General features: G+C 64.4%; 40 protein-coding genes (1 of these 40 only partly in view). 22 read left to right on the top strand and 18 right to left on the bottom strand.

The annotated features are described in order from the left end of the window. The coding region (locus tag GTP55_RS16270) for an Hpt domain-containing protein (RefSeq protein ID WP_161045905.1) at positions 1-493 on the top strand (493 nt) is incomplete at its 5' end. Here GTP55_RS16270 and GTP55_RS16265 read toward each other — a convergent pair. After that, positions 471-1,880: a M16 family metallopeptidase gene (locus tag GTP55_RS16265; protein ID WP_161045904.1), complete on the bottom strand. Its 1,410-nt coding sequence runs from the start codon at positions 1,878-1,880 to the stop codon at positions 471-473. The genes GTP55_RS16270 and GTP55_RS16265 overlap by 23 nt on opposite strands. Before the next feature lie 4 nt (positions 1,881-1,884). Continuing rightward, on the bottom strand, positions 1,885-3,216 hold the full coding sequence (locus tag GTP55_RS16260) for a M16 family metallopeptidase (RefSeq protein WP_161045903.1): 1,332 nt from the start codon (positions 3,214-3,216) through the stop codon (positions 1,885-1,887). A gap of 107 nt (positions 3,217-3,323) precedes the next feature. On the opposite strand from GTP55_RS16260, the gene GTP55_RS16255 reads away from it, so the two are divergent. Together GTP55_RS16255 and GTP55_RS16250 are read left to right on the top strand one after the other, a co-directional pair. Further along, positions 3,324-3,803 (top strand): acyl-CoA thioesterase, encoded by a 480-nt coding sequence (locus GTP55_RS16255; protein ID WP_161045902.1) that lies wholly within the window; start codon positions 3,324-3,326, stop codon positions 3,801-3,803. Between the two features lie 9 nt (positions 3,804-3,812). Next, positions 3,813-4,028, top strand: a complete 216-nt coding sequence (locus tag GTP55_RS16250) for a lipid II flippase family protein (RefSeq protein ID WP_371868365.1) — start codon at positions 3,813-3,815, stop codon at positions 4,026-4,028. A gap of 456 nt (positions 4,029-4,484) precedes the next feature. Here GTP55_RS16250 and GTP55_RS16245 read toward each other — a convergent pair whose 3' ends face one another. Next, positions 4,485-5,789 (bottom strand): MFS transporter, encoded by a 1,305-nt coding sequence (locus GTP55_RS16245; protein ID WP_161045901.1) that lies wholly within the window; start codon positions 5,787-5,789, stop codon positions 4,485-4,487. A gap of 30 nt (positions 5,790-5,819) precedes the next feature. Then, entirely contained in the window at positions 5,820-7,163 is a 1,344-nt protein-coding gene (gene gudD / locus GTP55_RS16240; RefSeq protein ID WP_161045900.1) for a glucarate dehydratase, read from the bottom strand. 138 nt (positions 7,164-7,301) lie between these two features. Between gudD and GTP55_RS16235 the strand changes: the two genes are divergently transcribed. Both GTP55_RS16235 and GTP55_RS16230 read left to right on the top strand, forming a co-directional pair. Then, a complete protein-coding gene (locus tag GTP55_RS16235; RefSeq protein WP_161045899.1) occupies positions 7,302-8,339 on the top strand; it encodes a LacI family DNA-binding transcriptional regulator in 1,038 nt (345 codons plus the stop codon). Between the two features lie 14 nt (positions 8,340-8,353). After that, positions 8,354-8,626 carry a KTSC domain-containing protein gene (locus GTP55_RS16230; protein WP_161045898.1) on the top strand — a complete coding sequence of 91 codons (273 nt, stop codon included), beginning with the start codon at positions 8,354-8,356 and terminating at the stop codon, positions 8,624-8,626. Here GTP55_RS16230 and GTP55_RS16225 read toward each other — a convergent pair. After that, a complete protein-coding gene (locus GTP55_RS16225) occupies positions 8,623-9,582 on the bottom strand; it encodes a hypothetical protein (protein WP_161045897.1) in 960 nt (319 codons plus the stop codon). The genes GTP55_RS16230 and GTP55_RS16225 overlap by 4 nt on opposite strands. Before the next feature lie 118 nt (positions 9,583-9,700). Between GTP55_RS16225 and GTP55_RS16220 the strand changes: the two genes are divergently transcribed. Next, complete coding sequence (locus GTP55_RS16220; RefSeq protein ID WP_161045896.1) at positions 9,701-10,276, top strand: SET domain-containing protein; 576 nt, start codon at positions 9,701-9,703, stop codon at positions 10,274-10,276. Here GTP55_RS16220 and GTP55_RS16215 read toward each other — a convergent pair. Together GTP55_RS16215 and GTP55_RS16210 are read right to left on the bottom strand one after the other, a co-directional pair. Continuing rightward, positions 10,200-13,046 (bottom strand): bifunctional diguanylate cyclase/phosphodiesterase, encoded by a 2,847-nt coding sequence (locus GTP55_RS16215; RefSeq protein ID WP_161045895.1) that lies wholly within the window; start codon positions 13,044-13,046, stop codon positions 10,200-10,202. The two genes, GTP55_RS16220 and GTP55_RS16215, sit on opposite strands and share 77 nt — an antisense overlap. 105 nt (positions 13,047-13,151) lie before the next feature. Continuing rightward, positions 13,152-13,928, bottom strand: a complete 777-nt coding sequence (locus tag GTP55_RS16210) for a spermine/spermidine synthase domain-containing protein (protein WP_229257954.1) — start codon at positions 13,926-13,928, stop codon at positions 13,152-13,154. A gap of 92 nt (positions 13,929-14,020) precedes the next feature. On the opposite strand from GTP55_RS16210, the gene GTP55_RS16205 reads away from it, so the two are divergent. The 9 genes from GTP55_RS16205 (at position 14,021) to fdhD (ending at position 23,184) form a co-directional block, all read left to right on the top strand. Continuing rightward, entirely contained in the window at positions 14,021-14,299 is a 279-nt protein-coding gene (locus GTP55_RS16205) for a hypothetical protein (protein ID WP_161045894.1), read from the top strand. Between the two features lie 26 nt (positions 14,300-14,325). Next, the gene (locus tag GTP55_RS16200; protein ID WP_161045893.1) at positions 14,326-15,489 is read left to right on the top strand and encodes a GGDEF domain-containing protein; all 1,164 of its coding nucleotides are present in this window, start codon (positions 14,326-14,328) and stop codon (positions 15,487-15,489) included. Between the two features lie 77 nt (positions 15,490-15,566). Then, complete coding sequence (locus tag GTP55_RS16195) at positions 15,567-17,021, top strand: Ppx/GppA phosphatase family protein (RefSeq protein WP_161045892.1); 1,455 nt, start codon at positions 15,567-15,569, stop codon at positions 17,019-17,021. Positions 17,022-17,032: 11 nt separating this feature from the next. Beyond that, on the top strand, positions 17,033-17,809 hold the full coding sequence (locus GTP55_RS16190; RefSeq protein WP_161045891.1) for a substrate-binding periplasmic protein: 777 nt from the start codon (positions 17,033-17,035) through the stop codon (positions 17,807-17,809). After that, positions 17,754-20,456 carry an ATP-binding protein gene (locus GTP55_RS16185; RefSeq protein WP_371868363.1) on the top strand — a complete coding sequence of 901 codons (2,703 nt, stop codon included), beginning with the start codon at positions 17,754-17,756 and terminating at the stop codon, positions 20,454-20,456. Before GTP55_RS16190 ends, GTP55_RS16185 begins: the two co-directional genes overlap by 56 nt. Continuing rightward, positions 20,453-20,827 (top strand): response regulator, encoded by a 375-nt coding sequence (locus tag GTP55_RS16180; RefSeq protein WP_161045890.1) that lies wholly within the window; start codon positions 20,453-20,455, stop codon positions 20,825-20,827. The genes GTP55_RS16185 and GTP55_RS16180 overlap by 4 nt, the downstream gene beginning before the upstream one ends. Positions 20,828-20,865: 38 nt before the next feature. Further along, on the top strand, positions 20,866-21,441 hold the full coding sequence (locus tag GTP55_RS16175) for a hypothetical protein (protein WP_161045889.1): 576 nt from the start codon (positions 20,866-20,868) through the stop codon (positions 21,439-21,441). Between the two features lie 99 nt (positions 21,442-21,540). After that, on the top strand, positions 21,541-22,317 hold the full coding sequence (locus GTP55_RS16170) for a GNAT family N-acetyltransferase (protein ID WP_161045888.1): 777 nt from the start codon (positions 21,541-21,543) through the stop codon (positions 22,315-22,317). Between the two features lie 57 nt (positions 22,318-22,374). Beyond that, complete coding sequence (fdhD, locus tag GTP55_RS16165; protein WP_161045887.1) at positions 22,375-23,184, top strand: formate dehydrogenase accessory sulfurtransferase FdhD; 810 nt, start codon at positions 22,375-22,377, stop codon at positions 23,182-23,184. On the opposite strand, the gene GTP55_RS16160 is transcribed toward fdhD, so the two are convergent. From GTP55_RS16160 to GTP55_RS16150, 3 genes are all read right to left on the bottom strand, one after another. After that, positions 23,181-25,214, bottom strand: coding sequence for a TonB-dependent receptor (locus tag GTP55_RS16160; RefSeq protein WP_161045886.1), 2,034 nt, complete (start codon positions 25,212-25,214; stop codon positions 23,181-23,183). The two genes, fdhD and GTP55_RS16160, sit on opposite strands and share 4 nt — an antisense overlap. Before the next feature lie 65 nt (positions 25,215-25,279). Continuing rightward, on the bottom strand, positions 25,280-26,362 hold the full coding sequence (locus GTP55_RS16155; RefSeq protein WP_161045885.1) for a sensor histidine kinase: 1,083 nt from the start codon (positions 26,360-26,362) through the stop codon (positions 25,280-25,282). Then, positions 26,352-28,661 carry an FdhF/YdeP family oxidoreductase gene (locus tag GTP55_RS16150; RefSeq protein ID WP_161045884.1) on the bottom strand — a complete coding sequence of 770 codons (2,310 nt, stop codon included), beginning with the start codon at positions 28,659-28,661 and terminating at the stop codon, positions 26,352-26,354. Before GTP55_RS16150 ends, GTP55_RS16155 begins: the two co-directional genes overlap by 11 nt. A gap of 60 nt (positions 28,662-28,721) precedes the next feature. Between GTP55_RS16150 and GTP55_RS16145 the strand changes: the two genes are divergently transcribed. The 4 genes from GTP55_RS16145 to GTP55_RS16130 all read left to right on the top strand — a co-directional run bounded on the left by GTP55_RS16145 (position 28,722) and on the right by GTP55_RS16130 (position 31,862). After that, positions 28,722-28,979, top strand: coding sequence for a helix-turn-helix domain-containing protein (locus tag GTP55_RS16145; RefSeq protein ID WP_161045883.1), 258 nt, complete (start codon positions 28,722-28,724; stop codon positions 28,977-28,979). Positions 28,980-29,063: 84 nt separating this feature from the next. Beyond that, on the top strand, positions 29,064-29,531 hold the full coding sequence (locus tag GTP55_RS16140; RefSeq protein ID WP_110848499.1) for a nuclear transport factor 2 family protein: 468 nt from the start codon (positions 29,064-29,066) through the stop codon (positions 29,529-29,531). A gap of 2 nt (positions 29,532-29,533) precedes the next feature. Beyond that, on the top strand, positions 29,534-30,103 hold the full coding sequence (locus GTP55_RS16135; protein ID WP_161045882.1) for a TetR/AcrR family transcriptional regulator: 570 nt from the start codon (positions 29,534-29,536) through the stop codon (positions 30,101-30,103). Between the two features lie 46 nt (positions 30,104-30,149). Further along, positions 30,150-31,862, top strand: a complete 1,713-nt coding sequence (locus GTP55_RS16130; protein WP_161045881.1) for a putative bifunctional diguanylate cyclase/phosphodiesterase — start codon at positions 30,150-30,152, stop codon at positions 31,860-31,862. On the opposite strand, the gene GTP55_RS16125 is transcribed toward GTP55_RS16130, so the two are convergent. Together GTP55_RS16125 and GTP55_RS16120 are read right to left on the bottom strand one after the other, a co-directional pair. After that, on the bottom strand, positions 31,863-33,047 hold the full coding sequence (locus GTP55_RS16125) for a DUF1501 domain-containing protein (protein WP_161045880.1): 1,185 nt from the start codon (positions 33,045-33,047) through the stop codon (positions 31,863-31,865). Between the two features lie 10 nt (positions 33,048-33,057). Continuing rightward, positions 33,058-34,599, bottom strand: coding sequence for a DUF1800 domain-containing protein (locus tag GTP55_RS16120; RefSeq protein WP_161045879.1), 1,542 nt, complete (start codon positions 34,597-34,599; stop codon positions 33,058-33,060). A 298-nt stretch (positions 34,600-34,897) separates the two neighbouring features. Here GTP55_RS16120 and GTP55_RS16115 point away from each other — a divergent pair, with 298 nt between their 5' ends. Next, a complete protein-coding gene (locus GTP55_RS16115; protein WP_161045878.1) occupies positions 34,898-35,341 on the top strand; it encodes a hypothetical protein in 444 nt (147 codons plus the stop codon). 9 nt (positions 35,342-35,350) lie between these two features. Then, the gene (locus tag GTP55_RS16110; RefSeq protein WP_161045877.1) at positions 35,351-35,953 is read left to right on the top strand and encodes a YdeI/OmpD-associated family protein; all 603 of its coding nucleotides are present in this window, start codon (positions 35,351-35,353) and stop codon (positions 35,951-35,953) included. A gap of 119 nt (positions 35,954-36,072) precedes the next feature. Here GTP55_RS16110 and GTP55_RS16105 read toward each other — a convergent pair whose 3' ends face one another. The 6 genes from GTP55_RS16105 to GTP55_RS16080 form a co-directional block, all read right to left on the bottom strand. Then, on the bottom strand, positions 36,073-36,360 hold the full coding sequence (locus GTP55_RS16105; protein WP_008447145.1) for a hypothetical protein: 288 nt from the start codon (positions 36,358-36,360) through the stop codon (positions 36,073-36,075). 179 nt (positions 36,361-36,539) lie between these two features. Further along, entirely contained in the window at positions 36,540-37,217 is a 678-nt protein-coding gene (locus GTP55_RS16100; RefSeq protein WP_161045876.1) for an ABC transporter ATP-binding protein, read from the bottom strand. 18 nt (positions 37,218-37,235) lie between these two features. Next, positions 37,236-38,027, bottom strand: coding sequence for a phosphonate ABC transporter, permease protein PhnE (gene phnE, locus GTP55_RS16095; protein WP_161045875.1), 792 nt, complete (start codon positions 38,025-38,027; stop codon positions 37,236-37,238). Beyond that, the gene (locus tag GTP55_RS16090) at positions 38,024-38,863 is read right to left on the bottom strand and encodes a PhnE/PtxC family ABC transporter permease (protein ID WP_161045874.1); all 840 of its coding nucleotides are present in this window, start codon (positions 38,861-38,863) and stop codon (positions 38,024-38,026) included. The genes phnE and GTP55_RS16090 overlap by 4 nt, the downstream gene beginning before the upstream one ends. Continuing rightward, entirely contained in the window at positions 38,863-39,687 is an 825-nt protein-coding gene (locus GTP55_RS16085; protein ID WP_161045873.1) for a phosphonate ABC transporter ATP-binding protein, read from the bottom strand. The genes GTP55_RS16090 and GTP55_RS16085 overlap by 1 nt, the downstream gene beginning before the upstream one ends. After that, positions 39,688-40,548 (bottom strand): putative selenate ABC transporter substrate-binding protein, encoded by an 861-nt coding sequence (locus GTP55_RS16080; RefSeq protein ID WP_161045872.1) that lies wholly within the window; start codon positions 40,546-40,548, stop codon positions 39,688-39,690. A gap of 127 nt (positions 40,549-40,675) precedes the next feature. Between GTP55_RS16080 and egtD the strand changes: the two genes are divergently transcribed. Beyond that, positions 40,676-41,112 carry the beginning of an L-histidine N(alpha)-methyltransferase gene (gene egtD / locus GTP55_RS16075; protein ID WP_161045871.1) on the top strand. Its footprint extends 562 nt past the window's final position, so 437 of the gene's 999 nt are visible here — the first part of the coding sequence; its start codon is at positions 40,676-40,678; its stop codon lies beyond the right edge, outside the window.

The raw sequence follows: 41,112 nt of genomic DNA, 5'->3' as shown, positions 1-41,112 counted from the left end.
CACCGCCGCCGCCGTCCATGCGCCGCACGTCGCCGGCGCTGCCAATGCGTCACGCACCGCCACCGTTGCCTCTGCGCCGGGCGCCGATGACGCCGCAACTGCGCTGCGGGCTGGCGGCGATGGCGCCGCTGCATCCGGGCCGCTGCCCGATGCCGGCCTGAACAGCGCTGCCGCGCTGAAGCGGCTGGGGGGCTTGGAGTCGGTCTATCTGATCGCGCTGCGCAGCTTCATCGCCGAGGCCGAGAAGCTGGCGGCGCAGCTGCAAACCGCACGCGAGGAGGAAAACTGCAACGCCGCCTTGCCGGCGCTGCACACGCTGAAAGGCCTGGCCGGCACGGTCGGCGCCGACCGCCTGGCGGCGCTGAGCCAGCAGGCCGAGCTCGCCCTCAAGGACGACGAGGCCGCCTGGGCGCCGCTGGAGCAGGTGTTGGACGCCTGCCCTGGCGTCGCCGGTGACATCGAACAGCTGCTTAGCGGAAGCCGTCCGCGCTGATCTCGATTTCGCTGACGTCGCCATAGGTCTTGGCGATGTCGCGAATCGCCTCCGCCTTGCCGACCAACACCGTTTGCAGCTGCTTGCGCGGGAAGTGCTTGTCGACCAGCGCCTTGGCCTTCTCCGGCGTCAGGCTGTCGACGTCGCGCGTGAAGTTGTCGATCTGCGCCCGGTCCACCCGGTTGGCGTACATATCGCCCAGCAGGCTGGCCAGCTGCTCGCTGGTTTCGTAGCGGGGCGGGAACTGGCCCTTCACATACGCCTTGGCCGACGCCAGCGTGGCGGCGTCGATTCCCTTGTCCCACAAGCGCTGGTAGGTCTTGTGCGCCAGCGCCAATGCCGCTTCGGTCTTCGGCAGCGCGGTGAAGCTGCTGATGGCGAAGGTGCCGGTCTGCGCCAGCGTGGCGAACTGGCTGTTGGCGCCATACGTCAGGCCGGAGTTGACGCGCAGCTCGTCGTTCAGCCACGAGGTGAAGCGCCCGCCCAGCACGGTGTTGACCACTTGCAGCTGCACGTAGTCCGGGTCGTTGCGGGCGATGCCGGCGCCGCCGATCAGGAAGGTGGTTTCGATCGCGTCCGGCTTGTTCACCAGCAGCACGCGCGCCTTGCTGGCCTGCACCTTGCCGTTGTCCTGCGCGGCTGGCGCCGGGCCGCTGGCCTTCCATGCGCCGAACAGGGATTCGATCTGCTGCCGCATCGCGGTCTTCTGGAAGTCGCCGACCACGATGATGGCGGCGTTGTCGGGACGGTAGTAGCGCTGGTAATAGCCCTGCACGTCGCCCTGCTTGAGCGCGGCCATGCTGCTGATGGTGCCGCTGGCCGGGATGCCGTACGGGCTGTCGCCGAACAGCATGGCGCGGTAGTAGGTCTGCACCACGTTGCGCGGCGCTTCCTTGGCCTGCTTGATGCCGTTGACCTTGCGCGCGCGCAATTTGGCCAGTTCGGCGTCGTCGAAGTTCGGCTGCTGGACGATTTCGGCGAACAGCGGCAGCAGCGCCGCCGTGTCGGCCTTGGCGAAGTTGGCTTGCACGGTGCTGGCCTCGGTGCCGGCGCCGCCGGCCAGGCGCGCGCCGCGGTAGTCGAAGGCCTGGTCGATGCTGGCCTTGTTGTGGGCGGCGGTGCCGAGCAGCAGGGCGTCGCCGGTCAGGTTGGACAGTCCGGGCTGCGCACCATCGTTGACGGCGCCGGCCTTGACCACGGCGCGCACCGAAATCAGCGGCACGTCGTGGCGCTCCATCAGGTACACGGTCAGGCCGTTCGGCAGGGTCACGGTGTCGAACTCGGGCAGGCGGAATTCGGCGGCGGCGTGGGCCGGCGCGGCCAGCAGGGCGGCGATGGCGGTGGCGATGGCGGCGCGCGCGACGCTGGCAGGCAGTGGTGTATTCATCGTATCAATCCTCCTTCGCAGCCAGCACGCCGACGGTGCGCTGCGATTTCTTCAGGTATTTGGCGGCGACGGCCTGGATGTCGGCCGGCGTCAGTTTTTCGTAAGCGGCGGGGGCATCGAACATCTTCTTGTAGTCGCCGAAGAAGACTTCGTAATTGCCCAGCTGCTGCGCCTTGCCGTTGATGGTTTCCTGCTCGCGGTACAGGTTGACCAGTTTCTGGTTCTTGACCTTTTGCAGTTCTTCGGCCGTCACGCCGTCCTTGACCAGCTTGTCGACTTCGGCCAGCAGGGCTTTTTCCAGCGCTGCCGGTTCCACCTTGGCGGCGGCCACGGCCGACAGGTACAGCAGGCCCGGATCGAAGCCGTCCAGGCTGTTGGCGCTGACCTGCGTCGCCAGTTGCTGCTCCACCAGCGCTTTATAGAGCCGCGAGGTCTTGCCGTCGGCCAGCAGGCTTTGCAGCACTTCCAGCGCGTAGTAGTCGGGATTGCCGGCCTGCGGGATCTTGTAGGCGATGGTCAGGTTGGCCGAGGTGGCCGATTCCTTGGTGACGAACACGCGCCGCTCGCCGGTCTGCGGCGGTTCGACGGTGCGCACCGCCGGCGGCAGCGCGCGCTTCGGAATGGCGCCGAAGTACCTGGTGGCCAGCTTCTTGACCTCGTCGGCCTTGACGTCGCCGACGATCACCGACACCGCGTTGTTCGGCGCGTAATAAGTGCGGAAGTAGGTTTCCAGGTCTTGCTGGGTCCAGGCCTTGATGTCGGACTCGTTGCCGATCACCGACCACGAATACGGGTGGGCCAGGAAGGCCACGCTGTTGACCTCTTCGCGCAGCAGGCGCATGTTGGAGTTCTCCAGCCCGGTGCTGCGCTCGGACAGCACCACGCCGCGCTCGCTGGCGACCATTTTCGGATCGATGCTCAGGTGGGCGATGCGGTCGCTTTCCAGCGTGAAGATGGTTTCCAGCGAGGTGGCCGGGAACCAGTCCTGGTACACGGTCAAATCGGTGCTGGTGTAGGCGTTGTTGGAACCGCCCTTGGCTTCCATGGTGCGGTCGAACATTTTCGGGCCGAAGTGCTTCGAGCCGTTGAACATCATGTGTTCAAAAAAGTGCGACAGGCCGGTGATGCCGGGCGCCTCATTGCGCGAGCCGACTTTCCAGAAGGTGTACATATTGGCGTTGGGGATGCCGTGCGATTCGAGCACGATGAACTTCATGCCGTTGGCCAGCGTGAAGGTCTGCACCTGGTCGGCGCTGACGGCGGCGTACGCGGTGGCAGTCGTGCCGATGGCGCCGATCGCCATGGCCAGGCTGGCCGCCAAAACTTTCCATTTCATGAGCGTTCCTTTTCAAGAGAAGCGCAAAGCATACAACTTTTCGACAACTATTTGCGAATGACAAGTTTAACGGCTAGCATGGAGTCAATGACAACAGGAGTGATGCAATGGAAAAACCGATGAACTGGGTGGAGCACGAACTGAGCATGACCGTGCTGATGACGCCCGATATGGCCAATTTCTCAGGCAACGTCCATGGCGGCACAATCCTCAAGTACCTGGATAGCGTGGCGTATGCGTGCGCCAGCCGCTATTCCGGCGCCTATGTGGTGACGCTGTCGGTGGATCAGGTGATGTTCCTGCAGCCGATCCACGTCGGCGAACTGGTGACCTTCCTGGCGTCGATCAATTACACCGGCAACACGTCGATGGAAGTCGGCATCCGCGTGGTGACGGAAAATATCCAGAAGCGGCTGGTGCGCCACGCCAACAGCTGCTACTTCACCATGGTCGCGGTGGACGAGCATCGCAAACCGGTCAAGGTGCCGGAACTGGTGCCGCAAACGGACGAGCAGAAGCAGCGCTGGGAACAGGCGCTCCTGCGCAAGCAGTCGCGCCAGATGGTGCACGGCAACCGCAAGAAATGACGCTGGTCAATCTTCGACGATGGTGCGGCGGTCATCATTGCCTTGTTCATCGATCCGCATATGTCGGGCATGACGGACGACGTCATCGAGGGGAAGGTGAGCGAGACGCAATTCCGGCGCGCCGTCGTATGGCTGGCCGGCAGCCGCTTGTCCGGCACCTTGCTGGCGCAACTGCTGCTGGTGCCGTCGGCACTGCTCATCACCCTCGTGGCCAAGGCCATTTGAGGATACTACCCCTACCTATTTTTCTCTCCCTCTAAAAACTCTAAAACCTCTAGAACGCTCTAAAACGCTAGATTTCGAACTATTTCGCTAGATTTCGCTCTAAAACAAATAGAGCTTTTAGAGGAAATAGAGTGATCTAGAGAGAATAGAGCGAGCAACACGCTATTTCTAGAGTGATTTCTAGCGTTATAGAGCGAAATAGAGCGTTCTAGAGAAAATAGACGTTTTAGAGGGAGAAAAAATGGACCACCCTGACCACCCGATTGGCGGCATGTACCTGCCGAGCAAAATCTTCATGGCCTTGACCGATCATCGCGGCTGGCCAACAGCAAGGGTTGCGGCAGCCGCAATGCCTCGCAAACCGTCTGGTTGCGTCTGCCCGGCGAAACGCGCTGGCAGCGAGCCGCCGACTGCCGGCGTCTGGCCGGCGCATAGCCCCGGCCAGCGTCGTCGGTCTTACTTGTTGCGGCGCGTGAGGAACACCAGGCCGGCGGCGATCACCGAGGCGGCGGCCAGCGCGTACAAGCCGCCCTGGATCGACCCGGTCTTCTGCTCCAGGTAGCCGAAGGTGGCCGGCGCGACGAAGCCGCCCAGATTGCCCAGCGAGTTGATCAGCGCGATCACCGCCGCCGCGATGCGGCTGTCCAGATAACCCTGCGGAATCGGCCAGAACAGCGACGACGCCGCCTTGAAGCCGATGCCGGCAAAGCAGATCGCCACGAACGCGAACACCGGGCCGCCGGTGGTGGAGGCGAACATGCCGCACGCCGCCACGATCAGCGCCACCGCCACCCATGCCTGCTGGTTGCGCCAGCGCTGCGCCAGTGTGGCAAACATATACATGGCGGCGATCGAGATAATCCACGGAATCGAGTTGAACAAGCCGATCTGGAATTCCGAGAAGTGGCCCATCTTCTTGATGATGCTCGGCAGCCAGAACGTTGCGCCGTAAATGGTCAGCTGGATCGCGAAGTAGATGAAGCAGAACAGCGCGATGCGCGCGTCCTTCAGCAGCGTGAACATGCTGGCGTGCTGCGGCTTTTTGGCGTCGCGCTCCTGCTTCTCGGCGGCGATGACGGTGGCCAGCGCGCTGCGCTCCTCGTTGCTGAGCCACTTGGCGTCCTCCGGCCGCGAGTCGAGGAAGAACCACACCACGAAGCACAGCGCCACCGACGCCAGCCCCTCGATGATGAACATCCACTGCCAGCCGTGGAAGCCGCCGCCGTCGATCGACAGCAGCGCCCCCGACAGCGGCCCGGACAGCACCGACGCCAGCGCCGAGCCGCTGAGGAAGATCGCCATCGCCTTGCCGCGCTCCTTGTTCGGCAGCCACTGGGTGAAGTAGTAGACCACGCCCGGGAAGAAGCCGGCCTCGGCCACGCCCAGCAAAAAGCGCATCACATAGAACGAGGTCTCGCCCTGCACAAACGCCATGCCGGTGGCGACGATGCCCCAGGTGGCCATGATGCGGGTCAGCCATGCCTTGGCGCCAAAGCGCTGTTGCAGGATGTTGGACGGCACCTCGAACAGCGCATAGGCGAGGAAGAACACGCCCGCGCCGAAGCCGAACGCGGCCGCGCCGATGCCGAGGTCTTTCTCCAGGTGCGAGCGGACAAAGCCGATGTTGACCCGGTCAATATAGTTGGCGATGAACATCACCACGAACAGCGGCAGGATGCGCCACTTGACCTTGCTGACGGCGGTGTCGAGGATGGTAGGGGCGGCCGCAACGCCGCCGGTGGTGCTGGCGATGGTAGTCATGTTGTCTCCTTGTGGTTCTTGTGGTTGTTCTTAGCGAACCATGCAAGGCATCTTGTTGTTGAACTTCCAGCCGGGGATCAGGAACTGCATCGCCACCGCATCGTCGCGCGCGCCCAGGCCCATGTTGTTGTACAGGTGGTGCGCCGCCTCGATCGCCTCCATGTCCAGCTCCACGCCAAGGCCGCCACGGGTCGGCACCTGCACCATGCCGCCTTCGATCTGCAGCGGATTTTTGGTCAGGTGCTGGCCGTCCTGCCAGATCCAGTGGGTGTCGATGGCGGTGATGTTGCCGGGCGCCGCCGCCGCCACATGGGTGAACATGGCCAGCGAAATGTCGAAGTGGTTGTTCGAATGCGAGCCCCAGGTCAGGCCCCACTCATGACACATCTGCGCCACCCGCACCGAGCCCTGCATGGTCCAGAAGTGCGGATCGGCCAGCGGAATGTCGACCGATTGCAGCTGGATCGCGTGGCGCATCTCGCGCCAGTCGGTGGCCACCATATTGGTGGCGGTCAGCAGGCCGGTGGCGCGGCGGAACTCGGCCATCACCTCGCGCCCCGAATAACCGTTCTCGGCGCCGCACGGGTCTTCGGCGTAGGCCAGCACATCGCCCTGGTCGCGGCACAGGCGGATCGCATCCTTCAGCAGCCAGCCGCCGTTCGGGTCGAGCGTCACGCGCGCCTGCGGGAAGCGCTCGTGCAGGGCGGTGACGGCCTCGATTTCCGCTTCGCCGGCGAACACGCCGCCTTTCAGTTTGAAGTCATTGAAACCGTAGCGCTCATACGCCGCCTCGGCCAGCCGCACCACGGCGTCCGGGGTCAGCGCCGCCTCGTTGCGCAGCCGGGTCCAGTTGTCGGACGCGTCGGCCGGCGTGGCGGCGTAGGGCAGGTCGGTGGCCTTGCGGTCGCCGATGTAGAACAGATAGCCCAGCATTTCCACCTCGCTGCGCTGCTGGCCCTCGCCCAGCAGGGCGGCCACCGGCACGTCGAGGAACTGGCCCAGCAGATCAAGCAGCGCCGCTTCCAGCGCCGTGACGGCGTGCACGGCGATGCGCAGGTCGAAGGTTTGCAGGCCGCGGCCGCCGGCGTCGCGGTCGGCGAAGGCGGCGCGCGCCGCGTTCAGGATGGCGTTATAGCTGCCGACCGGCTGGCCCACCACCAGCGGACGGGCGTCCTCCAGCGTCTGGCGGATCTTCTCGCCGCCCGGCACCTCGCCGGCGCCGGTGTTACCCAGGCTGTCGGTCAGGATGACGATGTTGCGCGTGAAATACGGGCCGTGGGCGCCGCTCAGGTTCAGCAGCATGCTGTCGTGGCCGGCCACGGGAATGACGCGCATGGCAACAATGCGGGGCGTGTCGGAAGGCTTGTGGGTCATGATGTCTCCATAAATGATTGCGCTGTCATCAGGATGGTAGCTCTGTGTTCCTTTAATTTCAAGGTAAACTTGAAACTGAAATGATTGAAAATGATGTATGATGCTACAATTTCATATCATTCCTTATCATCAACCGCCATGGACAACACCGAACTGCGCAGCCTGCGCACCCCCGAAGGCGAGCTCAGCGTCAGCGGCGCCACGCTGGTCGATGTGGCGCGGGTGGCCGGCGTGTCGCCGATCACCGTCTCGCGCGCGCTCAACCAGCCGCACCTGGTGCGGCCCAACACCGTGGCCAAGGTGCAGGCCGCCGTGGCGCAGACCGGCTACGTCAAAAACATGATGGCCGGCGCGCTGGCGTCGGCGCGCAGCCGGCTGGTGTCGCTGGTGCTGCCGACCATCTCGACGCCGATCTTCGCCGACATGGCCCAGGCCGCCAGCGACCACCTGACCGCCGCCGGCTACCAGGTCATGCTGGGGCTGTCGAGCTACGAAGCCTGGCGCGAGGAATTGCTGGTTGAGACCATCCTCAGCCGCCGGCCCGACGGCGTCATCCTGACCGGCTCGCTGCACACCGACAGCACGCGGCGCCGGCTGCAAGCCTCGCAGGTGCCGGTGGTGGAAACCTGGGACCTGACGCCGTCGCCGGTCGACATGATGGTCGGTTTCTCGCACGAAGAAGTGGGGCACGCGATCGCCCAGCACCTGCTGGCGCAAGGCTACCGCCGCATCGCCATCCTGGCGGTGCAGGACCCGCGCGCGGCGCGCCGCAACCAGGGCTTGCAGGCCGGGCTGGCCAAGCACGGCATCGAAGTGGCGGCGCTGCAGATCATGCCGCTGCCGTCGACCTTCGGGCTGGGGCGCGACGGCCTGGAGGCGCTGCTGGCGCGCTGTCCCGACATGGACGCCGTGGTGTGCAGTTCCGACACGCTGGCGCACGGCGTGCTGACCGAAGCCATCGCGCGCGGCCTGTCGGTGCCCCGGCAACTGGCGGTGGTCGGCTTTGGCGACCTCAATTTTGCCGCGCGCACCTATCCGCCGCTATCGACTGTCCGCGTCGATGGGGCTAATATCGGACGTATGGCAGCGCAAGCGATCCTGGACCGGGTGGACGGCAAGGCGGTGGCCCGCCTGAACGACACTGGGTTCGAGCTGATCCAGCGCGGCAGCACCTAACCAAGGAGGCCGGCATGGAAATGAAGCGCATCAACGCGGGTAAATTGCGGGCTATCGGGTATGACGCGCGCGACAAACTGTTGCGGGTGGAGTTTGACGACGGCAGCGCCATGGACTATAGCGGCGTCGGCAATGAGGTGTGGCGCAAGCTGTCGACGTCGGGCGCGGCGTGGAGCTACTACCGCGACAATATCGAAGAAGAATATACGGGGCGGCGCGGCGTGGTGCGCAAACCCACCACCCGCGCCGACCTCGAAGACCTGTTCAAGCCGCCGTCGGACAGTTAGCGGCGGCGGGCGGCCGGGTCGTCGGTGCAGACATCGCGGAAATTGGACGGCCGGTCGCTGGCACTGTGCTCGGTAATGCAGGCCAGCGTGGTCTTCACCTGGCCCAGCCTGCGGTCCGGCGTGATGCTGCTGACCACATCCACCTCCGCGTAAAACGGCTTGCCCTTGACCGGCACCACCGTGTACGTCATGCGCACCGGCAGCCAGACGCCGCGCGAACTGTAGGACTTGGCCAGCTTAATCTCGCCGACGGCCCGCTTCAGCACCACCGGCGCGTTCCGCACGGTGCGTTCGGCCATCTGCTCGATGGTCTGGCGCGCCGCCGCCAGGTGCACCGAATCCGGCGCCGCCGGATTACAGCGCGCCTGATGCACATCCGCCACCCGCGCCTCGGCCTTGACCAGCGCCGCGCGCGCCTGTTCCACCCGCTCCGGCTGGTTCTGCAACTGCGCCGGCCAGCCGGCGAGCTCGGCATCGGCCTGCTCGATTTGCTCCGCCGCAGCACCACCGGCCGCCAGCGCCCGGTCCCGATACGGATCGGGCGTGGCGCGGTCCCATTCCAGCACTCGCTGCACCACCGCGCGCGCGCGCGCCGGATCGGCCTCGACCAGCGGCATGATCAGCGGCGCCTGCACCTGCTCGGTCAGCGCCATCAGCTCCGGCCGCCAGTCACGCTCGAACAGCAACTGGCGCGCCATGCGCAAGCGCATCGCCAGATACAAAAACGCCGCCTCATCCGCATGGCCGGCGTAGCGCTGATCGATGGCGGCCGAGATCAGCAGCGACGGCTCTTGCAGCGTCTGCGGCGAGCGCAGGATGCCGTCGGCCGCGCGCTGCACGATCTGCGCATCGCACGACGCCAGCTGCGCCTGCACCACGGCGGGAATCGTGGGGCTGCCGGCCTGGGCGGCACCCGCCAGACTCAAAAGGGAGAGGGCGATCAGGGTTTTTTTCATGGGCCGTAGCCTAACAGCGAGAGGGCCGCGCAATATTCACGCATTCTCACCGTGATTCCAATTGAATCCTGCCAGACGCTGTGGTTTAATCAAACGATTCCCGCTCTTCGTGACCACCATGACCGACGCCAGTCTCCAGTCCGCTTCAGCCCCGCAACCTGCCTGCCGCGTCGAGCGCTCCCCGGTGCACGGCAACGGCGTGTTCGCCACCCGCGACATCCTCCCCGGCGAACGCGTGATCCAGTACGCCGGCCGCGAAATCAGCTGGGACGAAGCGCAGGCGCGGGCCGCCGCGCAAGGCGGGCCGCACAACCACACCTTCTTCTTCAGCCTGGCCAACGGCAACGTCATCGACGGCGGCGACGCCGGCAACGACGCCCGCTTCATCAACCATTCCTGCGAGCCCAACTGCGAGGCCATCGAGGAAGAAGACGGCACCATCTTTATCTACGCGCTGCACGCCATCCTGCAGGACGAGGAACTCAGCTATTCGTACCCGCTGATCTACGAAGGCCGCCACACGCCGGCCATCAAGCGCGCCTTTGCCTGCCGCTGCGGCGCCGCGCAGTGCAGCGGCACCATGCTGGCGCCCAAGCCGCGCCAGCGCAAGCCGAAGGCTAAGCCAGCGCCGGCTGCAGGCTTCGTCCCTGGCTTAACAGCACCTCAAAATCCGCCACCGGCAATGCCGGGCTGAAGTAATAACCCTGGATCTCGTCGCAGCCGTGGCGGCGCAGGTAGTCGAGCTGGGTGGCGGTCTCCACGCCTTCGGCGATCACGCGCAGCTTGAGGTTGTGCGCCAGCGCGATGATCGACACTACAATCGCCGCCTCGTCGCCCTCATGGATATCGCTGATGAACGAGCGGTCGATCTTCAGCACATCGATGGGGAAATGGCGCAGATAGGAAAAACTCGAATAGCCGGTGCCGAAATCGTCGATCGACAGCGCCACCCCCAGCAGCTTGAGTTTGTGCAGCAAGCCCACCGCCTGCGTCACATCGTGCATGAACAAGCCCTCGGTCAGCTCGATGTCGAGACAGGCCGGCGGCAGCCCGGTCTCGCGCAGCACCTCGGCGATCGACGCCACCAGCTGCGGTTCGCTGAACTGGCGCGGCGACAGATTGACGGCGATGCGCAGCGGCCCGTAGCCGGCATCCAGCCACATCCTGGCCTGCGCGCAGGCGGTGCGCATCACCCACGCGCCGATCTGCACGATCAACCCGGTCTCCTCGGCCAGGCCGATAAAGCGGTGCGGCGCCACCATGCCCAGCTCCGGATGCTGCCAGCGCAACAGCGCCTCCATGCCGACCACGCGGCCGCTCTGCACATCCACCTGCGGCTGGTAGTGCAGCACGAACTCCTGCCGCTCCAGCGCGCTGCGCAGCGCACTCTCGATGCGCAGCCGCTCGCGCGCCTCCTCGTTCATGGTCGGCTCGTAGAACTGGGTGTTGTTGCGGCCCAGCTTCTTGGCGCGGTACATGGCGATGTCGGCGTGCTCGATCAGGCGCTGGGCCGAGGTGCCGTCGGCGCCGTACACCGCCACGCCGATCGAACAGGTGACGAAGAACTCCTTGCCCTCCAACATCACCGGCTGCGTCACAGCGCGCATGATGCGCTGCGTCACGTCGACCGACAGCGCCTGCTCCGGATACTCGGTCAAAATCGCCACGAACTCGTCGCCCGACAGCCGCGCCACCGTGTCGCTGGTGCGCACGCTGTCCTGCAAGCGCACGGCGACCGTTTTCAATAGCTGGTCGCCGGCCTTGTGGCCCATGCTGTCGTTGACGAACTTGAAGCGGTCGAGGTCGATCAACAGGACCCACAGCGGCTTGCCGCTGCGGTTGGCGAACGCCACCGCCTGGTGCAGCCGGTCCTGCAGCAGCACCCGGTTGGGCAGGCCGGTCAGCACATCGTGGTGGGCGATGTGCTGGATGCGCTGCTCGGCCAGCTTGCGCTCGGTGATCTCGGTGCCGGTGCCGCGGTAGCCGCGGAACTGGCCCGTGCGGTCGAACACCGGTTCGCCGCTGGTATTGAACCAGTGGGTCTGGCCGTCCAGCCCGATCAGCGAATATTCCAGGTTGGAGAAGGGCAGGTGCGCCGCCAGCAGCGCCTTGTGCTCGCGGCCCTGGCGATTGTCCCACAGCGCCGGCTCGGCGTCCCAGCGGGTCTTGCCGAGGAACAGCTGCGGGTCCTGTTTGCCCTTGTCGAAAAAGCCGCCGGTAATATTGGTGAAGCGGAACTGCTCGTCCTGCTCCCAGTACCAGTCCGACGACAGCGCCAGCAGGCGGCGGAAACGGTGCTCGCTCTCCTGCAACGCCTCTTCGGTGCGCTTGCGGGCGGCGATGTCGTCGGCCAGCTGCTCGTTGCTCAGCTTGAGCGCGTGGGTGCGCTCGTCGACCAGCCGCTGCACCCGGATCGATCGCCGCGCCAGCGAATTGACGAAGGCCGCCGTCAGCAGCGAGAACAGCAGGCCGCCGAGCAGCGTCGACAGCGATCCGATATGGTGCGGCAGGAATGGGCGCGGCAGCGGCGTCACCTGCACATGCCACGACTTGCCGGCGGCGCTGAAGGTGCGCACATACGGCTCGCGGTAATCGAACGCCAGCCAGCGCTGCAGCGAGCGCGGCGCCGGCGCCTCGTCGCTGGTCTGGCCGCGCGCGTAGACCAGGTTGGCGGGGCGCATATCGTCGCCGATATACACTTGCAGCATCAGTTCGCTGTCGTCGAACAGGTCGGCCGCCAGCAGGATCTTCTGCACCAGGTCGGCCGAGCGGATCACGGCGCTGGTGTTGCCGATCCAGGCCGCGCGCCGCTGCGCCACCGTGCCCAGTTCGGCGCCGGCGCGGTAGACCGGCATCATCATCACAAAGCCTTGCTGCTGGGCGCGCTCCTGCGCCAGCCGCAGCAGCGGCGTGGTGCGCACCTGGCCGCTGTCGACCGCCTCGCCGATGGCGCGCGCTATCACCGGCAGCGACGCCACGTCCAGCCCGAAGGCGGCCTCGTTGCCTTCCAGCGGCTCCAGGTAATCGACGATGACATGCTGCGCGCGCGGCGCCAGCGGCTGGTTGTTGGCGTCATGCAGCTGGTAGCCGGGGAAGCGCGCCTGCATCGCGGCCTGGTAGCCGCGCGCCCCGGCGTCGTCCAGCACGCGGTGGAAATTGAATGCTTGCACGAACGGATAGCGTTCCAGCAGCGGCCGCGTAAAACTGGCGAACTGCTCGCGGTCGACCACGCCGACCGACTTGAACAGGCCGTTGAGGATGGTGACCAGCTCCAGCGTATCGTCCATGCCACGGCGGATCGCCGCCGCCCGCATGTGGCCGCGCTGCTGGTAGCTCAGCTCCATCTTGCTGTATTCGAGCGCGCTGACGGCCACGAACAGCAGGCCGGTCACGGCGCAGCCGGTCAACAGGGTCAGGATGGCCGCCAGCGAGATCCGGGCGGACTTGCGGGAAGACGACGGCATGGCGCGCTTTCCAGATGACAGCATGGCTCGGCGCGGGCGGGGACGGGGACCGCAGGATTGCTAGCTAGTGTGTCACAAAAAATGCCATGCGGACAGACTGCTGTGTTAAATAACCACGCCGCCGGTGCGTTCGGCGCGCCGCCGCCGCCGCCGCAGTTGCAGCACCACCCAGTGCGCCAGCAGCCAGTTCAGCAGCGGCAGCCGCAGGCCGCCGTGGCGCGCCACGCGCTGCTGCATGGCCAGCGCCGGCGACGGCGCGCCGCCCTTGACGCCGAACACGATGCGGTTGTTGCCGGCGATGCCGGTGAAGGCGCAGAGGCGGCCCTGGAACGCCCGCCGCAGCCGCTTCAGCATGGCCGGATAGTGCGGATCGTAGCTGAACAGATTGGCCACCAGCACGCCGCCGGGCCGCAGCGCGCGCTGGCAGTCGGCGTAAAAGCTGGCGCTGCCGAGCGCCGGCGGCAGGCCGTCGGCGTCGAAACCGTCGACCAGCAGCACATCGGCGCTGCGCGCCAGCGCCGGCATGTAGTCGGCCGCGTCGGCCTGGATCACGCGCAAGCGGGCGTCGTCGCGCGGGATGGCGAACTGGTCGCGCAGCGCGATCACGGCCGGATCGAGCTCCAGCACCGTGATGCGCGCCTGCGGCAAATAGCGGTAGCAGAACTTGGCCAGCGAGCCGCCGCCCAGCCCGACCATGACGATGTGCTGCGGCTGCGGCTGGAACAGCACAAAGCACATCATGGCGCGGTTATAGCTGAGCACCAGCTGGTCCGGGCGCGACAGGCGCATCTCGCTTTGCACCATGCCGGGCGCGAATTCCAGCCGGCGCGTGTTGCCAACGGTGAGCACTTGCGGCGACGGGCGGCGGGCGGGCGAGGTCAAGTTGTCCGGGAATGTGGATTTACGTAGGGAATCATAGTAGCATGGCGTTAGCACGGGCCAGCCCCTCGGCGGCCGACTTGGAGAGAGAGACGATGTTTTTAGACCACCCTACGCTTACCGCCACCAACAGCTTCACCGAGCCGGACCGCCTGGAGCGCCTGTGCCGCGTCTACGGCTACGCGGCGGCGCTGGCCGACCTGGCCGGCAAGCCGACCTTTATTGAAGAAAAAGTCAGCCAGTTGCACGACCACAAGGGCACCTTGATCGTGTTCTGGCACGACAGCCCGACCGAAGACGAAAAAGCCTTCTTCACCCAGGCCTGGTCCAGCAAGATGGGCGACGGCAGCACCAACGTCGAACACGAGGTCTGAGGCGCTGGGACTGAGCGGCTGCGGTCATGGATATCAAAACCCTGGTATTGGCGCTGGCACTGGGCAATCTGAGCCTGTGCGCAGCGCTGTTCTTTTTTGAGGCCGGCGCGCGCCGCAGCGGCCAGACCGCGCGCATTCACGCCACCTGGATGTGGGCCAAGCAATGCCAGGCGCTGGCCTGGTTCCTGTTGTATTTCCGCGGCGAGCTGCCCGATTTCCTGACCATCCCGGTGGCCAACGGCATTTTGTTCGCCGGCTTTGCGCTGGACGCCTCGGCGTTGTGGGAGCAGGCCGGCCGCCGCGTGTGGCGCAAATACCTGGTGCCGGCGCTGGGCGCCGCCGTCGGCGTCTATGTCGCGGCCTGGCTGTTGCAACTGCCGGCCGGCGGCCGCATCGCCATCGGCTCGGCGGTGACGGCCGTGTTCTTCCTGGCCGGCGCCGCCGCGCTGGGCCGCGGCTGGCGCAGCGGCACCGTGCTGCGGCGCTACCTGGTGGTGCTGATGCTGGCGCTGAGCGCCGCCGTACTGGCGCGCGGCCTGCTGTCGCTGCCGGCGCTGACGGCCGACGGCCTCAATCCAGTGGCGGTGCAGTCGGCCGGCATCGCCGCGCTGTATCTGATGATGCTGGGCAATGCCTTCGGCTACCTGCTGCTGGTGCGCGAGCACGAGCATGGCGAACTGGCGCGGCTGGAAGTGGTCGACGCGCTGACCGACGTGCCGAACCGGCGCGGCTTCTACACCGCGCTGACGCCGTGGATCGCGCTGGCGCGCCGTCCCGGCATGCCGACCGCGCTGATTATCCTGAATCTGGACCAGTTCAAGCGCGTCAACGACAGCTACGGCCACTCGGCCGGCGACATGGTGCTGAAAGCCATGGTCGACGTCTGCAAGAAGCAGCTGCGCGATTCCGATCAGATGGGCCGCCTGGGCGGCGCCGAATTCGCCATCCTGCTGCCGCGCACCTCGGCCGAAGACGCCGGCATGGTGGCCGAGCGCATCCGCCAGGCCATCGCCGCGCTGCCGGTCAAGGCGGAAAAGGCCATCATCAACATGACGGCCAGCCTGGGCGTGACCACCATCCGCGCCGAAGACAGCACCGTGAGCCTGTTCAAGCGCGCCGACGAGGCGCTGCAGGCGGCCAAACAGGCAGGCCGCAACCGCGTGGCCGAGGCGCCGGCCGCGATTCTGTAGTGCGGCGTCATCAAGGTGTCACAAAGTAGGCCTATCGTGCTTATAATGGTATAAATCGTTTATTTTGATTCCTTTATATGTACGCTGCCGTCGACCTGGGTTCCAATAGTTTTCGCCTCCACATCGGCAAGCACGATGGGGAGGCCATCCGCGTACTGAAAAGCGTGCGCGAGCCGATCCGCCTGGCCGCAGGGCTGGACAGCCAGGGCAACCTGACCCCGGCCGCCATGCAGTCGGCCCTCAACTGCCTGAAAAACTTCCGCATTGTGCTGGCGGCCTACAAGCTCGATGCGGTGCGGGTGGTGGCCACATCGGCGATGCGGGTGGCGCGCAACGCCGCCGCCTTCCTGCCGGAAGCCGAACTGGCGATCGGCTATCCGATCGAAATCATCTCCGGCGAAGAAGAGGGGCGCCTGATCTATATGGGCGTGGCGCACGCGGTGGCGCTGCCCGGCGAGCGCCGGCTGGTGATCGACATCGGCGGCGGCTCCACCGAATTGATCCTCGGTCGCGGTCCGGAAATCGAACGGGTCGAATCGTTCAGCGTCGGCACCGTCAAGCAAAGCCTGTCGTTCTTCATCGGCGGCCGTGTCGATGGCCCGTCGTTCGAAGCGGCCATCCTGTCGGCGCGCAGCCACTTCGAGGACGCCGCGCCGCCGTATCACCCGCAGTTCTGGAAGCAGTGCTACGGCTCATCGGGCACCGCGCGCACCATCGCCGACATCATCGTCAAGAATGGCCTGGGACGCGAAGTCAACGCCCAGTCGCTGGAAGCGCTGAAACAGCGCTTCATCGAATTTGGCCACGTCGGCAGGATCGACATGCCGGGCCTGAAGGCGGACCGCGCTTCCACCATCATCGGCGGGCTGGCGATCCTGATTGGCCTGGTGCGCGAGCTGGACATCCCGGTGGTGCTGCCAATCGAGGCCGGCCTGCGCATGGGCGTGATGTGGGACCTGCACCTGCGCTCGACCAAGCGTGACCGCCGCGAACAATCGGTGCAGGCCTGCGTCCAGCGCTTCCACGTTGACGAACGCCGCGCCAACCGGGTGGCGGTCGACTCGCTGGCGCTGTACGCCCAGACCAAACCGGCATCCGACCAATACAGCCGGCTGCTGTACTGGAGCGCGCTGCTGCACGAAATGGGCATGGTGGTGTCGCATACCGGCTACCACAAGCACGCCGCCTACATCATCGAAAACGCCGACTTGCCCGGCTTTACCGCCCGTGAACAGCGCACCATGAGCTGCTTGATCGTGTCCCACAAGGGCAACCTGCGCAAGGTGGGCGAGGCGCTGACCGAGACCGACTTCGCCAAGGCCATCGTGGCGTTCCGGCTGGCGGTGCTGTTCATGCACTCGCGCATAGACCTCGACTTCACCCAGATCAAGTTGCGTTTTAAAAGCCGCATCGAGCTGGAAATCCGGCGCGAATGGGTGGCCGAGCATCCCACGCTGTCCTACTGGCTGGAGAAGGAACAGGAACAGTGGGATGAAGTGGGTGTAGACTTCCTGATCCGCACCACTGGCTAAACGGAGGCCCCATGCACGACAAGGTCCTACGGTATTGCGCTTGCATGCTGCTGGTCTTGTCGTCCCTGGCGACGGCCGGCGAAACCGTCACGCTCTGCTATGAGTCGCAGGATGTGCGGCCGTGGCGCACCGAAAAAGGCGACGGTCTCAATTTCGCGCTGCTGAAAATCGTCGGCCAGCGGCTCGACATCCGCTTCAACTTCCAGAGCATCCCTTGGAAACGCTGCCTGGCGCAGCTCAAGGCCAATACGGTCGATGGCGCATTCGCGGTCAGCTACAAGCAGGACCGGCGAGAATTGGGCGAATACCCGGGCGGCGACCAGCCCGACGCCAGCAAGCGGATGCACACCGACACTTACGTGCTGTTGCGCCGCAAGGGCAGCAAGGTAAGCTGGGATGGCAAGCATTTCAGCAACCTGGATGGCGCCATCGGCTTCCAGCTCGGCTACTCGGTGGGCGAAGTGCTGCGCGCGCAGAACCTGGAAGTGGACGAGGGCAGCCAGCGCGCCGACGAACTGGCGCGCAAACTGATCGCCGGGCGGCTGGCGGCAGCCGCCATGGGCGGCAGCGACGCCGCCAACCTGATGCAAGGCCCGCTGGGCGTCCAGCTGGAGCAGCTACCGGTCCCCCTCATCGAAAAGCCGTACTTCCTGATCCTGTCGCACGCGCTGGTGGCGACCCGGCCGCAACTGGCGGCGCGCATCTGGGATGCGATCGAGGAAGCCCGCAACAGTGCCGCCTACAAAAAGCAGGCGGCGGAAGGCGTGCATCAAGGAGCGCGTCATTAAGCGCCCGCTGGCCGACGGCGGCGGTCCGCTGACGCAGCTGCGGCTGGCGTGGCGGCGCAACATCCTGCTGCGCCTCGGCTTCGGTATCTTCGTCGCGGTGGCGCTGTCCACCGCCATCTACACCACCTACGTGATGCAAACCTTGCGCAGCGAGGCCGAACAGAACCTGCACGAACGCGCCGAACGGCTGGCGGCGGTGCTGTCGCAGGCGCTGGCACGGCCGCTGTTCGACATCAACAGCGCGGCCGTGAGCAGCGTGGTGGATGCCTCCGGCGCGACGCCGGAAGTGCTGGTGCTGCGGGTGCTGGCGCCGGGCGGCGCGGAACTGGCCAGCTACGTGTCGCCGCTGAAGGAGCCGGTGGCCTCGATCCGCGTGCATCGCGATATCCGCTTCAGCGACCTGCGGCGCAGCTATCCGGTCGGCGCGATTGAACTGGTGTACTCGCGCCAGCAGATGGACAGCGACTTGCAGCGCCAGATGTTCAACACGGTGGCGGCCAACCTGCTGCTGGCGGTGGCGATCGTGCTGTCGATCTTCATCGTCGGCCGGCGCGCGGCACGGCCGTTCGCCGACATCCGGGCCGGCCTGGAAAAGCTGACGCGCGGCGAAACCGATATCAAGCTGTCCGGCGTTGGCAGGGAAGACCAGGTGGGCCGGCTGTCGGACGCAGTGCTGCGCTTCCGCGACACGCTGACGCGGCTGCGCGACGCCGAGCGCGAACTGCGCGACTTGAACGCGGAACTGGAACAGCGCATCGGCGCCCGCACGGCGGAACTGTCGCACAGCATGCAGCAGGCGCGCGACAGCCAGGCCAAGTTGCAGACCATCGTCGACACGGCGCTGGATGCGGTGGTGCGGATGGACCTGGAAGGCCGCATCGTCGGCTGGAACCGGCAGGCGGAGATCATCTTCGGCTGGTCGCGTGACGAGGCGCTGGGGATGGCGCTGGAAAAAACCATCATGCCGCCGCGTTTCCGCTACGAGCACCGGCGCGGCATGCAGCGCTATATGAACGGCACCAGCAGCGGCGTAATGAATACCCGCATCGAGGTCTACGCGCTGCGCCGCAGCGGCGAGGAATTCCCGATCGAGCTGGCGATCACGCAGGTCAAGACCGAGGAGCGCGACAGCTATGAATTCTGCGCCTTCATCCGCGACATCAGCGAACGGCGCGAGCGTGAACAGAAGCTGGTGACGGCCAATGTCATGGCGGAGGCGGCGAACATCGCCAAGTCCGAATTCCTGGCCAATATGAGCCACGAAATCCGCACGCCGATGAGCGCCGTGATCGGCATGGCCTACCTGGCGCTGCGCACCGAACTGACGCCGCGCCAGCACGACTACGTCAGCAAGATGCACCGCGCGGCGCTGACGCTGCTGGGCATCATCAACGACATTCTGGACTTCTCCAAGATCGAGGCCGGGCGGCTGGAGGTGGAGGCGATTCCGTTTGCGCTGGAAGAGGTGCTGGCGAATGTGCACAGTGTTACGGCGCAGCGCGCGGCCGACAAGCAGCTGACCTATGTGACCGAGACGGCGCCGGGCGTGCCGCGCTATCTGGAGGGCGACCCGCTGCGTCTCGGACAGGTGTTGATCAATCTGGTCAACAACGCCGTCAAGTTTACGCGGGAGGGCGGGTTGGAACTGCGCTGTCAACTGGAGGGCGGGGAAGCCGACGGCAAGGTGGTGCTGCGCTTCAGCGTGCGCGACACCGGCATCGGCATGACGCCGCAGCAGAAATCGCGGCTGTTCCGCGCCTTCAGCCAGGCCAACGGCTCCACCACGCGGCAGTATGGCGGCACCGGGCTTGGGCTGTCGATTTCGCAGCAGCTGGTGCGGCTGATGGGCGGGAATATCGACGTGCACAGCGAGATCGATCAAGGATCGACCTTCCAGTTTGATTTGCCGTTTGCGCTGTCCGACGCGGCGGCGTTGTCGGTGCAGGCGGCCGTGCACCACGGCGTGAACGGCGACGCTAAGCCGGACGCGCCGTCGCAGCGCAAGGCGCGCGTGCTGCTGGCAGAGGATAGCCTGGACAACCAGGATGTCACGCGCGAGTTGCTGGAGCTGCAAGGGTTGATAGTGGAGGTGGTGGACAACGGCCGCGAGGCGGTCGACCGGCTGATGGCGTCCGACCCGCGCAGTTTCGACCTGGTGCTGATGGACCTCGGCATGCCGGTGATGGATGGCCACCAAGCCACCCGCCTGCTGCGCGCCGATGCGCGCTTCAGCGAACTGCCGATCATCGCCGTGACGTCGCATGCGGTGGCCGGCGTGCAGGCGCGCTGCCTGGAAGAGGGCATGCAGGACTACATCAGTAAACCGATTGATCCGCAGCGCTTGTACCGCGTGCTGTCACGCTGGCTGGGCATGCCGATGAACGCAATGCCGCCGCTGTCGCCATCGCCGCTGCCGGATGCCGCGGACGGTCCGGCGGCGGCGCGCAAGGCGCTGGAGGAGCTTTCGGCGCTGGTAGCGGAGTTCAGCGGCGACAGCGTGGACTATTTTGCGCGTTGCCGCCCGGTGTTGTCGACGGTGCTGTCGCCGCAGTTGATGGCGCGGCTGGACCAGCATATGGCGCAATATGAGTTTGAGGCCGCTGGCAAATTGCTAGCCGATGCCATCAACAATGGGGAGGCAACATGAATTCCATTCATCGTCCGACGGTGCTGATTGTGGACGACACACCCGACAATCTCATGCTGCTGTCCAACCTGTTGAAGGACAAGTACGCCACCAAGGTCGCCACCAATGGCACGACCGCCTTGCAGATTGTGGCGTCGTCCAAAGTAGACCTTATTCTGCTTGATATTATGATGCCGGAGATGGATGGCATCGAGACCTGTCGCCGGCTGAAAGCAGATCCGGCCGGTGCATTAATTCCAGTCGTGTTCCTGACCGCCAAGAGCTTGCAGGAAGACGAAGCGCTCGGTCGCAGCGTGGGTGCGGTAGACTTCCTGCGCAAGCCAGTGAATCCCGATTTGCTATTCGCGCGCGTGGCGGCGCATCTGAAATGATATATACTGTTTATATTGTTGAATAATATGGAGTGAATATGGCGACCAAACCAGCCACCAAGACCACCGTAACCAAACCTGTAGCAGTGAAGCCAGTCGCGCCGAAAGCAGCGGCCAAGCCTGTCGCCAAAGCGGCGGTCAAGCCAGCCGCCAAGCCGGCAGCCAAACCAGCTGCGCCGAAAGCCGCTGTAAAGCCAGCGCCGAAGGCAGCAGCGCCGAAGGCCGCCGCACCAAAGGCCGCCGCACCAAAGGCCGCCGCACCGAAAGCCGCCGCCAAGCCAGCCGCGCCGAAAGCCGCCCCGAAGGCCGGCGCTCCTAAAGCCGCCCCAAAGGCAGCCGCTCCTAAAGCTGCACCGAAGGCCGCCGCCGCGCCGGAAGCCAAAGTCAAAGCCAACAAGGAAAAGCTGGTACGCGACAGCTTCACCATGCCGGAAGCCGAATACGCAGTGCTGGGCCAGGTAAAAAAAGCCGCCCTGAAAGCCGGTTTTGAAGTCAAGAAGAGCGAATTGCTGCGCATCGGCGTGGCGCTGATCTCGCAGATCGACCTGGCGACGCTGAAAAACGTGCTGGGTGGCCTGCCGCAGCTGAAAACCGGCCGTCCAAAGAAAGCCTGATTAAAAAACAACAGGTCACGAAAATGACATTTTCTTGTCATTTTCCTGAAGTATTCGCTGGTTACGCTTGCTTCGTCTTCCACACAAAAGGGATGAAGCATGCAAACCTCGATCATACAAGCGGACGTTCGAGCATCGTCCGGTAAACTGCTACTCAGTATGGCAAGCACGCCGGAAGAACTGCGTGAAGTCCAGCGTTTGCGCTATAAAGTGTTCATCGAAACGATGGGCCTTAGCGCCCTGGTGCGCGCCGACGGCCTGGATAGCGACGAATTCGACGAACACTGCGACCACCTGATCGTGCGCGACGCCGATACCCTGATGGTGGTCGGCACCTACCGCCTGCTGAGCGCCAACCGCGCCCGCAAACTGGGCCGCCTGTATTCGGAAGGCGAGTTTGACCTGGGCCGCCTGAACAACATTCGCGGCCGCATCGTGGAAGCGGGCCGCGCCTGCATCCACCCGGATTACCGTGGCGGCAGCGTGATCATGCTGCTGTGGTCCGGCCTGGCCGAGTACATGCGCCGTGAAAACGCCGAATTCCTGGTCGGCTGCGCGAGCATCTCGCTGGCCGACGGCGGCCACAATGCGGTCGCTGTGTACCAGCAGCTGACGGCCAAGAGCCTGGCGCCGATTGAATACCGCGTTACGCCACACCTGCCATTCCCGTTCTCCAAGCTGGAAGCCGCGCAAAAGCCGCAAGTGCCGCCGCTGTTGAAAGGCTATATGCGTTCCGGCGCCTGGATTTGCGGCGAACCGGCCTGGGACCCTGATTTCGAAAGCGCCGACCTGTTCCTGCTGATGCCATTGGCGAACCTGGATTCGCGCTACGCCCGCCACTATGGCGTGGCCGACGCCCAACCTCTGGCAGCCTGACGCGCTTTTTCGGCCCCGTGTAAAATAAGCCGTTGTGCTTATTTTTGCGGGGCGGTCATGAAGTTGGATCTGGAGTCGAACAAAACGGGTTTTCAGGCGCGTCCGGTGCTGCGGCATCGCGGCAGCGACGCCGCCCGCACGACCGACAGCGTCATCGAGGAAGTCCCGGTGGCGCTGGTCTTCAATGGCATCTCGCATGCAGTCATGATGGTCACCCCGCGCGACCTCCAGCCATTCGCCATGGGCTTCGCCCTGACCGAAGGACTGGTCGCCAAAGCCGCCGACATTTTTGACATCGAAGTGCACGAACATGCGCGCAGCTTCGAGATCGACATCACCATCGCCAGCCAGGAATTCGTCCAACTCAAGCAGCAGCGCCGCTCGATGGCGGGCCGCAGCGGTTGCGGCGTGTGCGGCATCGAGAGCCTGGAGCTGCTGGACCTGCAACCGGAACGCATCGACGCCGCGCCGCTGCATGCTGAAGGCGCGCTGCAACCGGCGATTGCCACCGCCGCTGCGCAACTGGGCCAGTATCAGGAATTGATGCGCGCCACCGGCGGCGTGCACGCGGCGGCGTGGTGCGACGCCCAAGGCAATGTGCTGCGCGTCTGCGAAGACGTTGGCCGTCACAATGCGCTCGATAAGCTGATCGGCCATCTGGCGCTGGACGGCGTGGACATGCGGCGCGGCTTCGTGTTCATGTCCAGCCGCGCCAGTTATGAACTGGTGCGCAAGGCGGCGCGCATGAATATTCCGATGCTGGCCACCATCTCCGCTCCGAGCACGCTGGCGATCGACATCGCCGCCGAAGCGGGCATCAAGCTGGTGAGCTTCTGCCGCCAGGACAACTGCGTCGAATACACCTAGTATTTTTTGACAAATCCCACATAGATGCGCCGCGCAACGAAGTGATCGAAGCCGCGCTGGCGGAAGGTGCTGGCGTCGGTGCTGTAAGTGCGCTTGCTGCCGTCGAAAATGTCGTTGGCGTTGACGGTCAGGCTGAGGGTCTTGTCGATCGCGTGCTTCCATACCAGATTAACGCTGCTGGTCGCGCCGTAGCGGCCCAGTGGCGTGATGCCGGCCGACTGCATGTGCGCGTCGAGCGACAGGTCGGCGTAGGCCGCCCGCAGGTTCACATAGGCCGAGACGCCTGTCTGGCGCACCATGTCGGCGAGATCGGGCGTATCGAGCATCACGTAGTAAATGCCGCCATCGGTCCCCAGCTTCAGTTGCCCATCCGGCTTCCATTCGAGCGATCCAGCAATGCCGCTCGATTGCGCGCGGCCACCGTTCTGTCGCGACGTGATCAGCACATTGTCGGCAAAGCTGCGCGCGTCGGTGACCGTATCCCGGCTGCTACGATAGAAGGCACTCAGGCTGCTGCTCAGTTGCGACACTTCCGCATTGACGCCGATTTCCCATGACGTCAGGCGCTGCGGCTGAAGGTGCGGATTGCCGCGGCTCAGATTCTGTGCATCGATGTAGGTGGTGTAAGGATTCAGATCGAGTGCGCTGGGTGCTTGCAGGCTGCGGCGATAGCTGAACGTCAGGTCGGTCTTGTCGCTGTAGGCGTAGCGCAGGTGCAGGCTGGGATTGATGGCGCGCCAGTGCTCTGTTTGCGCGGCCGGGCCGACGCGCAGCGCCATGCTTTCGGCGCGGGCGCCCAGCAGTGCTTCCCATTTTTCGTGCCGGATCATGTTTGTCACATACGCGGCGGCCAGCGTTGTTTTCACCTTGTAGGCGTTGGTGGTATTCAGGTCGGGCATTTCCGCTCCGGTGGCGGGATCGATGGCGGCCTGGTAGTTGGACAGGTCGTCCACCTTGTCTTGCAGGTCTACGCCAGCGCCCCATTGGCCGCGTTCCGACGGACGGCTCCAGTCCAGCGTGGCCTGCGTGAGACGCCGCGCCGAGCGCGTGGTGGCGCGGCTGTAGTCGGTCGCCAACGCCGGTGCGATGAAGATGTCGCGATACGATTTGTCGATCAGGGCCACGGTGTCGCTGTGCTGAAGCGTGGCTTTCAACGCCGAGCCGCTGTCCTGGCGGCTGTAACTGAGGCTGGCGTTGTTGTCGGACTGCTGGTTGGGGCCATTGGAGATGCGGTGATAGGTGGCGTCGCCCTCGTTGAGTACATCGAACAGTGGCCGCGAGCGGCGCGTGTTGCGCTGTGCCGACAGACTGAGACTCTCGGTTTCGCTCAGCGTGTAATCGGCGCCCAGTGTGGCGCTTTCAACGACGCGGTGGACGAATACCTCCGATGTTTGTCGCGTTTGTCCTCTTGCCCCGCTTAAGGGGTTATGCCACTCGACGGCGGACTCGCGCATCTTCTGCGTGCCGTCATGGCGCAACGCCACGCTGCCATGCAAGGTCAAAGCGCCACGAGTGATGTCGCCATCGGCGCCGTTATTCCACAAGCCCTGGTTGCTGGCGCTGCCGCGCAGTTGCACGTGGGCGCCGGGCTTGCGGTTGCGCTTCAAGACGATATTGACGATGGCGCCGCCGTTGGCGTTGTAGGCGGCGGACGGATTGGTGATCACTTCCACGCTGGCGATATCCGCGCCGCTCATGGTCTGCAAGGCCAGCGCCGTTTCCTCGCCGGCGCCGGACGTCATGGCGGTTGGCTTGCCGTTGACCAGCAGCGTCACTTGCGCATTGCCCCTGACCGCAATCTTGCCGTCAGCGGAGACCGAGAGTTCCGGCGTGGCCTGCAACACGTCCTGCGCGCTGCCGTTGGCGGCCTTCGGCTGGTTGGCCACATCGTAGACTGTCTTGTCGATCTCTTTGATGACCGCTTCCTTTTGCGCGGTCACCGTCACCGTTTGCGGCGGTGCTTCGTCCTGCTGCGCGTGCGCCACCATTGGCAGCGTAGCGATGACGAGTAGGAGTTGAGAAGAGTGCATGCAGGGAGTATAGAAGAGCGTGGCCGGCGGCGACAGCGCGGCCATCCCAGACATCCGGGCTTTCGTCACATCGTCAGCGGCAGCCGCACTTCGGCGACGAAGCGGTCGCCTTGCAGGCCGGCTTGCAGCGACGCCGCCGGATGCATCAAACGCAGCCGGTCGCGGGTGTTGGCCAGCCCCAGTCCCGTGCCGGGATTCGGCGTAGCGCCGGCGCCGGCCGGATTGGTAACGCAGATTGACAGCGTCTCGCCATCTTGCATGAAGCTCAGCGTGATATCGCTTGGCCCCTCGCGGCAATCGAGGTCGTGGCGCAAGGCGTTTTCCACCAGCGGCTGCAAGAGCAAGGGTGGGCACTCGATATCGTGCAGCAGATCGCCGTCGCCCTCGATGTGCACGCGCAACCTGTCGCCGTAGCGGAGCCGTTGCAGGTCCAGATAATCGCGCACGAACTGCAGTTCGGCGGCGACGGTGGTGGTGTTACGTCCACTGGCGGAAAGCGCGTAGCGCAGCAGATCACTCAGGCCGCCGATGCCGCCCAACGCCAGCTTTTTGTCGCCATCGCGCACCAACGCACTGATGGCGTTCAGCGCATTGAACAAAAAGTGCGGTTCGAGTTGCGCGCGCAGCGAGAGCATGCGCTGCTCTTCCAGCGCAAGCCGCAGGTTAAGCATATCGGTCTGGCTGCGCTGCCACGCCAGTTCGCGCTCGCGGGCGCGGCGCCAGTAATGCATGGCGAGGATGGCGGCGAAGGTGGCGCTGGTGGAGAACCAGCCGACCAGCAGCATCTTCAATAGCAAATCCCGCAGGTCGGCCAGGCTGCCGATTTGCAGATAGCCACGCAGCCACGCCATGTACAGCCACTGGGCCGGCTGGAACACCAGCACCAGGCCGGCCAGTAGCGCGACCACATTGCGCGGCCGTTCGATCAGCGTCGGCCAGCGCGCCAGCACAGTGCTCAGGCCTGTGATGAGCACAATCAGCGGCAGCGCGTATTCGATGAACCAGGTCACGAACAGCGTCGGGTAATGGCTGCCAACGCCGCCGCGCAGGTTGTCGCTAAAGGTTTGCAGCGCCCCCAATGCGCTGATCGCGGTCCACAGCAGCACGGTGGAGGCGAGGGTTTTGGCGAAGCGCCATCTAGCCCTCATGCGCCGAGCGTTCCAGCAGCACCGGGATCGATTTGGAGGTTGGCGTGCCGGCGCCGTCGGCGGTGCTGTGCAGCGGCACCAGGCCATTCGTTTCCGGGAAATAGGCGCCCAGGCAGCCGCGCGGAATGTCGTATTCCACCAGCAGGAAACGCTGGGCGCGGCGCGTGACGTTGTCGTCCCACACGCTGACCATGTCGACGTATTCGCCGTTTTTCAGATCCAGCATCGCCAGGTCGTCCTTGTTGATGAACACCACGCGGCGCAGGCCGTAGACGCCGCGATAGCGGTCATCCATGCCGTAGATGGTGGTGTTGTACTGGTCGTGCGAGCGGGCCGTCATCAGCACCATCAGGCGTTCGCCGTGCAGCGCGCGGGCGCGGTGGATCGGCGTGTCGGTGTCCACTATGTGCGGCACGAACTGCGCGCGGCCGCTGGCGGTGCGCCATTCGCGTTCACGCGAGGCCACGCGCAGGTGGAAGCCGCCCTGGTGCGCCACGCGCGCGTTGAAGTCGTGGAAGTCGTCGAACACCTGTTCGATCAACTCGCGGATGCGGGCGTAATCGGCGCCGAGTCCCAGCCAGTCGACTTTGTCGCTGCCCAGCGTGGCGTGCGCCAGGCGGGCGACGATGGCGGTTTCCGACAGCAGGTTGGCCGATGCCGGCTTGTTGATGCCGTACGAGATGTGCACCATGCTCATTGAGTCTTCCACCGTCACGCCTTGCGCCACGCCGTTTTGCAGATCGACTTCAGTGCGGCCCAGCGTCGGCAGGATCAGCGCCTCCTTGCCCATCACCAGATGGCTGCGATTCAGCTTGGTGGCGACGTGCACCGTCAGCTCGCACTTGCGCAACGCTTCGAAAGTAAGCGGTGTGTCCGGCGTGGCCATGGCAAAATTGCCGCCCATGGCAATGAACACTTTGACGTCGCCATCGAGCATGGCCTGGATGCTGTCGACGGTATCGAGGCCATGTTCGCGCGGCGGTTCGAAGTTGAAGACTTTTTGCAGGCGGTCGAGGAAGGCCTTGGTCGGCTTTTCCTCGATGCCCATGGTGCGGTCGCCCTGCACGTTGGAGTGGCCGCGCACCGGGCACAGGCCGGCACCGAGGCGGCCAATCTGGCCGCGCATCATCATCAGGTTGGACAGCATCTGGACCGCCTTCAGCGCGTTCTTGTGCTGGGTCAGGCCCATGCCCCAGGTGCTGATCACGTTCTTGCCCTTGATGTAGATGTCGGTCAGCTGCTCGATCTGCGCGCGCGGCACGCCGGATTCGGCCAGCAGCAGGTCCCAGCTTTCCGCCCGCAGATCCTGCTCAAAGGCCTCGTAGCCGCTGGTGTGGCGGGCGATGAATTCACGGTCCAGCAAACTGGCTGCGCCGGCGGCCAGCGCCGCGTCGTCGCGCTCCACCAGGCGCTTGGCGATGGCCTTGATCAGTGCGAAGTCGCCGGCCAGCCTGGGCTGGATGAAGACGGTGCTGATGGTGGTGCTGGAGCCGGTCAGCATCTCCAGCGCATGCGCCGGGCTGGTGAAGCGCTCCAGGCCGCGTTCGCGCAGCGGGTTGATCGAAACGATGGTGGCGCCGCGCCGCGCGCAATCGCGCAGTTCGCCCATCATGCGCGGGTGGTTGGTGGCCGGATTCTGGCCGAAGATCAGCAGCGTGTCGGCATGCTCGAAGTCTTCCAGCGTAACTGTGCCCTTGCCGATGCCGACCGTGCCTGGCAAGCCGCGGCTGGTCGGCTCGTGGCACATATTCGAGCAGTCCGGGAAGTTGTTGGTGCCATACATCCGCACCATCAGCTGGAACAAAAAGGCGGCCTCGTTGCCGGTGCGGCCGGAAGTGTAGAAGGTGGCCTGGTTGGGATCGGGCAGAGCGTTGAGGTGGCGCGCGATCAGGGCGAAGGCGTCGTCCCAGCCAATGATCTTGTATTTGTCGCTGACGGCGTCGTAGACCATGGGATCGGTCAGACGGCCGTGTTGTTCCAGTTCATAATCGGACTGCTGCAGCAGTTCGGTCACCGTATGGCGGGCGAAGAATTCGGGGTAGACGCGCTTGCTGGTGGCTTCCGCCGCCACCGCCTTGACGCCGTTCTCGCAGAATTCAAAGGTGGACGCGTGTTCGCGGTCCGGCCAGGCGCAGCCGGGGCAGTCGAAACCATCCGGCTGGTTCTGCTTGAGCAGGGTCTTGTAGTTGCCGCCGGCGACGCGTTCGCGCACCAGATTGATCGCCACCTGTTTCAGCGCGCCCCAGCCGGCCGCCGGCTGCGTGTAAGGTGTGATGTGGCCTTCGGGCTTTTTGTTCATGTTGCAGTCCGGTAATATTTGATACGAGTATATTGTATTTTAGCCAAAGAGCGTAACACGATGGATGACCAAGTGATGACTGTGCTGGCCGGCCTGCTGGAGGCGCTGTGGCGCATCGAGACCGAGTGGCCGGACAAACCCTGTTCGCTGGCCAAGCTGAGCAAACAGGTGCAACGGCCAATGAGCGTGCTGCGCCGCCAGTTGACCATGCTGGAGGAGGCCGGGCTGCTCAGCGTGGCTCTGGACGAGGGCGGCATCACCGGCACGGTGGCGCTGAGCGAGGCCGGGCGCCAGCTGGCGGCCGATATCTTCCGTTAAAAAACTGCTTGCATCTTGCCGGACCAAGGTATAAAGTAATTGTACCGATTGGTACAACTTAAATTATTCAGAAGGAGCTCCATCATGACTCGTCCGCCACTGCCACCGTTCACGCTGGAAACCGCCGCGCAGAAAGTCCGCGCCGCCGAAGACGGTTGGAATACCCGCAATCCGGAAAAGGTCTCGCTGGCCTACACGGAAGATTGCTTCTGGCGCAATCGCGGCGAATTCGTCACCGGCCGCGCCGCCATCGTCGGCCTGCTGCAACGCAAGTGGACGCGCGAACTGGAGTACCGCCTGATCAAGGAATTGTGGGCGCATGACGGCAACCGTATTGCGGTTCGCTTCGCCTACGAATACCATGACGATTCGGGTCAGTGGTATCGCGCCTATGGCAACGAGAACTGGGAATTTGCCGCAGACGGCTTGATGCAGCGCCGCCTGGCCAGCATCAACGAGCATCCGATTGCCGCTGCCGACCGCAAATTCCACTGGGATATCAACGGCCCGCGTCCGGCGGACCACCCAGGCCTGAGTGATTTTGGATTTTAAACATGCCAAGAGTGATGGGAGAGCGGGGCGACGTGGTGCCGCTGCTGGCCGAGGTGTTCCGCACCTACGGCTTCGAAGGCGCCAGCCTGGCGCGGATTACCGAGGGCACCCGGCTGGGCAAGGGCAGCATCTATAACTTCTTCCCCGGCGGCAAAGAGGAAATGGCGGAGGCGGTGCTGAGCGAGATCGACTCCTGGTTCCGCGACCAGGTGTTCCAGCCGCTGCGCCAGGCCGCCGACGCCCAGCAGGGCGTGGCCGATATGTTCACGGCAGTAGGTCGCTATTTCCTGTCCGGCCGCAAGGTGTGCCTGGTGGGCGTGTTCGCGCTGGGCCATGAACGCGACCGTTACGCGGTCAAGGTGCAGGGCTATTTTGCCGAATGGGTGCAGGCGCTGGCTGCCGCCTTGCAGCGCGGCGGCCACGACGCCGACAGCGCGCTGGCGCTGGCCGAGGATGTGGTCGGTGGCATCCAGGGTGCGCTGGTGCTGGCGCGCGCGGCCGATGAGCCGGCGTTGTTCATGCGGGCGCTGGCGCGCATGCAGCAGCGGCTGGTTCCGCCGGGAACCAGTTAACACGGCGCCAGTCCAATGGCTTTTAACCCACCGGGCTGCCACCACCATGACCCCTCCATTGACGCATGTGATTGCCCCCGGCCTGGCGCCGGAGCTGCTGCTGCGGCAGATCTACCTGAATGTCCGCGATTTCGCCGTTTTCACCATTGATGCGCATAGTGCGGTGACCAGCTGGAACCTCGGCGCCGAACTGGTGTTTGGCTACACGCCTGCCGAGATCATTGGCCATGGCAGCGCGCTGCTGTACACCGCCGGCGACCAGGCGGACGGCGAGCCGTTCCAGGAAATGACGCTGGCGGCGCGCGGCGAACGGGCGGCCGACAACCGCTGGCACCTGCGCAAGGACCAGTCGGTGTTCTGGGCCGACGGCGTGCTGACGGCGATCCGCGACGACCAGGGCCAGTTGATCGGCTACCTGAAGATCCTGCGCGACATCACCGAGCGCAAGCTGGCGCAAGATCAAATCCGCCGCCTGGCCACCATCGACGGCCTGACCGGCCTGGCCAACCGCGCCGCTTTCGATACGCGGCGGTCGGAGATGGTGTCGCAGGCCGAGCGCAACGGCCAGCTGCTGCTGTTGCTGATGATCGACCTCGACGAGTTCAAGGAAGTCAACGACGGGTTGGGCCACCAGGCCGGCGACCAGCTGTTGCGGCAGGCCGCGCAGCGCATCCGCAGCGCCAGCCGTGAGAGCGACTACATCGCCCGCCTGGGCGGTGACGAGTTCGGCCTGCTGCACCTGCATCCGCCGTCGCCGGCCAGCGGCGGCGTGCTGGCCGAGAAGCTGCTGCGGCATCTGGCGCGACCGTTCCAGATCGGCGAATGCGAAGTCAGGATCAGCGCCAGCATTGGCATCGCGGTCTGCCCGAGCGACGCCGACACGCCAGATACGCTGCTGAAAAAAGCCGACCTGGCGCTGTACCACGCCAAGAACGCTGGCCGCAACCGCTACCACTACTACACCGAGGAACTGGACGAGCTGGCGCACCGCAAGAATACCGACCACAACGAATTACGGCGGGTGCTGCGCACCGGCGATTACTGGCTGGAGTACCAGCCCATCCTGGCCGCCGATGGCCACACCATCGCCATGGAGGCGCTGCTGCGGCTGCCGGATTTCTTCGGCCAGCAGCCGGTTGACTATGTGATCGGCCTGGCCGGCGAACTGGGCCTGCTGCCGGAACTGGGCAAGGGCGTGATGCGGGTCGCCTGCGCGCAGCTGCGCAGCTGGTACGACGCCGGCGTGACCGGCCTGCGTATCTGCATCAACACCTGCGCCAAGGAACTGCTGGACGACGGCTACCTGGCGCAGCTGGATGCGATCCTCGTTGAGTTCGGGCTGGCGGCCGGCGATGTGGAACTGGAGCTGACCGAGCGCGACGCCATCAAGCTGGAGCGCAGCGGCAGCCGCGTCATCGAGCAGCTGCGCGAACGCGGCTTTATGCTGTCGCTGGATGATTTCGGCACCGGCTATTCTTCGCTCAGCTATCTGCGCGCGCTGCCGGTCAATACCATCAAGCTGGACAAGAGCTTTCTGCACGACGTGCCCGGCAACCCTGACGGCAATGCGGTGGTGCGCACGGTAATCCAGCTGGCGCAGAACCTGCGCCTGAACGTGATCGCCGAGGGCGTGGAAAATATCGACCAGTCAGCCTTTTTGGCCGGCGCCGGCTGCACCGCGTTCCAGGGCTTTCTCTACTCGCCGTCGCTGGACGCGGACGCCGCCACGCGCTGGCTGCAGCAGGGCGCGACGCCGTAGCTACACCAGCCCGAGGTCGCGGCCCTGGGTGCCGAAGATGGCGGCCACCTGGCCGGCGTTCAGGCCGTACATGCGCGACAGCAGGCCGCCGAACATGGCGCGGTATTCGTTCAGCACCGGGTAGTCGCGGTTCTGGAACAGCGTCGGCTGCTCCAGCCGCACCTGTTCGCCGTGCACCTTGCCGCCGTTGACGCTGCCGCCCATCACCCAGTAGACGGTGCCGTGGCCATGGTCGGTGCCGCGGTTGCCGTTCTCGCGGAAGGTGCGGCCGAATTCGCTGACCACGACGACGACCGTGTCCTTCCAGTCCGGCCCCATCTCCTGTGCGAAGCCGGCCAGGCCGCGTCCCAGTTCGTCGAGGCGGCTGGCCAGGTAGCCGGTGGCGCTGCCCTGGCCGACGTGCGTGTCCCAGCCGCCGACGTCGACAAAGCCGATGTTGTACTTGTCCTTCATCAGTTTGGCGATGCGGCGCGCTTCCAGTTCAAAGCCCTTGGTGCTGACGGCGTTGCGGTTGGCGGCCAGCATCTCACCGCTCATTTTTTTCATCACGTCGTCGCGCACCTCGAAGCCTTCATTGACCTGCTGCGCCAGCGTGGTGTGCTCGTACATGGCGGCGATCATCTTGGCCTGGCGCGCATCGACCGCCGGCTTGGCGACGCTGCGCAGCGCGGTGTTGGGCACTTGCAGGCCGCCCTGCATGATCAGCGGCAGCTGGTCGGTGAAAGAAATGGCGCTGGCGCGGTCGGCGTTGAGCGTGGACGCCAGCCGGTTGAGGAAGCCGGAGCGGTAGTCGCGGGTGCGGTCCAGCGCCTGGCCCAGTTCTATGCTGTCCTGCGTTTCGAAGTGGCTGCGCGACAGGTCCTCGGTGCCGGCGAACGGCACAAACGCCACCTGGCCGGTGTTGAACAGCGGGTGGATGGAGTCGGCCAGCACCGGGTGCAGGCCCCAGTCGGCGTCGATCGGCAGCGCGGCGGTTTTGGGAATCGCGATATTCGGCCGCACCTGGTAGTAGTACTGGCTGGAGATCGGCACCAGCAGACTGGTGGCGTCATAGCCGCCGCGCATGAAGACGAACAGCAGGCGCGTCTTGCTGGCCGGTGCGGCCCACAGCTGGCCGGCCATTGAGCTGGCGGATAAGGTGGCCGATGCGGCGGCCAGGGATTTAAGCAGGGTACGGCGTTTCATTGGGCTTCTCCTAGCGGTGCATCAGTTCCGGCGACGACAGCAGCAGCGTGTTCCACTCCTGCGGCGAGGCGGCTTGCTCCAGCGCCTGGCGGGTGGCCGGCGCCAGCGAGGTTTGCAGCGACTGGTAATACAGCGCATTGGCCAGCTGCGGGAAGGCCACCTTTTCCAGCGGCTGCGTACCTTCGGTCTTGAACAGGCCGGCGTTGCCGTTGCCGATGGCCTTGGCGATTTCGAAGCGGGTGATCATCTGGCCCGGACTATCCCAGCCGGACGCCGTCAACGGATAGCCGTCCGGCGTCTGGCGGCCGTACAGCGGTTCGGCCATGCGATTGAGCCAGTTCAGCATCGGGCCGGCGTTAAGAATGATCTTGTCGTCATAGGTCAGGCGCACCGCCGACACCACGTAGTGCACCGGGTCCTTGAACTTCTTGCCCAGCGATTGCGTGAATTCCGGCGCGTCGAACATGGTGCGCAGCACGGCGGCGATGTCGCCGTCGCTGGACAGGAAGCGCGCCGCCATGCGCTCCACCAGCTGCGGTGGCGGCTCGTCGGCGACGAAATAGATCGCCAGCTTGCGGCTGACGTAGTGCGCGGTGGCCGGGCTGCGGCTCAGGCGATCAAGCGCCTCGTCCACTTCGGCCAGGCCGCGGCCCTTGACGGTCTGGCCGAGGAATACCTTGTCGCCGTAGTCGTGGCGATTCGGATTGAACTCGAACAGGCCTTGGCGCACGTACTGGCTTTGCTTGTCGCGGCGGACGTCGGGCGTCTTGTCGCCCAGGTTGACGCCGACGCCGGTGAGAATGCGCGCCAGCTGCTGCACATCGTTCTGGGTATAGCCGCCATCCACGCCCAGCGTGTGCAGCTCCATGATCTCGCGCGCGTAATTTTCGTTGATGCGGTTGGCGGCGTTCTGTTCGTTATCCAGGTAGCGGATCATGGCCGGGTGGTGCAGGGTGGCGGCCAGCAGGTCGCGGAACTTGCCCAGCGCGTGCGGGCGGATTGCCTGTTCTTCGTAATCGCCGACCAGCACCCGCAGATTGCTCTTGCCCTGATGGACGTTGAAGTGGTTCATCCAGAACCACGTCATCTGCTCCTGCAGCTGGTTGGGCGAGTACAGGTCGCGCAGCAGCGAGCGGGTGGCGGCTTCTTTCGCCAGGCGGCTCATCTCCTGCTGGTAGGCGCGCTGCGCGGCCTTCTTGGCGTCGTCGTCGACCATGGCCTTGTCGTAGTCGCGGCGCTGCTGTTCCAGCTCCTGCACCAGTTGCGGCAGCGGTTTTTGCGAAATCGTCATGGCGTCGATCTGCGCCTGCGCGGCCGCCGGCAGCACGGCCGAGCCGGGATGCAGCTGTCGTTCCAGCCAGGCGCTGTAGCCGATCTTCTGTGCCTGCTGATAGGTGCTGGTGTTGACGCCCCAGCTGATGCGATTGAGCGCGGCGCTCAGCGCCACCGGATCGGCGGGCGTCTGGCGGGCCGGCGGCGTGGTGCTGGTGGTCGCGCAGCCTGCCAGCAAAAGAAGGATGGCGAGCGAGCGGGGTATGGTCGGAATATGCATGGTTTCTAGAATATGCCATTTTTCGGGCGATTCCACATGACCTATGTGTAAGCTGCAACGAAATGTTACAAGCCGGTGGCTTGTCTGATTTATCATGGTCGCTCCATTTTTTAAGGAAGCTGGCTTTATGCGGGGTGGTGGAGATGCATAACCGTGAGTTGTTGCGCGGCGCGGCGGCCGCCATGAAGGTCGATACGGCGCTAACCAACAAACAGACGCAGGAGAACGAGCTGTCGGTGTTCAGCGCCGGGCCGGGCGTGGCCGAGGAAAAACCGACGGCGAGCAGCGCGTTTTCTATGTGGACGGCATCAGGCTGGCCGCATGCAGCGCCGCCGGCGCCAAGGTCTCGGCGACGGACGCGGCGCAGTTCACGCGCTTCATGCGCTATGTGCCGGGCGGCCATCCGCAACTGCTGGAGCGCTTGGCCACGCCGCCACAGCTGGACGCGCTGCGCGCCGAACATCCATGCGACGCCAGCGAGGATTTTAGCGACGCGCAGATTCTCGATACCATGCTGGGCAAGATGGAATGCATGCTGTCCACCGGCAGGCAAGTCACGCTGACGACGATGTTGGGCGGAGCCTACAAGGATCTGGGCGACCTGCTGCTGATGCAGTACGATAGTGCGCGTGCCTGGCGCAGTTGGGATGCCGGCCGCCGCATGTCGCCAGCCTTGCCCAACTTTGAAGCGGTCAACAAATTCGAGGCCGACCTGCTGGCGAAGAATCCACAATTCTTCTGAGAGACCATCATGCCCGCCACCGATCCGCGCGTTGACGCCTATATCGCCAAATCCGCCGACTTTGCGCAGCCGATACTGGCGCATCTGCGCGCAGTGGTGCACGCCGCCTGTCCCGAGGTGGAAGAGACCATCAAGTGGGGCTTCCCGCACTTTATGTACAAGGGCATGATGTGCAGCATGGCCTCCTTCAAGGCGCATTGCGCGCTGAACTTCTGGAAGGCGGAGTTGCTGATGGCAGCCGATGAAGTCAATCGCGAAGCCATGGGCCACTTCGGCCGCATCACATCGCTCAAGGATCTGCCGTCCAAAAAAGTGCTGGCATCCTACATCAAGCGCGCCATGCAGCTGAACGACGATGGCGTAGCGGCGCCTGCCCGTGCCAAGCCGGCGGCGCCACGTTCGCTGGAGATACCGGATGACTTGCAGGCCGCACTGGATGCGGTGCCGGCGGCGCGCGCGCACTTCAACAGCTTCAGCCCCAGCAAGCAGCGTGACTACGCCGAATGGCTGACCGAAGCGAAGACCGAAGCCACGCGGACGCGCAGGCGTGAACAAGCCATCGAATGGATCGCAGAAGGTAAGGCGAGAAATTGGAAATACGAGAAATGCTAACTGGTACTAACTAGCTACTCGGTAAAGCGGCGTTCAGCGGGGTTTGGGCTGATCGCAACAGCGCTTGGGGCGCCGGATACCGCATGCCGACGCCTGGCATGGCAGAACAATGTTTTTGTTCAATGCATAGACGCGGTAGACAGATCTTTCAGCTCGCGAATGCTGATATCTGATTTTTCATGCATGCGCAGCAGGATCGTGGCACCAACTGCCAACTTCCGGTGACGGATCTTGCTGATGATCGGCGGCTGAACTTCCAGCACCCGACATAACTCTGCATCATTCTTCAAGTTCATCTTTTCAATCAGCGTATCAAGAAGCTTGTTCGGGACAAAACTGGATGGCTCCAGCGCCCGAGCGCGATTCATGGCTTCAATCAACTCCAACTTCTTTTGACGTACGTTCATGGCTTGCTCCTCCTTTGCTCAAAACGTTAAAAAAGTACGTTCCCGGCAAGGCTAGCGCCCACACTCGTTACGGTCTGAATGTGGTACGCGACTCAACATTCTTGATAACCATGCAAGTTATTTTCAATAATACTACGGATAAAAAAAAAGTGCAGGCTTTAACAATTAAATTATGTTGGTTATTGCTCAAACGGGTTGACGTTTGTTGTATCTTTTAGTCCATTTCTAGATAAAAGTAGGATTTTGTCTGTCTTTTTAGCAGCAAGTTGCGAATGTGTAACCATGATGGCGCAAGCGCCGGTGGCTTTAATTTCGCGCTGCAACAGCGTGAGGATGGCGTCGGCGGTTTCCGGATCGAGGTTGCCGGTTGGTTCGTCGGCCAGCACCAGGGCCGGGCGGTGCACCAGCGCGCGGGCGATTGCCACGCGCTGCATTTGTCCGCCGGAGATTTGATGGGGGAAGTCGTGCTCGCGGCCGCCCAGGCCGACCGCTGCCAGCATCTCCGTGGCGCGTTCGGTCGGCAGGCCGTTCAGCAGCAGCGGCAAGGCGACGTTCTGCAGCAAGGTCAGATGCGGCAGCACGTGAAAGGCTTGAAAGATGAAACCCATGCGCGCGCGCCTCAGCTTCGTGGCGGCATCGTCATCGAGGCCGGACATCGGAATGCCGTCGACGATGATCGGCGAGGTGGCTGATGGATCGGGCGCATCGAGGCCGGCGATGAGATTGAGCAGCGTCGATTTGCCGACGCCGGAATCGCCCATGATGGAGACGAATTCGCCGGCCTTGAAAGTCCACGACAATTGGTCCAGCACCGGACGGCCGTTGTAGGATTTGGAGAGCTGGCGAAGTTCGAGCATGGCGAAGTTTAAACTACATTACCTTGTGAGTGCGCGCCGCATGGCGAAGCTGATGGCATCGACCAGCGCCACCAGCAGCAGCATGGCGAGGATGACGGTGGCGGCCAGCGGCATCTGGAACAGCGACAGGTGATACTTCAGCATCTGGCCCAGCCCACCGGCGCCGACCACGCCGAGAATCGCGGCGGCGCGGATGTTGTTCTCCCAGCGGTACAGTGTATAGGACATCATCTGCGGCAGTGTTTGCGGCAGCGTGGCGTACATGAAGGCCGCAGTGGCGCCGGCGCCGTTGGTGCGCAGGCTTTGCTCCGGCAGCGGCGCGGCGTTTTCCAGCGAGTCGGCAAACAGGCGACCGAGCACGCCGGCGGTATGCGCAGCCAGGGCCAGCGTGCCGCCGAGTGGACCGAGGCCGGCGGCGATCAGCAGGATGGAAGCCCACACCAGTTCCGGCACCGAGCGCAGCACGTTGAGCACCGCGCGCATGGCGGCGCGCGGACCGGCGCCGAAGCGGCCCGACGCCGGCAGCGAGAAAGCCAGGCCGAAGATCACGGCCAGCAGCGTGCCCAGGCCGGACATGGCCAGCGTTTCCAGCGTAGCCCAGAAGGTCCTGGCGAGAAAGCCGCTGGATGTCTCCGGCGGCGCAAAGCCTGCCAGCAATTCCATGGTGCTGTTGATGGCGTCGACGGTGAAGAATTCGCGCCACTTCAAAGGCAGTGTGGCGAAACTGGCGACGATCAACGCCAGCAGCAACAGCATCAGGATGCGCATGGTCCAGTCGCGCGCCGGCGGTTTCGGCATGTTTGAATTCATCCCAGCCTCCTGCGCAGCACTTTGGAGAACTGGTCGGCCAGCGCCACCAGCGCGATGAATACCAGCAGCATGGCGGAGACTTCGGCGCCGTTCATGCCCTTCAGCGATTCATCCATGCGCTGCCCAAGGCCGCCGGCGCCGACGAAGCCCATCACCACCGAACCGCGTATTGCGCACTCCCAGCGGTAGACGGTGTAGGACATCAGTTCCGACGCCGCTTCCGGCAGCGCGCCGTACAGCAGCGCGGCCAATCGCCCGCTGCCATTGGCCAGCAGCGTGTCGCTGGCGTGGGCGTCGGACGATTCGAGAATCTCGGCATACACCTTGCCCAGCATGCCGCAGTAGGTGAGGGCGATCGCCAGCACGCCGGCGGTCGGACCCAGGCCGATGATACGCACCAGCAGCAGCGCCCACACCAGCTCCGGTACCGAGCGCAGGATCACCATCAGCCAGCGCACGGTCTGGCGCACGATGACGGCGAGAGGGCGCATGCGGCCCGTGCCCAGGGCGGAAATCGACAGCTGCTCGTTGATGATCAGCGTCGCGGGAATGGCGCCCAGCAGCGCGAGCGTCAGGCCGGCGGTGGCGATGGCCACGGTGTTCCAGGTTTCGCGCACCAGCATCTGCAGGAACTCGGCGTCATGGGCCGGCACCAGGAAGTCCGCGAGGAAGCGGCCGGTGGATTCCAGGCTTTGCTGGTCAAACAGTATCCACGGCTTGAATTCGGAGATCACCATGGTCGGCCACAGGATCACCAGGGCAGCGACAATGATGAAGATGCGGCGGCGCAGGGCGGGATCGCGGTGCACCGCCGCGTGGTTCAGCGTGGCGTCCATCAAAGGCAAGCGCCTACGCCGAGTTTGACCGCCATGGCGTCATGCTCATCGCCGTGTGGCAACGTGGCTGGCGGCTGTTCGCCCTGATACAGCGTGGCGATCATCTGCGGCGTGACCTGGTCGCGCGGCAGGTCGAAGGCGATACGGCCGTCGCGCAGCGCGACGATACGCGGGAAGTGGCTAAGGGCCAGGTCCACCTGGTGCAGGCTGCAAATCAGCGTGGCGTTGCGCGCCCTGGCTTCTTCGCGCAGCGTGGTCAGGGTGAGTTCGGACAGGGCGGGATCGAGCGCCGACAGCGGCTCGTCCACCAGCAGCGACCTGGCCGGCGACAGCAACAGGCGCGCCAGGCCGCAGCGCTGGCGTTCGCCGCCGGACAGGCGGTCGACGCGCGAATACAGTTTATCGCCCAGATTAAAGCGCGACAGCGCCTGCCACGCGGCTTCCGGGTCTTCCGGCTTGAATAGCGACACCAGCGCGCGCCATACGCTCCATTGCGGCAGGCGCGCGGCCAGCACCGCCGTCACCACGCGCTGGCGCGGCGGCAGCGGCGGCGTTTGCGGCGCCAGGAACAGCTGCGCGCGCAAGCGGTGACGCGCCGCTTCGCCCAGCGCCCAAGGTTCGACGCCGAAGGCATGGAAGCGTCCTTCGGACGGCTTGTGGGACAGGGACAGTGTCGCCAGCAGGGTAGTCTTGCCGGCGCCGGAAGGACCGATCAGGGCCAGTTGCTCGCCCTGTTCGACGGTCAGGTTGATGGCTTGCAGCGCGGGTGCTGAACGCCCGCCGAGATGGCGGACGGTCAGGTCTTGCAGTTGATACGTTGGCATTTACTTCAGCAGGCCGGCGTTCTTGGCTGCGGCTTCGATGTTCTTGTAGTTGTCTACTTTGGTCGGAATGAACTTGGTGGCGCGTTGCAGGTCCATGATCGCTTTGTCTTCAGGCTTGTTGGCGTCCAGCGCCAGGAAGGCGTCGGTCAGCTTTTTCTTCAGATCGGCGTTCATGTCGGTGCGCACCGACCAGTTGTAATCGTAGTAGCCAGGGGTGGTGTAGAACACGCGCACCACGCTTGGATCGACCTTTTTGGCTTCGATCAGTTTTTCCCACACCGAGATATTCAGCGCGCCGGCATCGACCTTGCCGCCGGCGACGGCAGCCACGGTGGCGTCATGCGCGCCGGAGAAGGCGATGCGTTTCAGATCGGTGTCCGGATTGATTTTGGCGGCCAGCAGGTAGTAGCGCGGCATCAGGTGGCCGGAGGTCGAGGACTCGGATCCGAAGCTCAGGGTCTTGCCTTTCAGGTCGGCCAGGCTGTTGATGCTCTTGTTGGTGGTGACGAACACCGAGCGGAATTTTTCATCTTCGGCGCGCTGCACCAGCGGCGTGATGGCGCCCTTGCTGCGCTCATTGGCCTGCACGAAGGTAAAGCCGCCGAACCAGACCATGTCGACCTTCTTGTTGATCAGCGCTTCCACCGAGGCGGCGTAGTCGGTCACCGGGGTGAACTCGACCTTCATGCCGATCTTCTTCTCCAGGTATTCGCCCAGTGGCTTGAACTTGCGTTGCAGCTCGGTTGGCGCTTCGTCCGGGATGGCGGAGACGCGGAACACGTGATCCGCCGATTGGGCTTGCGACCAGGAAGCGGCCAGCATCAGGCTCGTGGCCAGCAGCGATTTGAAGGAGATTTTCATCAGGATTGCCCTTTTATGTGAGAAGTCGCACGGAACTTTTGGTACAGCGCTACAAAATGGATATTCAGCTATCATAGCAAAAATCCCCTCAAGGGATTGCCACCCCCATTAGATAGGTAGAGCATTTATGCAAGTGTCCCGCTCCCCGGCGATTCGTGTTGTGTCGCCTCTTGCCAGCAACACAGCGCCACAGCGGCCCGCGCACGGTAGTGCCGCGGTTATCGAAGAAATCACAGCCGGCTTGCTGGCGCGCGATGCGCATACTTCGCCAAAGTTCCTGTATGACAGCCTCGGCTCCAAGCTGTTCGAGGCCATCTGTGAACTGCCTGAATATTATCCAACCCGTACCGAAGCGAGCATCTTTGCCGCCTATGGCGCCGACATGGCGCAAGCGGTAGGCGATGGCGCATCGCTGATCGATCTGGGCGCGGGCAACTGCGCCAAGGCGGCGGCGCTGTTCCCGCTGCTGAAGCCAGCGCAGTACGTGCCGGTCGATATTTCGCGCGACTTCCTGCTTGGCGCGGTGGCGCAGTTGCAGCAGCGCTTTCCGCAGATCGAGATGAC

It is taken from the genome of Duganella margarita, assembly GCF_009857535.1.
Classification (GTDB): Bacteria; Pseudomonadota; Gammaproteobacteria; order Burkholderiales; family Burkholderiaceae_D; genus Rugamonas; species Rugamonas margarita.
This window is presented reverse-complemented; position numbering and strand designations above follow the sequence as displayed.

Coding starts and splice junctions, on each gene's coding strand:
- GTP55_RS16235 (WP_161045899.1), top strand. CDS start 7,302: ATGGACAACACCGAACTGCGCAGCCTGCGCACCCCCGAAGGCGAGCTC.
- GTP55_RS16260 (WP_161045903.1), bottom strand. CDS start 3,216: ATGAAATGGAAAGTTTTGGCGGCCAGCCTGGCCATGGCGATCGGCGCC.
- GTP55_RS16245 (WP_161045901.1), bottom strand. CDS start 5,789: ATGACTACCATCGCCAGCACCACCGGCGGCGTTGCGGCCGCCCCTACC.
- gudD (WP_161045900.1), bottom strand. CDS start 7,163: ATGACCCACAAGCCTTCCGACACGCCCCGCATTGTTGCCATGCGCGTC.
- GTP55_RS16230 (WP_161045898.1), top strand. CDS start 8,354: ATGGAAATGAAGCGCATCAACGCGGGTAAATTGCGGGCTATCGGGTAT.
- GTP55_RS16145 (WP_161045883.1), top strand. CDS start 28,722: ATGGATGACCAAGTGATGACTGTGCTGGCCGGCCTGCTGGAGGCGCTG.
- GTP55_RS16105 (WP_008447145.1), bottom strand. CDS start 36,360: ATGAACGTACGTCAAAAGAAGTTGGAGTTGATTGAAGCCATGAATCGC.
- GTP55_RS16125 (WP_161045880.1), bottom strand. CDS start 33,047: ATGAAACGCCGTACCCTGCTTAAATCCCTGGCCGCCGCATCGGCCACC.
- GTP55_RS16175 (WP_161045889.1), top strand. CDS start 20,866: ATGGCGACCAAACCAGCCACCAAGACCACCGTAACCAAACCTGTAGCA.
- GTP55_RS16225 (WP_161045897.1), bottom strand. CDS start 9,582: ATGAAAAAAACCCTGATCGCCCTCTCCCTTTTGAGTCTGGCGGGTGCC.
- GTP55_RS16080 (WP_161045872.1), bottom strand. CDS start 40,548: ATGAAAATCTCCTTCAAATCGCTGCTGGCCACGAGCCTGATGCTGGCC.
- GTP55_RS16200 (WP_161045893.1), top strand. CDS start 14,326: ATGGATATCAAAACCCTGGTATTGGCGCTGGCACTGGGCAATCTGAGC.
- GTP55_RS16195 (WP_161045892.1), top strand. CDS start 15,567: ATGTACGCTGCCGTCGACCTGGGTTCCAATAGTTTTCGCCTCCACATC.
- GTP55_RS16205 (WP_161045894.1), top strand. CDS start 14,021: ATGTTTTTAGACCACCCTACGCTTACCGCCACCAACAGCTTCACCGAG.
- GTP55_RS16215 (WP_161045895.1), bottom strand. CDS start 13,046: ATGCCGTCGTCTTCCCGCAAGTCCGCCCGGATCTCGCTGGCGGCCATC.
- GTP55_RS16180 (WP_161045890.1), top strand. CDS start 20,453: ATGAATTCCATTCATCGTCCGACGGTGCTGATTGTGGACGACACACCC.
- GTP55_RS16220 (WP_161045896.1), top strand. CDS start 9,701: ATGACCGACGCCAGTCTCCAGTCCGCTTCAGCCCCGCAACCTGCCTGC.
- GTP55_RS16090 (WP_161045874.1), bottom strand. CDS start 38,863: ATGGACGCCACGCTGAACCACGCGGCGGTGCACCGCGATCCCGCCCTG.
- GTP55_RS16155 (WP_161045885.1), bottom strand. CDS start 26,362: ATGAGGGCTAGATGGCGCTTCGCCAAAACCCTCGCCTCCACCGTGCTG.
- GTP55_RS16255 (WP_161045902.1), top strand. CDS start 3,324: ATGGAAAAACCGATGAACTGGGTGGAGCACGAACTGAGCATGACCGTG.
- GTP55_RS16110 (WP_161045877.1), top strand. CDS start 35,351: ATGCCCGCCACCGATCCGCGCGTTGACGCCTATATCGCCAAATCCGCC.
- GTP55_RS16140 (WP_110848499.1), top strand. CDS start 29,064: ATGACTCGTCCGCCACTGCCACCGTTCACGCTGGAAACCGCCGCGCAG.
- GTP55_RS16135 (WP_161045882.1), top strand. CDS start 29,534: ATGCCAAGAGTGATGGGAGAGCGGGGCGACGTGGTGCCGCTGCTGGCC.
- GTP55_RS16265 (WP_161045904.1), bottom strand. CDS start 1,880: ATGAATACACCACTGCCTGCCAGCGTCGCGCGCGCCGCCATCGCCACC.
- fdhD (WP_161045887.1), top strand. CDS start 22,375: ATGAAGTTGGATCTGGAGTCGAACAAAACGGGTTTTCAGGCGCGTCCG.
- GTP55_RS16170 (WP_161045888.1), top strand. CDS start 21,541: ATGCAAACCTCGATCATACAAGCGGACGTTCGAGCATCGTCCGGTAAA.
- phnE (WP_161045875.1), bottom strand. CDS start 38,027: ATGAATTCAAACATGCCGAAACCGCCGGCGCGCGACTGGACCATGCGC.
- GTP55_RS16160 (WP_161045886.1), bottom strand. CDS start 25,214: ATGCACTCTTCTCAACTCCTACTCGTCATCGCTACGCTGCCAATGGTG.
- GTP55_RS16085 (WP_161045873.1), bottom strand. CDS start 39,687: ATGCCAACGTATCAACTGCAAGACCTGACCGTCCGCCATCTCGGCGGG.
- GTP55_RS16120 (WP_161045879.1), bottom strand. CDS start 34,599: ATGCATATTCCGACCATACCCCGCTCGCTCGCCATCCTTCTTTTGCTG.
- GTP55_RS16190 (WP_161045891.1), top strand. CDS start 17,033: ATGCACGACAAGGTCCTACGGTATTGCGCTTGCATGCTGCTGGTCTTG.
- GTP55_RS16130 (WP_161045881.1), top strand. CDS start 30,150: ATGACCCCTCCATTGACGCATGTGATTGCCCCCGGCCTGGCGCCGGAG.
- GTP55_RS16150 (WP_161045884.1), bottom strand. CDS start 28,661: ATGAACAAAAAGCCCGAAGGCCACATCACACCTTACACGCAGCCGGCG.
- GTP55_RS16100 (WP_161045876.1), bottom strand. CDS start 37,217: ATGCTCGAACTTCGCCAGCTCTCCAAATCCTACAACGGCCGTCCGGTG.